Annotated in this window: 59 protein-coding genes and 1 tRNA gene (2 of these 60 cut by a window edge); 14 read left to right on the top strand and 46 right to left on the bottom strand. The window is 51.6% G+C overall.

Features of this window, described 5'->3' with window-relative positions:
* From R3196_RS00570 to pspA, 10 genes are all read right to left on the bottom strand, one after another.
* Positions 1-591, bottom strand: partial view of a fumarylacetoacetate hydrolase family protein gene (locus tag R3196_RS00570; RefSeq protein ID WP_318934662.1) — the 5' portion only. It extends 432 nt beyond the left edge of the window; the window shows 591 of its 1,023 coding nt (coding positions 1-591); the start codon lies at positions 589-591; the stop codon falls past the left edge of the window.
* 21 nt (positions 592-612) lie between these two features.
* Positions 613-1,746 (bottom strand): homogentisate 1,2-dioxygenase, encoded by a 1,134-nt coding sequence (locus R3196_RS00565; RefSeq protein ID WP_318934661.1) that lies wholly within the window; start codon positions 1,744-1,746, stop codon positions 613-615.
* The gene (hppD, locus tag R3196_RS00560) at positions 1,739-2,818 is read right to left on the bottom strand and encodes a 4-hydroxyphenylpyruvate dioxygenase (RefSeq protein WP_318934660.1); all 1,080 of its coding nucleotides are present in this window, start codon (positions 2,816-2,818) and stop codon (positions 1,739-1,741) included. Before hppD ends, R3196_RS00565 begins: the two co-directional genes overlap by 8 nt.
* Before the next feature lie 228 nt (positions 2,819-3,046).
* Complete coding sequence (tyrR, locus tag R3196_RS00555; protein WP_318934659.1) at positions 3,047-4,615, bottom strand: transcriptional regulator TyrR; 1,569 nt, start codon at positions 4,613-4,615, stop codon at positions 3,047-3,049.
* Between the two features lie 127 nt (positions 4,616-4,742).
* A complete protein-coding gene (locus R3196_RS00550; protein WP_318934658.1) occupies positions 4,743-5,084 on the bottom strand; it encodes a 4a-hydroxytetrahydrobiopterin dehydratase in 342 nt (113 codons plus the stop codon).
* Positions 5,085-5,107: 23 nt separating this feature from the next.
* Positions 5,108-5,902 carry a phenylalanine 4-monooxygenase gene (gene phhA / locus R3196_RS00545; protein ID WP_318934657.1) on the bottom strand — a complete coding sequence of 265 codons (795 nt, stop codon included), beginning with the start codon at positions 5,900-5,902 and terminating at the stop codon, positions 5,108-5,110.
* Positions 5,895-7,142 carry a methionine gamma-lyase gene (gene megL / locus R3196_RS00540; protein WP_318934656.1) on the bottom strand — a complete coding sequence of 416 codons (1,248 nt, stop codon included), beginning with the start codon at positions 7,140-7,142 and terminating at the stop codon, positions 5,895-5,897. Before megL ends, phhA begins: the two co-directional genes overlap by 8 nt.
* 131 nt (positions 7,143-7,273) lie before the next feature.
* Positions 7,274-7,666, bottom strand: a complete 393-nt coding sequence (gene pspC, locus R3196_RS00535; RefSeq protein WP_318934655.1) for an envelope stress response membrane protein PspC — start codon at positions 7,664-7,666, stop codon at positions 7,274-7,276.
* Positions 7,666-7,899 (bottom strand): envelope stress response membrane protein PspB, encoded by a 234-nt coding sequence (pspB, locus tag R3196_RS00530; RefSeq protein ID WP_318934654.1) that lies wholly within the window; start codon positions 7,897-7,899, stop codon positions 7,666-7,668. Before pspB ends, pspC begins: the two co-directional genes overlap by 1 nt.
* 55 nt (positions 7,900-7,954) lie before the next feature.
* Entirely contained in the window at positions 7,955-8,635 is a 681-nt protein-coding gene (gene pspA / locus R3196_RS00525; RefSeq protein WP_318934653.1) for a phage shock protein PspA, read from the bottom strand.
* Positions 8,636-8,860: 225 nt separating this feature from the next.
* On the opposite strand from pspA, the gene pspF reads away from it, so the two are divergent.
* The 7 genes from pspF to putP are packed head-to-tail and all read left to right on the top strand — an operon-like array spanning position 8,861 to position 16,789.
* Entirely contained in the window at positions 8,861-9,937 is a 1,077-nt protein-coding gene (pspF, locus tag R3196_RS00520; protein ID WP_318934652.1) for a phage shock protein operon transcriptional activator, read from the top strand.
* The gene (locus R3196_RS00515) at positions 9,934-11,574 is read left to right on the top strand and encodes an ABC transporter substrate-binding protein (protein WP_318934651.1); all 1,641 of its coding nucleotides are present in this window, start codon (positions 9,934-9,936) and stop codon (positions 11,572-11,574) included. The genes pspF and R3196_RS00515 overlap by 4 nt, the downstream gene beginning before the upstream one ends.
* Positions 11,571-12,602 carry an ABC transporter permease gene (locus R3196_RS00510; RefSeq protein WP_318934650.1) on the top strand — a complete coding sequence of 344 codons (1,032 nt, stop codon included), beginning with the start codon at positions 11,571-11,573 and terminating at the stop codon, positions 12,600-12,602. Before R3196_RS00515 ends, R3196_RS00510 begins: the two co-directional genes overlap by 4 nt.
* A complete protein-coding gene (locus tag R3196_RS00505) occupies positions 12,589-13,485 on the top strand; it encodes an ABC transporter permease subunit (RefSeq protein ID WP_318934649.1) in 897 nt (298 codons plus the stop codon). The genes R3196_RS00510 and R3196_RS00505 overlap by 14 nt, the downstream gene beginning before the upstream one ends.
* Positions 13,482-14,477: an oligopeptide/dipeptide ABC transporter ATP-binding protein gene (locus R3196_RS00500; protein WP_318934648.1), complete on the top strand. Its 996-nt coding sequence runs from the start codon at positions 13,482-13,484 to the stop codon at positions 14,475-14,477. Before R3196_RS00505 ends, R3196_RS00500 begins: the two co-directional genes overlap by 4 nt.
* Positions 14,470-15,270 carry an ATP-binding cassette domain-containing protein gene (locus R3196_RS00495; protein WP_318934647.1) on the top strand — a complete coding sequence of 267 codons (801 nt, stop codon included), beginning with the start codon at positions 14,470-14,472 and terminating at the stop codon, positions 15,268-15,270. The genes R3196_RS00500 and R3196_RS00495 overlap by 8 nt, the downstream gene beginning before the upstream one ends.
* A 4-nt stretch (positions 15,271-15,274) precedes the next feature.
* Positions 15,275-16,789 carry a sodium/proline symporter PutP gene (putP, locus tag R3196_RS00490; protein ID WP_318934646.1) on the top strand — a complete coding sequence of 505 codons (1,515 nt, stop codon included), beginning with the start codon at positions 15,275-15,277 and terminating at the stop codon, positions 16,787-16,789.
* Positions 16,790-16,867: 78 nt separating this feature from the next.
* Here putP and R3196_RS00485 read toward each other — a convergent pair whose 3' ends face one another.
* The 3 genes from R3196_RS00485 to R3196_RS00475 are packed head-to-tail and all read right to left on the bottom strand — an operon-like array spanning position 16,868 to position 19,505.
* Positions 16,868-17,881, bottom strand: a complete 1,014-nt coding sequence (locus tag R3196_RS00485) for a patatin-like phospholipase family protein (RefSeq protein WP_318934645.1) — start codon at positions 17,879-17,881, stop codon at positions 16,868-16,870.
* A 15-nt stretch (positions 17,882-17,896) separates the two neighbouring features.
* Entirely contained in the window at positions 17,897-18,964 is a 1,068-nt protein-coding gene (recA, locus tag R3196_RS00480) for a recombinase RecA (protein WP_318934644.1), read from the bottom strand.
* A 58-nt stretch (positions 18,965-19,022) separates the two neighbouring features.
* Positions 19,023-19,505, bottom strand: coding sequence for a CinA family protein (locus tag R3196_RS00475; protein WP_318934643.1), 483 nt, complete (start codon positions 19,503-19,505; stop codon positions 19,023-19,025).
* A 52-nt stretch (positions 19,506-19,557) separates the two neighbouring features.
* Here R3196_RS00475 and mutS point away from each other — a divergent pair, with 52 nt between their 5' ends.
* Positions 19,558-22,119, top strand: coding sequence for a DNA mismatch repair protein MutS (gene mutS / locus R3196_RS00470; RefSeq protein WP_318934642.1), 2,562 nt, complete (start codon positions 19,558-19,560; stop codon positions 22,117-22,119).
* A 6-nt stretch (positions 22,120-22,125) separates the two neighbouring features.
* On the opposite strand, the gene rpoS is transcribed toward mutS, so the two are convergent.
* The 9 genes from rpoS to ftsB are packed head-to-tail and all read right to left on the bottom strand — an operon-like array spanning position 22,126 to position 28,405.
* Positions 22,126-23,103: an RNA polymerase sigma factor RpoS gene (gene rpoS, locus R3196_RS00465; RefSeq protein ID WP_318934641.1), complete on the bottom strand. Its 978-nt coding sequence runs from the start codon at positions 23,101-23,103 to the stop codon at positions 22,126-22,128.
* A complete protein-coding gene (locus tag R3196_RS00460; protein ID WP_318934640.1) occupies positions 23,100-23,927 on the bottom strand; it encodes a peptidoglycan DD-metalloendopeptidase family protein in 828 nt (275 codons plus the stop codon). The genes rpoS and R3196_RS00460 overlap by 4 nt, the downstream gene beginning before the upstream one ends.
* The gene (locus R3196_RS00455) at positions 23,911-24,489 is read right to left on the bottom strand and encodes a YqaA family protein (protein ID WP_318934639.1); all 579 of its coding nucleotides are present in this window, start codon (positions 24,487-24,489) and stop codon (positions 23,911-23,913) included. Before R3196_RS00455 ends, R3196_RS00460 begins: the two co-directional genes overlap by 17 nt.
* Positions 24,486-25,121 (bottom strand): protein-L-isoaspartate(D-aspartate) O-methyltransferase, encoded by a 636-nt coding sequence (locus R3196_RS00450; RefSeq protein WP_318934638.1) that lies wholly within the window; start codon positions 25,119-25,121, stop codon positions 24,486-24,488. Before R3196_RS00450 ends, R3196_RS00455 begins: the two co-directional genes overlap by 4 nt.
* Positions 25,118-25,873: a 5'/3'-nucleotidase SurE gene (surE, locus tag R3196_RS00445; protein WP_318934637.1), complete on the bottom strand. Its 756-nt coding sequence runs from the start codon at positions 25,871-25,873 to the stop codon at positions 25,118-25,120. The genes R3196_RS00450 and surE overlap by 4 nt, the downstream gene beginning before the upstream one ends.
* A gap of 8 nt (positions 25,874-25,881) precedes the next feature.
* Positions 25,882-26,943 carry a tRNA pseudouridine(13) synthase TruD gene (gene truD, locus R3196_RS00440; protein ID WP_318934636.1) on the bottom strand — a complete coding sequence of 354 codons (1,062 nt, stop codon included), beginning with the start codon at positions 26,941-26,943 and terminating at the stop codon, positions 25,882-25,884.
* On the bottom strand, positions 26,936-27,418 hold the full coding sequence (ispF, locus tag R3196_RS00435; RefSeq protein WP_318934635.1) for a 2-C-methyl-D-erythritol 2,4-cyclodiphosphate synthase: 483 nt from the start codon (positions 27,416-27,418) through the stop codon (positions 26,936-26,938). The genes truD and ispF overlap by 8 nt, the downstream gene beginning before the upstream one ends.
* A complete protein-coding gene (ispD, locus tag R3196_RS00430) occupies positions 27,418-28,122 on the bottom strand; it encodes a 2-C-methyl-D-erythritol 4-phosphate cytidylyltransferase (RefSeq protein ID WP_318934634.1) in 705 nt (234 codons plus the stop codon). Before ispD ends, ispF begins: the two co-directional genes overlap by 1 nt.
* A 1-nt stretch (position 28,123) precedes the next feature.
* Positions 28,124-28,405, bottom strand: coding sequence for a cell division protein FtsB (gene ftsB, locus R3196_RS00425; RefSeq protein WP_318934738.1), 282 nt, complete (start codon positions 28,403-28,405; stop codon positions 28,124-28,126).
* Positions 28,406-28,559: 154 nt separating this feature from the next.
* Between ftsB and R3196_RS00420 the strand changes: the two genes are divergently transcribed.
* Positions 28,560-29,276 (top strand): sulfite exporter TauE/SafE family protein, encoded by a 717-nt coding sequence (locus R3196_RS00420; protein ID WP_318934633.1) that lies wholly within the window; start codon positions 28,560-28,562, stop codon positions 29,274-29,276.
* On the opposite strand, the gene R3196_RS00415 is transcribed toward R3196_RS00420, so the two are convergent.
* The 16 genes from R3196_RS00415 to rpoE all read right to left on the bottom strand — a co-directional run bounded on the left by R3196_RS00415 (position 29,266) and on the right by rpoE (position 45,903).
* A complete protein-coding gene (locus tag R3196_RS00415; RefSeq protein WP_318934632.1) occupies positions 29,266-29,892 on the bottom strand; it encodes a hypothetical protein in 627 nt (208 codons plus the stop codon). The two genes, R3196_RS00420 and R3196_RS00415, sit on opposite strands and share 11 nt — an antisense overlap.
* 27 nt (positions 29,893-29,919) lie before the next feature.
* Positions 29,920-31,215 (bottom strand): phosphopyruvate hydratase, encoded by a 1,296-nt coding sequence (gene eno / locus R3196_RS00410; protein WP_318934631.1) that lies wholly within the window; start codon positions 31,213-31,215, stop codon positions 29,920-29,922.
* A 31-nt stretch (positions 31,216-31,246) separates the two neighbouring features.
* Entirely contained in the window at positions 31,247-32,884 is a 1,638-nt protein-coding gene (locus R3196_RS00405) for a CTP synthase (protein ID WP_318934630.1), read from the bottom strand.
* 93 nt (positions 32,885-32,977) lie between these two features.
* Positions 32,978-33,790, bottom strand: coding sequence for a nucleoside triphosphate pyrophosphohydrolase (mazG, locus tag R3196_RS00400; protein ID WP_318934629.1), 813 nt, complete (start codon positions 33,788-33,790; stop codon positions 32,978-32,980).
* Positions 33,787-35,970 carry a GTP diphosphokinase gene (relA, locus tag R3196_RS00395; protein WP_318934628.1) on the bottom strand — a complete coding sequence of 728 codons (2,184 nt, stop codon included), beginning with the start codon at positions 35,968-35,970 and terminating at the stop codon, positions 33,787-33,789. The genes mazG and relA overlap by 4 nt, the downstream gene beginning before the upstream one ends.
* 6 nt (positions 35,971-35,976) lie before the next feature.
* Positions 35,977-37,305, bottom strand: coding sequence for a 23S rRNA (uracil(1939)-C(5))-methyltransferase RlmD (rlmD, locus tag R3196_RS00390; protein ID WP_318934627.1), 1,329 nt, complete (start codon positions 37,303-37,305; stop codon positions 35,977-35,979).
* A gap of 7 nt (positions 37,306-37,312) precedes the next feature.
* Complete coding sequence (gene pdxJ / locus R3196_RS00385; RefSeq protein WP_318934626.1) at positions 37,313-38,074, bottom strand: pyridoxine 5'-phosphate synthase; 762 nt, start codon at positions 38,072-38,074, stop codon at positions 37,313-37,315.
* 1 nt (position 38,075) lies between these two features.
* On the bottom strand, positions 38,076-38,765 hold the full coding sequence (gene recO / locus R3196_RS00380; protein ID WP_318934625.1) for a DNA repair protein RecO: 690 nt from the start codon (positions 38,763-38,765) through the stop codon (positions 38,076-38,078).
* A 5-nt stretch (positions 38,766-38,770) separates the two neighbouring features.
* On the bottom strand, positions 38,771-39,679 hold the full coding sequence (gene era / locus R3196_RS00375) for a GTPase Era (RefSeq protein ID WP_318934624.1): 909 nt from the start codon (positions 39,677-39,679) through the stop codon (positions 38,771-38,773).
* Positions 39,679-40,374, bottom strand: coding sequence for a ribonuclease III (gene rnc, locus R3196_RS00370; RefSeq protein WP_318934623.1), 696 nt, complete (start codon positions 40,372-40,374; stop codon positions 39,679-39,681). The genes era and rnc overlap by 1 nt, the downstream gene beginning before the upstream one ends.
* Complete coding sequence (lepB, locus tag R3196_RS00365; RefSeq protein WP_318934622.1) at positions 40,375-41,298, bottom strand: signal peptidase I; 924 nt, start codon at positions 41,296-41,298, stop codon at positions 40,375-40,377. It lies immediately after the preceding gene.
* 15 nt (positions 41,299-41,313) lie between these two features.
* The gene (lepA, locus tag R3196_RS00360; protein WP_318934621.1) at positions 41,314-43,125 is read right to left on the bottom strand and encodes a translation elongation factor 4; all 1,812 of its coding nucleotides are present in this window, start codon (positions 43,123-43,125) and stop codon (positions 41,314-41,316) included.
* Between the two features lie 89 nt (positions 43,126-43,214).
* Entirely contained in the window at positions 43,215-43,649 is a 435-nt protein-coding gene (locus tag R3196_RS00355; RefSeq protein ID WP_318934620.1) for a SoxR reducing system RseC family protein, read from the bottom strand.
* Positions 43,650-43,651: 2 nt separating this feature from the next.
* Entirely contained in the window at positions 43,652-44,656 is a 1,005-nt protein-coding gene (locus tag R3196_RS00350) for a MucB/RseB C-terminal domain-containing protein (RefSeq protein ID WP_318934619.1), read from the bottom strand.
* Complete coding sequence (locus tag R3196_RS00345) at positions 44,643-45,305, bottom strand: sigma-E factor negative regulatory protein (RefSeq protein WP_318934618.1); 663 nt, start codon at positions 45,303-45,305, stop codon at positions 44,643-44,645. The genes R3196_RS00350 and R3196_RS00345 overlap by 14 nt, the downstream gene beginning before the upstream one ends.
* 19 nt (positions 45,306-45,324) lie before the next feature.
* Positions 45,325-45,903, bottom strand: a complete 579-nt coding sequence (gene rpoE / locus R3196_RS00340) for an RNA polymerase sigma factor RpoE (protein ID WP_318934617.1) — start codon at positions 45,901-45,903, stop codon at positions 45,325-45,327.
* Between the two features lie 195 nt (positions 45,904-46,098).
* Between rpoE and nadB the strand changes: the two genes are divergently transcribed.
* Positions 46,099-47,703, top strand: a complete 1,605-nt coding sequence (gene nadB, locus R3196_RS00335) for an L-aspartate oxidase (RefSeq protein WP_318934616.1) — start codon at positions 46,099-46,101, stop codon at positions 47,701-47,703.
* On the opposite strand, the gene R3196_RS00330 is transcribed toward nadB, so the two are convergent.
* Entirely contained in the window at positions 47,684-47,953 is a 270-nt protein-coding gene (locus tag R3196_RS00330) for a hypothetical protein (RefSeq protein ID WP_318934615.1), read from the bottom strand. The two genes, nadB and R3196_RS00330, sit on opposite strands and share 20 nt — an antisense overlap.
* 18 nt (positions 47,954-47,971) lie before the next feature.
* Positions 47,972-48,244, bottom strand: coding sequence for a succinate dehydrogenase assembly factor 2 (locus R3196_RS00325; RefSeq protein WP_318934614.1), 273 nt, complete (start codon positions 48,242-48,244; stop codon positions 47,972-47,974).
* Between the two features lie 78 nt (positions 48,245-48,322).
* Here R3196_RS00325 and ygfZ point away from each other — a divergent pair, with 78 nt between their 5' ends.
* From ygfZ to R3196_RS00310, 3 genes are all read left to right on the top strand, one after another.
* Complete coding sequence (gene ygfZ, locus R3196_RS00320) at positions 48,323-49,267, top strand: tRNA-modifying protein YgfZ (protein WP_318934613.1); 945 nt, start codon at positions 48,323-48,325, stop codon at positions 49,265-49,267.
* Complete coding sequence (locus R3196_RS00315) at positions 49,264-49,752, top strand: peptidylprolyl isomerase (protein WP_318934612.1); 489 nt, start codon at positions 49,264-49,266, stop codon at positions 49,750-49,752. Before ygfZ ends, R3196_RS00315 begins: the two co-directional genes overlap by 4 nt.
* Positions 49,753-49,917: 165 nt before the next feature.
* Positions 49,918-51,063 (top strand): aminotransferase class I/II-fold pyridoxal phosphate-dependent enzyme, encoded by a 1,146-nt coding sequence (locus R3196_RS00310; RefSeq protein ID WP_318934611.1) that lies wholly within the window; start codon positions 49,918-49,920, stop codon positions 51,061-51,063.
* Between the two features lie 26 nt (positions 51,064-51,089).
* On the opposite strand, the gene lysS is transcribed toward R3196_RS00310, so the two are convergent.
* From lysS to xerD, 5 genes are all read right to left on the bottom strand, one after another.
* Positions 51,090-52,607, bottom strand: coding sequence for a lysine--tRNA ligase (lysS, locus tag R3196_RS00305; protein WP_318934610.1), 1,518 nt, complete (start codon positions 52,605-52,607; stop codon positions 51,090-51,092).
* A 19-nt stretch (positions 52,608-52,626) separates the two neighbouring features.
* A protein-coding gene (gene prfB, locus R3196_RS00300) for a peptide chain release factor 2 (RefSeq protein ID WP_318934609.1) occupies positions 52,627-53,725 on the bottom strand; the annotation gives its coding sequence in 2 pieces (ribosomal slippage) (positions 52,627-53,649 and positions 53,651-53,725; 1,098 coding nt in all).
* Between the two features lie 46 nt (positions 53,726-53,771).
* Complete coding sequence (gene recJ / locus R3196_RS00295; protein WP_318934608.1) at positions 53,772-55,484, bottom strand: single-stranded-DNA-specific exonuclease RecJ; 1,713 nt, start codon at positions 55,482-55,484, stop codon at positions 53,772-53,774.
* Between the two features lie 6 nt (positions 55,485-55,490).
* Positions 55,491-56,183, bottom strand: a complete 693-nt coding sequence (gene dsbC, locus R3196_RS00290; protein WP_318934607.1) for a bifunctional protein-disulfide isomerase/oxidoreductase DsbC — start codon at positions 56,181-56,183, stop codon at positions 55,491-55,493.
* Between the two features lie 117 nt (positions 56,184-56,300).
* On the bottom strand, positions 56,301-57,209 hold the full coding sequence (gene xerD / locus R3196_RS00285) for a site-specific tyrosine recombinase XerD (RefSeq protein ID WP_318934606.1): 909 nt from the start codon (positions 57,207-57,209) through the stop codon (positions 56,301-56,303).
* Positions 57,210-57,297: 88 nt separating this feature from the next.
* On the opposite strand from xerD, the gene R3196_RS00280 reads away from it, so the two are divergent.
* A tRNA-Tyr gene (locus R3196_RS00280) sits at positions 57,298-57,382 on the top strand.
* 17 nt (positions 57,383-57,399) lie between these two features.
* On the opposite strand, the gene R3196_RS00275 is transcribed toward R3196_RS00280, so the two are convergent.
* On the bottom strand, positions 57,400-57,671 hold the final stretch of the coding sequence (locus tag R3196_RS00275) for an NAD(P)H-quinone oxidoreductase (RefSeq protein WP_318934605.1). 685 nt of this gene lie beyond the right edge of the window; only the last 272 of its 957 coding nucleotides appear in the window; its start codon lies beyond the right edge, outside the window; the stop codon is at positions 57,400-57,402.

Here is a 57,671-nt window from a genome sequence, read left to right as displayed (position 1 = left end):
AAAGGCTGACGATGGTTTCGACTGAAAGAAGCCGAATCCTTTACCCAGCTCGTTCGGGATCAGACCGCGTAGCGAAACGTCGTTAACCAGCATAATCAGCCGGATGAACGCACCGGCATCAGCAGCTTTGGTTCCCATCGCAACATCATCTGTGATTATGGCAATTTCAGCTTCAAAATCAATGCCCCAACTGGTGTCAGCCATTTCAATGTCATCTTTTGGGCCCAGAAAATCGTCTGAGCCGCCCTGATACATTAGCGGGTCTGTCCAGAAGCTGGGTGGCATCTCAGCATTACGCGCCTTACGCACTAACTCAACGTGATTAACATAAGCACTACCGTCGGCCCACTGATAAGCCCGTGGTAACGGCGACTCGCACAGCTCTTCGTTAAAGTTTTCGGCGTCGCCGAGCTCACCTTTATTTAGCGCCTGGTAGACTTTTTCCAGTTCCGGGGCAATTCCGTCCCAGTCATCCAGAACTTCCTGCAGGGTTGCCGCCAGGGCGGGAACCGCTATGGCTTTCGTTAAATCACGACTAACCAGCATCAGCTGGCCGTCACGTGTTCCATTCCGATAGCTTGCAAACTTCATAAACTCTCTCGTTTTTATTAATTAGTCGTGGGCTTTCCAGCTATAAACATAGTCCGGGTTTTCTACCGTTGCACAGACTTCGCCCATCTGTAACGCATCCCGGGTATCTAGCATCACAGCAACTTCATCAGTGAATTTTTTCTTATATTCACGGCCTGCCTGAAATGCCTTTGGGTGCGGCCCATGGGTAAAGCCAGCCGGATGGAAGGTAACCATCCCTTTGTCGATATTGTCACGGCTGAAGAAGTCTCCTTCATGATAGAACAGGACTTCATCGTAATCGTCGTTGTTATGATAAAAAGGCACTTTTAGTGCACCCGGATCCGATTCAATCGGCCGCGGTACAAAAGTACAAACCACAAAGCGCTCAGCAACAAACGTCGTGTGCGCTGATGGTGGCAGATGGTAGCGGTGGCTCATCAGGGGCCGGATATCGCGCCAGTTAATACGCACCGGCGCCAAATCACCATGCCAGCCTATCGCATCCAGCGGATTATAAGGGTAAGTGATTGTGGCGACTTTACCATGCCGTTTCACCTGCACCTGCCATTCATCTTCGCTGTATTGCGCTTTAAACTGTTCATTGATATCCGGTACATCCAGAACGGCCGGATCAAAAATGGCATGATTTCCTACCAGGCCTTTTTCAGGGAGCTGATACGAGCCATTAGTGGCTTCAATCATAACCAAGTGCATGGGCTCTGCAGGCTCAATGCGCCACGACGTGGAACGGGGAATGCTGAAGTAATCCCCTTTCTCCAGAGTGATGTGGCCGTAGTCACAGAATAACTCGCCACGCCCTTCATGCACGAACAACAGTTCATCACCGTCAGCATTGCGCGCGAGAAATTTCATATCCTCACGGCAATGCCAGATGCGAAACTTACAGTGGGCGTTATGCAGCAACACCGGCACCTGCCAGGGTGAATCCACTGCCACCCCGTCCAGTTTATTGAAGTCAAAGTTATGAGGGCGCAATTCGCCCTCCCAGTGACTCCACCCGGTCGGAGCATGCCGATGATGAAAATGTGTCGCCGGCCCAAAAAAGCCACTACGGCCTACTTCACGTTCATAAATCGCCTGCTCCGGGAAGTCGGCGTGCGCCTGTTTTGACGACACGCCCACTTGTTTCGGAAAGCTGATCCATTTACGCATCGCTTAACACTCCACGGCGAATCTGATCTTCTTCAATCGATTCGAATAGCGCTTTAAAGTTACCTTCGCCAAAGCCTTCGTTACCCTTGCGCTGAATAATTTCAAAGAATACCGGGCCGATTACCGTGTTAGTAAAGATTTGCAGCAAGATACCGTCTTTCATTGGCGCGCCATCAATCAGAATCTGCAATTCCTGTAACTTAGCTACGTCTTCTTCGTGCCCTTCAACCCGCTCATCAATCTTGCTGTAATAGGTATCAGGCGTGGTCATGAACTTCATTCCGATGTCACGCAGCTCACGAACTGTTTTGTAGATGTCATCACTGGTTAAGGCGATATGCTGGATACCCTCGCCTTTATACTCGCGCAGGTATTCTTCAATCTGTGATTTGTCATCATGGGATTCGTTAATAGGAATCCGGATCTTACCGCATGGCGCTGTCATTGCGCGGCTCAGCAGACCGGTCAGCTTACCTTCGATATCAAAGTAGCGGATTTCACGGAAATTACCGATGCGCTCGTAAAAACCAGCCCAGGTATCCATATTGCCGCGGAATACGTTATGCGTCAGGTGATCCACTTCATAAAGGCCTGCAGCATGCTCTTTCATTTTTGCTTCCCAGTTATCATAAAAATCAAAATCCTGGGTATAAATGTTGTCATCGCCAGCATAGTTATCAACGAAATAAAGTACGCTCTCGCCAATACCGTAAACAGCTGGAAAATCAGCCTCGCCCATGGCGGCGTCGCGCTTGAATGGCTTAGCACCGTTCTTCACCGCGTGATCAAAAGCATGCTGCGCATCTTTGACCCGCCAGGCCATACCACAAACGCTTGGCCCGTGCTCTTTAGCAAAGGCTTCAGCCTGGCCGCCCGTTTCGGCGTTGACTAAAAAGTTAATATCGTTCTGTTTGTAAAGCCAGACTTGCTTGCGCTTATGCTTAGCAACTTCGGTAAAACCAAGCTTGTCGAACAGATCTTTCAGTGCCGCTATACCCTCGTCAGTTGGGGCAGCATATTCTACAAACTCAAAACCATTGGTTTGCAGTGGGTTATAGTTAATGTCAGTCATTCTGGACTCCTCTGATTATAATAGGCAGACTGCTTGGCAGTCGCTGTAAGTCGAATTTTACTGGCCTATTTAGCGCCAGTTTGATTTATTTCTCCAGTATCCGGCGCTAAAAGCCCGGCATTGCTTTGCGCCGCCATACGTAAACTAATCGGTACATTCTCTACTATTCTAAATCTGGCTCGTCAACGCTGCGGCATATAACGGGCCACGGTGGCTCAGCAGTTGTCACTATCTGTTTACAGGGCGCTTTTTAGTGCGTTGCTTACCAATCTTGTACTCGCGCAGCTTATTGGCCACAGCGGTATGCGATAAGCCCAGTTTACGAGCCAGTTGCCGGGTACTTGGGTAAGACGGATACAACCGGCTTAAAATAGTACTTTCAAATTTCTTTACTGCTTCATCAAGTGTCTGATCACCCAATTCGACCGCCACGCTCTCATAGGCGGTGAGTGACTCCGGCAAATGCAGATCATCGGCACTCAGACGCTCGCCGTCGAGCATTGAGATAGAACGAAACAGTACGTTTTCCAGTTGCCGGACATTGCCGGGCCAGTGATAATTTTGCAATCGCTCCCGGCAGTTCCGGTTCAGGGTGATCAGACTGCGGCCAAGCTTATGACAGGTCTGTAAGCTGAAATAATCGGCCAGTAAATGAATGTCTGAGCGGCGTTCACGCAACGCCGGAATCGTCAGCGTCAGAACATTCAGCCGATAATAGAGGTCTTCGCGGAACTCACCTGTCGCGACGCGATCCAGCAGGTCATTTTGTACTGAACAGATAATTCGCACATCAACTGTTACTTCCTGCTCTTCACCAATCCGCCGGAAGCGGCCATACTGAATGAACCTTAATAGTTTAGCCTGTAATTCATTAGACATCTCGCTAACGGCATCTAATAGCACAGTGCCACCGTTGGCCTGCTCGAAAATGCCTTTTTTCGCTTCAGTGTGTGGGCCGAGGCTACCTTTACCATGGCCGAATAATTCACTTTCCGCCACATTATCGGGTAACGCCGCACAATTTACTGCCAAAAACGGTTGCTGCGCTCGGTTCCCCGCCTGATGACAAGCCCGGGCGAGTAATTCTTTGCCCACTCCGGTTTCGCCCTGAATCAGCAATGGCACGCTGAGTTCAGCCATCCTGGCGGCTTCTTTCAGCAGCCTTTTCATGGCCGGATGTTCAGTCACGATCTGGTCAAAGGCATCGCTATGGTGACCGCGTTGCCACTGCCCGCTTAGCGGCTGCGGTTTACAGGTAACAACCGCCCCGGCAAAACTGTTACGGCCGGTTTCATCAGTTACCCAAATCGGCAACAGATCAGCAAAATACTTAGCACCGCTGATACTAACCTGCTCGAGAGTATCGTCTTTCGGTTGCCGCTCCAGCCAGCGCACTACATTAAAGCCACTCAGCCATTGACTGATTGCGGTACCGGTTATCTGCTGGCGCGCATCCGATAAGGTCGCCTGAGCAGCATCATTGGCAATATCGATAATACCTTTTGCATCCACCGATAGAACCGGATCCGGCAGTTTGCGAAGCAACAAGCTGAATTCAAAATGTTCACGCTCAGATGGCATGAAGGCCACGGTTTTTACGTCTTTAACATTTGGAATGCGCCGGATCTCCGGCATCAGATGCTGAAAGTCAGCGAATTCCAGTTCCGGAAAATTAAGAAAAATTTTGCCGCGGGGATCGACTTCAATACCACGTAAATCGATTTCGTGGTCACGTAATATCTGCAATACATCCTGGCACAGGCCAAGCCGGTCATCACAAGTAATTTCCAAACGCATAAAGCCAGCCGTTGACGGGGTCCGATAAATGATATGTAAACTAAAGTATACATGAAAAAGCCTCCGGAGGTCATCCCGCCGGAGGCTTTGTTACTCATTTGCTTATCTTAGCGCTGAGCGCGTAAGACTAGTCTTCCAATAGCTTGTCAGTGCGCGCTGCCATGATAAAGTCGTTCTTATGCAGACCATTAATCGCGTGAGTCCACCAGGTTACAGTCGTCTTACCCCATTCGGTAACCAGAGTCGGGTGATGAAACTCATCTTCGGCGATTTCACCAACCTTATTGGTAAACTCGAGCGCTAATTTGAAGTTCTTAAATTTAAACGCCCGCTCCAGCTGCATTACGCCATCCCGTACTACCGGCGTCCAGTTCGGAACTTCGCGCATTAAATCTGCCAGTTCTTCGTCCGTTACCTGCGGCGCATCAGCGTTACAGGCTTCACATTTTTGTTGTTCTAAATCTGACATGACAACTCCTCTAGAAAAATATATCAGGCAGCATCTTTTGGCGGGAACTTAGGTTCAAATAATCCAAGCTCCATGGCTTCCCGCACTAATGCCATTATATCCATATCGGAAATCTTAAATAATTCATCTGCACTCGGGATAGTGTAGTAAATCGGCTGCATAATATCGATCCGGTAAGGCGTGCGCAACGCGTCCAGTGCCACCAGCGGTTTGCGTTCTGGCTTGTCACTGTGGATGGCGTACTCAGTTTCACCCGGCGATGACAGAATGCCACCACCGTAAATGCGGAGCCCCTGCTCTGTCTGCATGAGCCCAAATTCAACCGTAAACCAATATAAGCGTGCCAGATAAACCCGTTCTTTCGGGCTGGCAGCCAAGCCCAGCTTGCCATACTGATGGGTGTAATGGGCGAAAGCGGGATTAGTCAACAGCGGACAGTGGCCAAAGACCTCATGAAAAATATCCGGTTCCTGCAGATAATCAAATTCGTCGCGGGTACGGATAAAAGTAGCTACCGGAAACTTCTTGTTAGCCAATAGCTCAAAAAATTTATCAAAAGGTATCAATGCCGGAACCTGAGCCACTTGCCAGCCTGTGGTCGCTTCCAGCACTTCATTAAGTTCATGTAATTGTGGGATCCGATCGCGTGGCAGATCCAGAAGCTCCAATCCATGCATATATTCGTCACAGGCCTTGCCCGGGATATGTTTTAACTGGCGCTCAACCAGATCATGCCAGATCGCGTTTTCTTCATCGCTCCAATGAATGATCCCGTTTTCGTCGGGCTGGCGCGAAACGTATTTGCTTTGTTTACCCATAACTGACTTTATCCCCCTTTTGCTTTCTATCAACGCCGGCAACAGCCATATAGCTTAGCGCCTGCTCCAGATCGGCGATGATGTCAGGTGCCGCTTCCAACCCAACCGATAAACGGATCAGGGTATCGGTAATACCGGCCTGTAACCGAGCCTCTTGCGGATATGCAGAATGCGTCATTGACGCAGGATGCTGAATCAAGGTTTCCGCATCGCCCAGGCTCACTGCGATAGTGATCATCTGTAACTTGTCCAACACCATCCGCGCGTTATCAAAGGTGCCTTTTAGTTCAAAGGCGATAACTGCTCCAGCACCGTGCATCTGGGTGCCCATTAGCCGTTGCGCCGGATGATCGGCAAAACCAGGGTAATGCACTGCGGCAATCTGTGGATGCTGCTGCAGATAATGGGCCACTTCCAGCGCATTTTCACAGTGGCGCTGCATACGCACGTCCAGAGTTTTCAGGCCGCGCAAAATCAACCAGGCATCGTGCGGGCTCATGGTCGCGCCCATATCCTTAAGTGTAGTACTTTTTATCAGCCCTATATCGTCATCATGACCGCATATGACTCCGGCCACGACATCGCCATGACCATTAAGGTACTTGGTTGCGCTGTGAATAACCAGATCAGCGCCCTGTTTCAGCGGTTGCTGTAACAGCGGCGTCATAAAGGTATTGTCAACAATCAGACGCGCTTTACCCTGGTGTGCAATGGCTGCGATGACTGCGATATCAATTACTTTCAGATGCGGGTTTGCCGGTGACTCCAGAAACAGTAGTCGGGTAGTCGGTCGCATCGCTGCTTGCGTCGCATCCGGGTCTGCCATATCAACAAAATCAACGGCAATACCAAAGCGGATAAACAGCTGAGAAAATAAGGCATAACTGCATCCGTAGACAGCATCGGAGATTAGTACATGATCGCCCTGTTGCAGAAACGCCAGCATTGCTGCTGATACAGCCCCCATGCCCGTAGCTGTGGCGGCACCGGCAGGATACCCCTCTAACGCAGCGACGCGTCGCTCAAGCTCATCCGTTGTCGGGTTACCCAAGCGGGAGTATATGTAGCCAGGCTCATCGCCAGCAAAGCGGGCGGAACCCTGCTCGGTGTTGGCAAAGGTAAATGTGGCAGTTTGATAAAGCGGTGCAACCAGAGCGCCATGAACATCCGGGCGTTTACCGCCGTGGATGGTCACCGTTGCTGGCTGCCATTGCGTGTTGTCGTTATTATTATTGCGCATTGGCAGAATGTCCTCTTAACGTTATCCGTAAGAGTGCATCCTGCCTCGGCGCAACGCAACAGCCGGTGATTATATGGCCAGTAAATAAAGTGTAACGCTATTTTTCCACTTAGGGAAAAATCACCTCAGACTTAAAGTTGGTTTAATTCGCGATCAATTTTGTATGCGTTCGATGTCACGTAGCGTTCCATCTGTTGCAAACGTTGTTCCAGCTCACTGAAATCAGTACTGACTTCCCGCAGTGCCCGGCGCGGCGGTTCGCCCGCCTGCCAGACCTTAGTTTTCAGCTCAATGGGATCGTGATCACCATTAGTGGCAGACACCGGCTTTTCATCAAGAATCATCCAGGCTGCAATATAAATGACCACGACAAAACCATGACCAAATATTACTGCGGTAACTGCGATAATGCGGATCAACCAGGTTTCAATATTGAAGTAGTTAGCGATCCCGGCACACACGCCAGCTATTTTGGCGTGCTTTTTATCGCGATAAAGCGTTTTTTTACGAGTTTCGTTAGCCATTAACGTTCCCTCCACTTTGGCGAATCCGCATCAAGGATAGATTCGAGCGTTTTGATGCGTTCGCGCATTTGTTCACCCTGACGAGCCAACATCTGCAACTGAGCAATTTCCTCTTCACTCAGCCCCTGGCTTATCTTTCTCTGGCTGCGGTAATGCATCACAATCCAGATCGGTGCCACAATCACCATAAATATAATAATCGGGGCTACCATAAGTTCGGCGATAGAATCCATAATAGTGTCTTCTCATTATTTAGAGTGAATGAACACCCGCAGCGCGGGTGCTCCATTATTCCGCGTTAGCAGATTTCTTATTTTTGTTTACCCGTGCTTTTAATGCATCCAGCTCAGCGTCAATCTTATCGGCGCCTTCCAGCTCAGCAAATTCATCACGCAACGTCCGCTTACCCAGGTCATAAGAGTCAACCTGTGATTCAAGATCGTCGATCTTAGCCTCAAAGCGTTCAAAGCGGTACATCGCATCATCAATTTTGCCGCTGTCGATAGTCTTTTTAACATCAAGACGAGTGCTGGCAGCACGCTGACGCATAATGATCGTCTTCTGACGGGCTTTGGCATCAGCAAGTTTTTCCTGCAACTGGCCAACCTCATCATTCATACGATTCAGATGTTCGTCAATACGATCAATGTCGGCCTGTAAGCTGGCCACGTGGTCACCCGCTTTTTTCTTTTCCTGTAATGCCAGGCGAGCCAGGTCATCACGTTCCTTGGTTAATGCCAGTTCAGCTTTCGACTCCCACTCAGCGACTTCTTTACTGAAGCGGCTCATCTGGCGTTCAGTGTCTTTCTTCTCAGCAATCAGGCGCGCTGAGGTAGAACGAACTTCAACTAACGTGTCTTCCATTTCCTGAATAATCAGGCGAACCATTTTTTCAGGATCTTCGGCTTTATCAAGTAGTGAATTGATATTGGAATTTACGATATCAGTAAAACGTGAAAAGATACCCATATTCGTGTCCTCATTAGATTAAAAATTCTGTCACATTGACGGTCACGATTAGAGTTGCATGTACCGTGCCAACTTTTTAATATTAACTCAAATCGTTGTTTTAATAGATTTTTTTATCTGATCAAAAAAATACATTGACGCAGAGCGGTTATCAAATACACTAATAATTAGTCATTTTCACCAATAACCAATAATTAAAATTCTGGTGTAACTAATGGTGCAGCAATGAGCCGTCTTCATGAAGCCGATAATTTAATTGGCCAGGCTAACAGTTTTCTGACCGTACTGGAGCAAGTATCGCAAATAGCGCCACTTGATAAGCCGGTACTCATTATTGGTGAGCGAGGAACCGGCAAGGAACTTATTGCTGCCCGTCTGCATTACCTCTCGCAACGCTGGCAACAAACCTATCTGAAACTCAACTGCGCTGCGCTCAGCGAGAGCCTGCTGGAAAGCGAGCTCTTTGGCCATGAAGCCGGCGCCTTTACCGGGGCTCAGAAGCGTCACGAAGGTCGGTTTGAGCGCGCGAACAACGGCACTCTATTTCTTGATGAGCTGGCTAATACATCATCGTTAGTTCAGGAAAAAATTCTCCGGGTTATCGAATACGGTGAATTTGAGCGCGTGGGCGGTAGCCGCACCGTGCAAACGGATGTGCGCCTGGTCGCGGCCACCAATGAAGATCTGCCAACCCTGGCGGAGCAGGGCAAGTTTCGCGCCGACTTGCTCGACCGACTGGCTTTCGATGTTATTACGTTGCCACCACTGCGCGAACGGCGCGAAGATATTCTATTACTGGCGGAGCATTTTGCCGTACAGATGGCCCGTGAATTAAAATACGAACTCTTTAGTGGTTTTACTGAAAAGGCCCGACGTACGCTGCAGAATCATCACTGGCCGGGCAATGTCCGGGAGCTGAAAAATGCCGTTGAGCGTTCAGTTTATCGTATCTCCAGCGGTCACATTCCGGTAAATGATATTGTCATTGATCCTTTCGCCAGCCCCTGGCGCCCAAGCCCGGCACCACACCGTGAAGAGCCCGCTAAATCAACTTCTGAAGTCGCCGAATCTGCACGTTCTGCAGAGCCTGATGAGAATACCTCAGCCCTGCCTGACTTTACGAAAGGAACCATTGATTTTAAAGAGATTACTGCCAACTTTGAAATGGATGTCTTGCAGCAGGCGCTACAACACGCTCAATTTAATCAGAAAAAAACTGCAGAGTTGCTGGGACTAACCTACCATCAGTTAAGAGGTTATCTGAAAAAATACCAGTTACTTGAAGGACAGTCAGCATCATGAGAGCTCTGGCCGCACTGTTAGCGACTCAATGCCTTTTTATTCTGGGTTGCAGCCCGGCCAGTGAAGAGATAGCGCCGCTTCAGCAGGGGCTGATTTACTGTTCAGAAGGAAATCCTGAGAGCTTTAACCCGCAGCTTGGCACGTCGGGTACTACGATTGATGCGACCTCAGCGCAAATTTATGATCGGCTGATTGATTATGATTCCGCGCAACAGCGTTTTGTGCCCGGGCTGGCAACAACATGGGAAGCCCTCGATGGCGGTCTGCGCTATCGCTTTCACTTACGCGAGAACGTTGCCTTTCAGTCAACCCCATGGTTTACCCCGGATCGGCCATTTAACGCTTATGATGTCTTATTCAGCTTTAACCGCTGGCTAAAAGACGAACACCCCTTCCATAATGTGAACGGCGGACAATATCCGTTTTTTGTCTCCAGCGGCTTAATCAATCTCATCGATCGTGTTGATCGCATTGATGATCGCACAGTCGATTTTCACCTGGTGCGCCCGGATAGTTCTTTTCTGGCAAATTTAGCCACTGATTTTGCGGTTATCCTTTCCGCTGAATATGGTGGCGAGCTTATGCACCTGTCCGCGCCGCAGCAAATTGACCGGCACCCCATTGGCACCGGGCCTTTTCAGTTTGTCGAATTTCGTAAGGACTTTGTCATTCGTTATACCCGTAACGAAGATTACTGGCGCGAAGGTCCCTATATTGAACAGTTAGTTTATGTGATCACCCCAAATGCGAATAAACGGATGCTTAAACTCATTACCGGGGAGTGCGATGTTATTCCTTACCCGCTGGTAGATGAGCTGGCTAAGCTCGCCTCAGACACCGAAATAGAAGTAACCAGTGAAGTTAACCCGAACATTGCGTTCTGGGCCTTTAATACTGATCACCCCCCTTTTGATAACCCTATGGTTCGGCGCGCCCTTGCTCACGCTATTAACCGCCCCGCCATTATTCAGACTATATACAATGGCAATGCAAGACTAGCCACAGGCGTATTACCTGAGACCTCCTGGGCGTATAGTGAGCAGGATCAAACCTACCCTTACGACCCGGAGCGCGCTCGCCAATTGCTGGCTGAAGCGGGTTACCCAGACGGCTTTAGTATGGATATCTGGGCTATGCCGGTGCAGCGTGCGTATAACCCCAACGCGCAACGCATGGCCGAACTCATTCAGTCCGATCTGGCTCGGATTGGCGTTAACGCCGATATCGTCAGCTATGAGTGGAATGCGTTTCGCCGCCGGCTGGCGCGCAATGAGCACGACAGCGTGCTGATTGGCTGGGTCGCCGACAATGCTGATCCAGATAACTTTTTCAGGCCTATTCTGAGCTGTGCCGCGGCGCGCAGCGGAAGCAACCGGGCCAACTGGTGCGATCCTGAATTTGATAAGCTGCTGGTTAATGCGATCAGTGAAACTGATCAAGCCACCCGTAAAGCCATTTACCAGGACATAGAAAACTATGTTTTAGAACAGGTACCCTTAGTACCAATAGCTAACTCGCTCCGTTTTCAGGCCCACCGCAGCGATATCCGCGGGGTGGAACTACCCCCTTACGGTGGCCTTAGTTTCCGCAATGCCCGTAAAGTCGAAATGGACGATGAATTGGAGCCGCAGCAATGATTTATTACAGCCTGCGCCGATTGTTCCTATTAGTCATAACCCTCTGGCTACTGACGATATTTATTTTTCTGCTTAATTACCTGTTCCCGGGCGACCCGCTGACGAATATGACCGGCATTCGCTCGGGCGATGAGTTTGCCTATCAAATTGCCCGCCAGGCGTACGCTTTCGACCAGTCAATTTTCAGCCAGTACTGGCACTTCCTGGAGCAGCTTTTAATTGGTAACTGGGGCCAGTCACTCGTTACCGAGCGGCCGGTATTTGACGACATTTTACCCGTACTAGGGGCTACTCTTGAACTCAGTATCCTGGCAATGCTTATTTCCCTGGTATTTGGCGTTGGCCTGGGCCTTTATGCTTCCTTAAATCTACACCGCACCGCCGACACCATCATTATGGGAATCAGCCTCAGCACCTATTCAATTCCGGTGTTCTGGCTCGCACAGCTACTGATTTTATTGTTTGCCGTCAAACTCGGCTGGACCCCAATTTCCAGTCAGATAAATCCGCTGTTTGATATTGAAGTCGTCACTGGTTCTATTCTGACCGATATCGCTCTGAGTGATGTACCCTACCGCGCCGCAGCTTTTGCGGATGCCCTGAACCACTTGTGGCTGCCGGTTATTGTGCTAGCCGTGATGCCTTTAACGATGTTAATTCGTATCACCCGCGATGCCATGCTTGATGTACTGCAGAAGAATTATATCCGTGCCGCACGCGCCCGGGGCCTTAGTGAAGCCCGTATTATGCTGCGACACGGACTGCCTAATGCAATGCAGCCCGTGGTAAGGCAACTGGGTCTGCAGTTCAGTATTCTGATGAGTAATATCATCATCGCCGAAATGATATTTAACTGGCCGGGCATTGGCAGTTGGCTGGTAAAAAGTATTTATGAGCGGGATTACCCCGTTCTGCAAGGAGGGTTATTAACCCTCGCCGCGTTGATTTTGCTGGTTAATGTGCTAGTGGAACTGTTCCACGCCTGGCACTATCCGCAAGTGCGTAAGGAGCTTTATGCGGAACGCTAGTATCTATTTCCAGCAACGCGAGCCATCACCGTTGCGGCAAATATGGCTGCATATGAATACCAACCCATATGCGGTGGCGGCCCTTTATATTCTGGGTATTCTGATGGTTATTATGGTGTTTTCTCCGCTGATAACGCCGTATAGCCCCGATCAGCAGTTTGCCGATGCCATTTCTCACCCGCCTTCCTGGCACGACGAAGGCGAAATTCGTTTTCTGTTCGGTACCGACGATTTAGGGCGGGATTTACTCTCCAGAATTATTGCCGGGTCCGTCTATAGCCTTGGCTATCCAATTCTGGCGGTCGCCATAGCCGCCACCATTGGCATTACTATCGGCGCCTGGGCCGGCATGAGTAGTGGCGTGCAGTCGTCCACGCTGAATCATATGCTCGACGTCATCTTATCGATCCCGTCACTGTTAATGGCGCTGGTTATCATCGCCATCCTCGGACCTGCTCTGCACAATGTCATGATCGCTATTACTCTGGTGCTGATTCCGCAATTTATTCATAGTGTCCATAACGCTATTTACGATGAGCGTTACAAGGAATATGTCACCGCCTCACGCCTGAATGGCTGTTCCCGCTGGTATCTGCTCACCCGGGTTATCTTTCCAAATATCACTACTGTGGTGGTGATGCAGCTGACTCTGGCGCTTTCCACCGCGATTTTGGATATAGCCGCGTTGGGCTTCCTCGGTCTTGGGGTGCAACCACCGGCGCCGGAATGGGGAACCATGCTGGCCCGCAGTCTGGATCAGGTCTATTTGTCACCATGGACTATGGTTTTACCCGGTATGGCGCTATTTCTAACCATACTGTCGATTAACGTATTGGGCGATAGCATTCGCACGGCAATTCACGAGCGGGTGCGTAGCGTATGAACATTCTTGATATCCGTAACCTGAGCATTGAAATTGAAACCAGCGGTGGCCCGGTGCGGGTTATCGACAAACTCAGCCTGCAATTAGCCGAAGGCGAGATACATACCCTGATTGGGGAATCCGGTTCGGGTAAAAGTTTATTGGCCAAAGCCATTCTCGGCTTTATCAATCCACGCTGGAAAATTACTGCTGATCGACTCTGGTGGCGGCAATATGATCTGTTAGCCCTTAGCCGGGCGCAGCGGCGTCAAGTTACCGGCCGCGATATGGCAATGATCTTCCAGAATCCAGGCAGCTATCTTGATCCCAACACCACTGTGGGAGAGCAATTACGTGAGTCAGTCCCCGCTCGTGATTTACCCGGCACTATTCTGACCCGACGTAAGCAAGTCCAGAAACGCGCTGAAGAGCTGATGCATCGGGTGGGTATTAAAGATCACGATGCAATTATGGGTAGCTATCCGTTTGAGCTCTCCGATGGCGTAGCGCAGAAAGTAAGTATTGCTATGGCTATTGCGCACCGGCCAAAACTATTAATTGCTGACGAACCCACCACCGCGATGGAGCCCAGTATGCGGGCCCAGATCTATCGCTTGCTGGCGAAACTCAGTGCCGGTGACGGCATGTCAATTTTAATGATTACCCAGGATTTGACTGCGGTGATTCCGGAAAGTCAGCGAATTAGCCTGGTCTATTGCGGCCAGCTTATGGAAACCGGCCCGACCGAAGATGTCATGCGCGAACCCGTGCAGCCATATACCGGCGCTATGCTGAGTACCAGTTTGTTTAACTCAGATACCGAACCTAAGAGTCGGTTGCCAACCCTGAGCGGAGCCATACCAACCCTGCAGCATATGCCGATCGGCTGCCGGCTGGGGCCTCGCTGCCCCAATGCCCGGCGGGCCTGCATCGAGCAACCGCCGCTGCGTTCCTATAAAAAACATCAGTTTGCCTGTCACTATCCACTGATTGAGGTTGACAGTCATGAGTAAAGTTCTGGAAGTATTTGATTTAACGAAATATTATTATCACAAAACCGGTTGGCTTCCGGGTAAGAAAATTTGCGCTCTGGAACCTATCAGCTTCAGCCTGGAACGCGGCGAAACCCTCGCCATAATGGGTGAAACGGGCTCAGGAAAATCAACGATCGCCAAACTTATCGCAGGTGCCGAAGTACCCAGCAACGGCGATATATTTCTTAATGGCCAGCGCCTTGATCCCCACAACTACCGGCAACGCTGCCAGAACATCCGCATGATTTTTCAGGATGCCCTGCGCTCATTGAACCCCGAAACCAGCGTCGGTACTCAACTGATGGAGCCATTGCATTTTAATACGGATTGGGATCAGGATAAAAAGACCGGTCACGTGATTGAAACGCTGCGCAAAGTTGGCTTATTAGCCGATCATTATGATTTTTACCCGCATATGCTCTCCAGCGGACAGCAACAACGGGTCTGTATTGCTCGCGCTATCATTCTCGAGCCACAGATTGTCGTGGCCGATGAAGCCTTTGTCGCACTAGACCCGTCAATCCGCGCACAGATTATCAATCTCATTCTGGATTTACAGCACGATATGGAGATTTCGTTCATTTTCGTTACACATTCGGCGGAGATCGTGAAGCATATCGCTGACAAGATATTGATAATGCATCATGGTAGACTGGTCGAGTTTGGAACCACGGACGCACTAATAAAAAATCCTCAGCAAGAATTAACAAAAAACTTATTGCATGCTGAGAGCAAACATAATGTGCTGACTCACTCAACAATACAGGAGTAACGCTTTGGAAACAGGTACGCTTATTTCACTAGCGCTCTATTTTATTGCCATGCTGGGCATTGGCCTCTACGCATATAAAAAATCAACTGAAGATCTGTCAGGCTATATGCTTGGTGGCCGCCAGTTAGGCCCCGCAGTAACAGCACTGTCGGCCGGCGCGTCAGACATGAGTGGCTGGATGCTGATGGGTCTGCCAGGTGCTATTTATGTATCCGGCGTGTCACAGCTCTGGATCGCCGTAGGTCTGCTGGTTGGCGCCTATCTGAACTACATTATTGTGGCCCCACGGCTGCGGACGTATACCGAGGTCGCAAACGATTCAATCACTATTCCAGACTATTTCGCAAACCGATTTGATGATCGCACCCGTATGCTGAGAGTGTTCTCTTCGATTGTTATCGTGATATTTTTCACACTTTACACCTCGGCCAGTCTGGTCGCTGGCGGCAAATTATTCGATAGCTCATTCGGTATTGATTACAACACCGGACTCTGGATTACTGCCGGTGTCGTCTGTGCCTATACGCTTTTCGGCGGTTTTCTGGCCGTAAGCATGACCGATTTCGTACAGGGCTGCATCATGTTTGTCGCGCTGGTTCTGGTACCTATCGTTGCCTTTACCGAACTGGGCGGAGTAAGCGCGGTTACCGCAAGCGTGGGGGCAATGAATCCGGACTTCCTGGGCTTCTTTACGGATGCAGGAAATCCTGATTCCGCTACCAACAGCCTGACCTTTTTAGGCATTATATCGCTGCTTGCATGGGGCCTTGGTTATTTTGGCCAGCCTCATATCATAGTCCGGTTTATGGCCATCCGTTCAGTAAAGGATATTCCAGCTGCACGTCGCATTGGTATTACCTGGATGTTCGTTTCGATTATCGGCGCCATGGCAACAGGATTTGTCGGTATCGCTTACGTGGCAGAAACCAGAATGACCCTGCCAGATGCTGAAACGATCTTCATTATATTCTCGCAGTTCCTGTTCCATCCGCTTATTGGTGGCTTCTTGTTAGCGGCTATTCTGGCAGCAATCATGAGTACCATATCTTCGCAACTGTTGGTAACGTCCAGCTCACTTACGGAAGATTTTTATAATGCCTTCTTACGCAAGAATGCCAGCGATAAAGAGCTGGTCTTAATCGGCCGCATTTCGGTGCTGGTTGTATCCCTTGTAGCTATCGCGCTGGCCTGGAACCCGAATAATACCATTCTGGGTCTGGTCGCAAACGCCTGGGCTGGCTTTGGTGCTGCATTCGGACCAGTTATTATTCTGAGTCTGTTCTGGCGCCGCATGAACCGTCACGGCGCCCTGGCCGGTATGCTGATTGGCGCTGGTACCGTACTGTTCAGCATCTATGTTCCGATCATTGACGGTAATACCATCAGCAGTTACGTATACGAAATTATCCCAGGCTTCATTCTTTGTACCCTGGCAGTTGTTATTGTAAGCAAATTGACCGCTCCACCGGCCAAAGCCCTGACGGATACCTTCGAAGAAATGGAACGTTCTTTTGATTAACTGATCAAATCAAAGCATTCCAAACCAACAAAAAGCCCCGGCAACTTCCATTGCCGGGGCTTTTCTTTAATAAATAAGTTATCGCAAACGTTCGGTATAAAGCTCAAGTTCACTGAGAATATATTCTTTCATACGCATTGTTGACTCGTAACCAATATCAATAGCCTCATTTCCCCTCTCAAACTCCAGCAAGCCAATATGACCAAGTTTGGGCTGGAGCAGTATATCTGGCGGATCACCGGCAATCCGGGCCTTAGTTATGCGTTCCTGCATAATATCAATGGCTCCTGCCATCACACCGAACATCCCGGGTGCTTTCACCGCCGGGTCAGCTGATGAACTGGAAAAGCGATCTTTCACAGAATCCCAGTAATCCTGACTGGTGCTGATGAAATTCTTGAAAAAGCCCTCTTCGCCCTCAGGCATTTCTTCCGGTTCCGTTTCGGTCGACTCCGATGCCTTTATTTCACCATTCACATCAATTTCAGGGTCAACTTGCGGTGCTGTATGCCGTGAGCGCTGCTCTATGGCGGCTGTATTCAACTGTGAGTTAAGGTGTACAGCAATAACAAATTCAGCGCCCATAGCCCGGGATAAGGAAACCGGAACCGGATTGACTAAACCACCATCGACTAACCAACGGCCACTATTAGAGTAAGGAGCCAACAGGCCAGGCATCGCGCATGATGCACGCGCTGCGTCGTAGATATCGCCTTCGCGCAACCAGACCTCGCGGCCTGTGTAGAGGTCTGTTGCTACGGCTCCAAAAATAACTTTTAGATCTTCGATGGCTACCGCGCCAAAGCGGTCACGGGCATGACCAAAAACCTTCTCACCCTGAATAATACCGCCATGACTAAAGCCAAAATCGAGCAGGTTGAATACCTGCCAGCGGCCCATGTCACGTACCCACGCTTCGACCTCATCCAGGCGCCCGGAAGCAAAACCGGCCCCTACTAAGGAGCCGATTGAAGTACCTGCAACGATGTCGATATGAACGCCCATCTCTTTCAGGGCTTTTATCACTCCGATATGTGACCAGCCGCGGGCTGCACCAGAACCTAGCGCCAGGGCTATTCTGACTTCCTTCATATCTTTATCCTGAAGTTAAATTAACTCATCATCAAGAAATTCGTTATCATCTGCTGGTTTGGCGACTTTCTCTGTCGAGGCTTCTTCTTTCACCGGTTTAGCCAACAATTGGTCACGAATCTGACCTTCAATATCCGCGGCAATGGTTGGGTTATCTGCCAGGAACTTCATTGCATTGGCCTTACCCTGCCCGATTTTGTCGCCCTGATAACTATACCAGGCCCCTGCTTTATCAACGATTTTTTGCTTGACGCCCAGATCAATAAGCTCACCATTTTTCGAAATGCCTGAGCCATAAAGAATTTGAAACTCAGCTTGCTTAAACGGAGGAGCCACCTTATTTTTTACCACTTTTACCCGGGTTTCGTTGCCGACAACTTCATCGCCCTCTTTCACTGCGCCAGTTCGACGAATATCCAGACGGACAGATGAATAGAATTTAAGGGCATTACCACCGGTGGTGGTCTCCGGATTACCAAACATAACGCCAATCTTCATCCGGATCTGGTTGATGAAGATACACATGGTATTAGATTTTTTTATATTCGATGTGAGTTTACGCAGTGCCTGGGACATCAGTCGTGCTTGCAGGCCAACATGGGTGTCACCCATTTCACCTTCGATTTCTGCTTTCGGCGTCAGCGCGGCAACCGAGTCGACAACCACGACATCAACAGCGCCGGAACGCACCAGCATGTCACAGATTTCCAGAGCCTGTTCACCGGTATCTGGTTGCGACACCAGTAATTCTTCGACATTTACGCCAAGTTTCTTGGCATAAATTGGGTCGAGGGCATGCTCAGCATCGACAAACGCACAGGTTTTACCTTGCTTCTGAGCCTGGGCGATGACCTGTAAGGTCAGTGTCGTTTTACCACTGGATTCAGGACCATAAATTTCGATTACCCGGCCGTACGGCAAGCCGCCTATTCCTAATGCAATATCGAGCCCCAAGGAGCCTGTGGACACTGAATCAATATCCAGGGCACGGTTGTCACCGAGGCGCATAATAGAACCTTTACCAAATTGGCGTTCAATCTGGCCGAGTGCTGCATCAAGGGCTTTTTGTCTGTCGTTGCTCATGCTAATGTCCATTCTGTTGTTAGCTGTTAACTTGAGTATACTGTGTTTTTATACAGTATCAAGGGATTTTTTTAAAACTTCCCAGAGCATGCTCAATGGCGGCTATTCGCACCGCCTCGCGATCACCGGAAAACCGCTGTTCCCAACTGATGCACTGACCAGCCCAGGCTAATCCGAACCACACCAGCCCAACGGGCTTTTCCTTACTGCCACCAGTAGGCCCCGCAATTCCGGTCACCGCAATAGCTATATCAGCATCAACCTGTTTTAGAGCCTGTTTGGCCATCGCCTCAGCGGTTTCACACGAGACCGCGCCGTGCGTCACAATAGTGTTACCAGGAACGCCGAGCACCTTCTGCTTTACTTCATCCATATACGTGATAAAGCCACCGGCAAACCATTGCCCACTACCGGGAACTGTCGTAATAGCATAACCCATTCCGCCACCGGTGCAGGATTCTGCTGTCGCCACGGTCCACCCACGGGTCAGCAACCAGCGGCCTAATTCTGCTGCTGAATCTGTTGTACTTTGTGGTACCATTTAGCTTCTCCCAAATCGCTCGCAATCGACTTAATAACGGATAATAACAGGCATGTCGGACGCAACAAACAAGCTGGCTGATCTTTCTTCACACACACCAATGATGCAGCAATATCTGCGCATCAAGTCAGAACATGCGGACACGCTGTTATTCTACCGTATGGGCGATTTTTATGAATTATTCTTTGATGACGCTCGTCGTGCGGCTGAATTACTGGACATTTCCCTGACCCAACGCGGTGCCAGTAATGGCAAGCCCATTCCCATGGCGGGTGTGCCTTATCATGCCGCCGAAGGCTATCTGGCGCGCCTGCTGCAACTCGGTGAGTCGGTCGCTATCTGCGAACAAATTGGCGATCCGGCTACCAGCAAAGGCCCGGTTGAACGCCAGGTTATACGGATCCTGACCCCCGGGACCGTCACTGACGAAGCGCTGCTGTCGGCTAACGAAAATTTACTGGTCGCGGTAGCGCCTGGCGAGGCCTTTGGCGTTGCCAGCCTGGATATGGCCAGCGGCCGCTTTAGTATCATGGAGTGCGGCAACGAAACCGAACTGCAGACCGAACTCCAGCGGTTACAGCCCGCCGAAATTGTGCATCCGGATAACTGGCAGTGGAATAGCGACTGGGTCAGCTGCGATTGTGTGCGCCGCCGCCCGGACTGGGAGTTTGAGCATGACAGCGCGGTACAGCTGTTACAACGCCAGTTTGGCGTACAACATCTTGATGGTTTTGGTGTCTCGCATCTACCCCATGCTTTGGGTGCTGCCGGCGCCATCATCAATTATGTTCGCAGTACCCAACGCGCCGCCCTGCCACATATCAATGCCATTGTTGCCGAGGTGAGTGATGAGGCAGTCCAGCTTGATGCCGCTACCCGCAGAAACCTCGAGCTGGTCAAGTCACTGAGCGGCGCGCCTACAGCACTTTTTGATATCCTCAACGAAACCGCAACGGCAATGGGCGGCCGGCTATTACACCGATGGCTGCAGCGTCCGCTGCGCGATCATCGGCATATCAACCGCCGGTATGACGCGGTCGCAGCTCTGCAGCAACTTGACCTGCCTCTGCTCCGCACGTTGTTGCGGCAAATCGGCGACCTTGAACGTATTCTTACCCGGGTCGGCTTACGCAGCGCACGACCGCGTGATCTAGCCCGGCTGCGCAGCGCTTTCAATACCCTGCCTGAACTGCGTGAAGCTATCAACCAACCTGCGATGCAGGATTGGACCGCCAGAATTGGCAGCTTCCCGGACCTTGCCGACTTACTGCAGCAAGCAATTATTGAACAACCCCCATTACTTATCCGTGACGGCGGCGTGATTGCTGACGGCTATGACGCTGAACTTGATGAGCAACGGCAATTAGCGGCGGGTGCGACCGGTTTCCTGCAGCAGATCGAGCGCCGGGAACGTCAGCGCACCGGGATTAACACCCTGAAAGTCGGCTTTAATAAAGTCCACGGTTACTATATTGAGACCAGCCGGGCGGCGGCGCATCTGGTACCAGCCGATTATCAGCGCCGGCAGACCCTGAAAAATGCTGAACGCTATATCATCCCCGAACTCAAAACCTATGAAGACCAGGTATTACAAAGTCAGAGCCGTGCTCTGGCACGGGAGAAATGGTTATATGATCAGTTACTGGACCGCCTGAGCGAGCAGCTCAGTCCGCTGCAGCAAACCGCCGTGGCACTGAGTGAAATTGACGTGCTGCGCAGTTTTGCCGAACAGGCACAAACTCATGATTATGCTCGGCCGCAGCTGAGTTCAGTTGCAGGGATTTACCTTACCGGCGCCCGGCACCCGGTTATCGAGCGGTTACAGGCTGATCCGTTCATCGCCAATGATCTGGAATTACAGGCTGAACGCCGTCTGTTACTGATTACCGGACCTAACATGGGCGGAAAGTCGACGTACATGCGGCAAACTGCTCTGCTTGCTGTTATGGCTCACTGCGGCAGCTTTGTCCCCGCTACCAGCGCCAGCTTTGGCCCGCTGGATCGCATTTTCACCCGGATCGGGGCTTCTGACGACCTCGCCTCGGGCCGGTCAACCTTCATGGTCGAGATGACCGAGGCAGCAAATATCCTGCATAACGCGACTCCAAGAAGCCTGGTACTCATGGACGAAATCGGTCGTGGCACCTCGACCTATGACGGACTCGCACTAGCCTGGGCCTGTGCCGAGGCCTTGCTGGAGAATAATAAAGCACTGACCCTGTTCGCCACCCACTATTTTGAATTAACACAGTCGATTGGTCGGCGGCCAGGCTGTGCCAATGTGCATGTTAACGCTGTGGAACATGGTGATAGAATCGTATTTCAGCATCAGGTAATGGATGGTGCCGCAAGTCGTAGTTTCGGGGTGCAGGTCGCGCAGTTAGCCGGATTACCTGAAGCGGTGTTAGCGGCCGCCCGGAGTCATTTAAAGCAGCTCGAGCGCAGCGACCGCATGGAAGAAGATAGTAAGCTTAAATCGATTGCGCCTGAGCGCGAGCCTGAGCCAGCTAAGCATCCGTTAACAACGGAGTTAAGCCAACTCAACCTGAATGAACTGACGCCGCTTGCAGCGCTGCAGCTACTTCATCAGTGGCAGCAGCGCTTCAACAATTAATCTGCGTTAGTCCTTCTGGAATAACGAGTCCAGGCTAAGCCCCTGCTGGCGAAGCATATCGCGTAAGCGCTTGAGAGCCTCTACCTGGATTTGGCGGACCCGTTCACGGGTCAGACCGATCTCGCGGCCGACATCTTCCAGCGTAGCTGGTTCATGCCCCATCAGGCCAAAACGTCGGGCCAGAACTTCCCGTTGCTTGGTATTGAGGCCTTTCAACCAGTCGACTATGTGTTGCCGCATATCGTCGTCCTGCAATGCCCCTTCGGGATCATTATCATTGTCATCAGACAGAATGTCGACCAGCGCCTTATCATTATCGCCGCCGAGCGGTGTATCAACAGAGGCAACCCGCTCATTGAGGCGTAGCATCTTCGTTACGTCTTCTACCGGCACATCCATTTTTTCGGCAATGTCTTCAGCCGTAGGTTCGTGATCCAGTGTGTGGGCCAGTTCCCTGGCTGCGCGCAGGTAGGTGTTAAGCTCTTTGACCACATGAATAGGCAAGCGAATGGTACGCGTCTGATTCATAATGGCGCGTTCAATCGTTTGCCGGATCCACCATGTGGCGTATGTTGAAAAACGAAAACCGCGCTCCGGATCGAACTTCTCTACTGCCCGGATCAGACCCAGGTTACCTTCTTCCACCAGATCCAAAAGGGCAAGGCCCCGGTTGGTATAACGCCGGGCAATTTTCACGACCAGCCGCAAGTTACTTTCAATCATACGCGCCCGCGCTTTCTCATCGCCCTTTAAAGCAAGGCGCGAGAATTTTACTTCTTCTTCTGCGGTTAAAAGTGGTGAGTAGCCAATCTCGCTCAAATAAAGCTGGGTAGCATCCATTTTGCGCTGATAGCCGGCGCCATTGGCAATAATATCATCAAAATCCGTGTCTGCTGTAGCGGTGGCAGCTTCTTTTTCGCCGTTGGCTTTAGATGCCACATTCTGTTCTTCGATACGCCCCGTATCGTCATTACTGCGACTCATTGTTTCCCCCGGGGTAAATAGTGTCTCGGATTTACTGACTTGCCGCGGAAGCGCACCTCAAAATGAAGCTTAACCTGCTCCGCGTCAGTGTCTCCCATACGGGCAATTTCATCTCCAGCGTTCACCCACTGTTGTTCTTTCACCAGCAACTCCTGATTGTGGGCATACGCAGTAATATAATCATCGTTATGTTTCATTATGATTAAATTACCGTACCCTTTTAATGCGTTACCGGCATATACAACTTTTCCGGCAGCGGCAGCATAAACGGGATCATTTCGCTGACCGGCAAAATCAAGACCTTTGTTCCCTGCTTCAGCAGTGGAAAACTCTCGAATCACTTTGCTCCTGACCGGCCATTGCCAGCGAATTGCATTGCTGTCCGGAAACTTTTCAGCCGGGCTGCGGGGCACCGGGGTTACCGATGGTTGTTTCGCAACCGGCCGCACAACTTTTTTGTTACGTTCTTTTGTAAGGTACCCTTTATTTTCATCATGTTCAAGGGCTTGCCCTGATTTCGCAACCCTAGCTTTAAGCCGCAGCACCTGACCTGGGTATATCGTGTACGGTTCAGCCAGTTCATTGTAACGAGCCAGGGTGCGCACATCCTGATCGGCGCGAAAGGCTATAGAGTATAAAGTATCGCCTGGTTTAACCTGGTAGGTCGGCGATGACAACGTCGCCCGTTCGTAATCAAGGATCGAGTTACCGCTATAGACTTTCTTTACCGGCGCCGCATCTTCGCGCTGAGCACAACCGCTCAGCGCCATAAACGCCATAAGTGCTATAACTATCAGAATCAGTCGGTTACAGGGTCCAGACATAGGCCACTACGGCGACAAGCACCATCCCCCATCCAATTCGATCAACATAGGTGCGCAGTTTAACTGCCATCTTGGGCCCGCCGGTACGCAGCAACCAGGCCACCAAAAAAAATCGCAGACCCCGGCTGAGGATCGACCCCAGAACAAATGGAATGAAAAGGACCTGCAGCATCCCACCGGTTACCGTGAATAATTTGTACGGTAACGGCGAAAAACCGGCAATGAAGATAATCCAGAAACCGTACAGCTGAAACCAGTTCGTAACCGTTGCCAGTTTATCTTCGTAGCCAGCCCATTCAATCAATGGCATTACCAGCGGTTCAAATGCCCAGTAACCGAGCCAGTAACCTACTATGCCGCCCAGCACTGAGGCTATGGTGGTTATAGTCGCAAAGTACCACGCCCGCTGCGGCTGTGTCATCGACATCGGTGCCAGCATTACGTCCGGTGGAATGGGAAATATCACGGATTCGCTGAAGCTGATACCCATCAGAATGAAAGGTGCCCGACGATGCTGTGACCAGCGTAAAACACTGTCATACAACCAGCTGAATAATTTCACGACAGCGCTCCCGGAACCAGCGGTACAAATTTTACCGCGCCCAATAGCTTCTGCTCAAAATCATCGCCAAAACGCCGGATAACGTAAAGCCGTTGCGTGGTGGTGCCGACCGGTATGATCATCACCCCACCATCGTTGAGTTGAGCCATTAAATCACTTGGGACATCACTGGCTGCTGCGGTAACAACAATACCGTCAAATGGCGCTTTACTACGCCACCCCTGCCAGCCGTCGCCATGGCGCATAGAGATATTATGCAGATCCAGTTTCTTAAGACGTCGTTTCGCCTGATACTGCAATTCAGCGATACGCTCGACCGAATGCACCTGCTCAACTAACTGGGCCAGAATCGCAGTCTGATAGCCACTGCCAGTACCTATTTCCAGTACTTTCTGGCAATGGTGCTGCATCAATAGCTGCGTCATTGAGGCAACCATCAGTGGCTGTGAAATAGTCTGCCCTTTACCGATTGGCAAGGCGGTATTTTCGTAGGCTTTATGCGCCAGCGACTCCGGCATGAAAAGATGCCGTGGCGTCTGCTCCATCACCCGCAGAACGCGTTCATCGGTGATCCCTTCTGTGCGTAGCCGCTCGGTTAAACGGCGAGCCATTCCCTGAAAGTTCTGAATCATGATTTATTAACTGTCAGCCAGTTTGATAACGTATCCTGATGGGTTTTCGCGGTCATGTCGAGACTCAACGGTGTAATTGATACATAACCTTCTCTTACGGCATGAAAATCAGTACCCTCGGCATCATCCTGATGGCCACCAATGGGGCCGTACCAGTAGATATCACGGCCAAAGGGATCTTTATCCTGCACCATGGTCTCGGCCCGATGGCGCCGCCCCAAACGAGTAACTCGTGTACCCTTGAGCTGGTCGTAAGGTACCGACGGCACGTTAATATTCAGAATGGTATCCATCCGCAACGGTTTATCGGCCATTTTATTGACGATGTCGGCTACCACCTGTGCGGCTGTTTCATAATAATCATGACCACGGGAGCCCATCGAAACAGCTATAGACGGCAAGCCCATATAGCGCCCTTCCATCGCCGCCGCCACAGTGCCGGAATACAGCACATCGTCGCCCATATTAGGGCCGTCGTTAATTCCTGACACGACCAGGTCAACGTCGTCGGCAATTGGCGAGTTAGTCCCCAGGTGCACACAGTCTGTAGGGGTGCCGGTCAGCGAGTAAAAGCCGTTCGGCAGCCGCTGAACCCGTAACGGATTATGTAGCGTCAGAGAGTTACTGGCGCCACTGCAATTGCGATCCGGAGCGATCACCCGCACCTCGGCGATATTTTTTAACGCGTCGTAAAGTGCTTCAATCCCCGGAGCATGCACTCCATCATCATTACTGACTAATAACTTCATCATGGGCTAACTTACCTCAGTAACTGTTCTTCAAATTGAGTGGTTATTAATTCCCGCAAAATGCTAGTGGCGAAACTTCCTTTTGGCAGCTCAAACCGCAATTCTGCTGTGGTTTCGTCAAGCGGGCGGAATTCGGGCTGTTGCGGTCGCACCAGCAAGGGCCGGCGAGCGGCATCAACACGATGTTTCTGTAACCCGGTGACCAGTTCGGTGTGATTGCCCAGTACATCCGCCTCAAACTCTGCGATGGCGTGGCTGGAAATGCCACTGCCGCTGCCTGGCAATGGCGCTGATAGCTGTATATCACCCTCGGCATGGCGTGCCAGCAGCGATGGATCATCCGCTTCAGCAATAAAATACGACTGACTGCCGGTCAGGATCATGGCATCGCCAGGCTCAGGCATTAAGCGCCCGGCGCTGATGCGTGCCGATGCCACTTCATTAAATAAAAGCGCTCTGGCAGCAGATAGCAGAAGGCCCTGCTGAGTGCGACTTAAGCGCTGCCGCAACTGCCCGCGAAACCAGAGTTTTGCTTTCGCAATATTCTGTCCATTATGGCCAAATCGCTGGGCGCCAAAATAGTTTGGTGCGCCTTTCTCACAGATCAGTTGCCAGCGGCGCTCTAATTCAGCAAGATCAGAAACCGCTTGCAGCCGCAGTACAAAAGCGTTGCCCTGATGGGTTCCGGTTTTAAGTTTGCGCGGCTGCAATAGCGCTTGAAGCACACTGAATTCATCATGTTTCAGATCCTGCCAGATCAGTAGCGGCTGACCTGGCAGCTGCACCGAAAACCACTGGCGGGTAACTGCGTGCCGATCTTTCATCCCGGCATAACTGACGTGGCGTTCGTTAACACCGGCGAATTTCGCCAGTTGCCCTGCCACATATGGCGTATTGGCACCGCGTTTTTCAACCCATAGCCACTGATGTTCACCGGCCTCTCCGGCCTGTGGTGTCAGTAATTCGGTAACCTCAAAGTGTTCCGGATGTTGCTTAAAACTGGCACTTACCGGTGACATCCCATGTAAGTAAGCCAGTTTTGCCTGGGTGTCGCCTGAAGTTCTATCAGTCACTAATTAACTCCTGGAGCAAAACCACGGCATGACAAGCGATACCTTCTTTGCGGCCAATATAGCCAAGTTGCTCGGTAGTGGTGGCCTTAACATTCACGGCATCAACGGGGAGACCAGTTAACGCGGCAATACGACGGCACATATCAGGAATAAAAGGCGCCAGCTTGGGCGCCTGGGCGACCACAGTGACATCAAGGTTATTCGGTCGCCAGCCACGCCGGGCTACCAGATCCACAACATGCTTTACTAATTCACCGCTATCAGCATTTTTAAACTTCACATCGGTGTCAGGAAAATGCTTTCCTATATCACCCAGCGCCGCAGCACCCAAGAGTGCGTCAGCCACCGCGTGTAAAATCACGTCACCATCGGAATGCGCGATCAGACCCTGGCTGTAAGCCACCTGAATGCCGCCTAAAGTTAATGGCCCTTCGCCACCGAATTTATGGACATCGAAACCGTGACCTATTCGCATTATTTCTCCTGCAGGATGAGTGATAAAAACGCCGCGGCGATCTGCTCGTCACCGGGATGAGTAATTTTTATATTGGTTCGTTTGCCCGCCACTAATAAGGGTTGCTCTCCGAGCAGCTCGAATACCGAGGCTTCATCGGTCAGTGCGGGATTATCCGTGCCCAGTTGCTGCAATCCGTTAATCAGGGCCTGCGCCGGAAATACCTGGGGTGTTAGCGCGTGCCAGAGCGCCTCACGCGAAACCGTACTGTTAATCCGCTGCTTCGTATCGGCGCGTTTCATTGTATCCGCTACTGGCAACGCTAAAACCGCGCCGGGGGCGCCAGCGAGGCCAGCATCCAACACAGCCGCAAGCTCCCCTGCCGACAAGCAGGGGCGTGCGGCGTCATGTACCAGAACGTGGCAAAAACCGTCGGCCGCCGCTGCTGTTGCCGCAGCCAAAACCGAAGCCGCCCGACTGTCGCCGCCGGTGACCCGAATAACCGGGATGGGCAAATTGAGCTTGAGTTGCGTAAACCACTTATCGTGTTCTGCCAAAGCCACATAGATAGCCTGTACCCGTTTATCCGCGGCTACCGCGTGGAGGCTATGCTCAAGCACGGAGTGGTCCAGCAATTGCAGATATTGCTTTGGCATTGCGGTTCGCATCCGGCTACCGATACCGGCAGCAGGGATTACCGCAGCGACAGAAGGTGCATCAGACATACTATTGAGGCTTCACCGGTACCAGCCGGAAAAAAGTTTCCTGGCGTTTAATTAAACCAAGTTCGTTGCGTGCCCGCTCTTCCAGTGCCACCTCACCTTCCCGCAAGTCGGCAATGTCCGCCGCCAGCACCTGATTGCGCTGTTTTAAGCGCATGTTGGTTTCGCTTTGCCGGGCCACATCCTGCTGCATCCGCCAGTAATCAGGCAGACTGTTTTTGCCAAACCACAGGCGATATTGAAGCCCTATCAGCAGCACTATGAGTATGAGTTTCAGCAGGCGCATGCGCATCCTCGCGTGATTCAATGCGGTCATTATGAAGCCTTAGCCAGCCAGTGAAAAGGCCTTTCCGCGATTTGTCACTTTTCTGTTAGTATACCCGGCTAGTAGCTAAGACCAAGTCGATTTTATAATTCGCGATTATTGCCAGTGGAAGCTCATGGATTATTTCTGGATTTTTCTGATTATTTTTAGCGGTGCGTGCTTACAAGGAATCACCGGCTTTGGCTCAGGGCTGGTCGCAGTGCCGCTACTGAGCCTATTGTTACCCCTTACGGTTATTACCCCACTCCTATCGGTAATTAATCTCACGCTGGCAATATATCTGGGGTGGGTGCTCCGGCGGTATATCAGCGTTAGTAAGTGGCAGCCGTTGCTGGTAACAGGGGTTATCGGCACCCTGGCTGGAAATTATGCCCTCGCCTTTTATGACCTTATATTATTGCAACAAGCTATGGCTGTGGCTGTCATTGTGGTGGCAGTAATATTCTGGTTGGGGTTTCAGTTCCATACGCGAGGAACACCCGAGCAACAAGGTTTTACTGGTTTACTGGCCGGGTTTGGTAATGGTGCCCTCACGCTGGGTGGACCGCCGGTGGTACTCTTTCTGACCAGTCACCGGCTGGACCGGTTGTCGTTCCGGGCTACTCTGGCACTATTTTTTCTGGTTCTGGCTGTGACCAACGTCACTTCTTTCGCGGTACGCGGCATTTATCAACCTGAATTGCTGCCGATATTAGTTGTACTGCTTGTTGGCGCGCTTAGTGGCGCCTGGCTGGGCCATTACCTGAGTCCTAAGCTATCAGAAGACGTATTCAGAAAACTGACCTTAGGCCTGGTCATGGTGGCAGGTTTTGTTGCCCTGGTTACCAGCTGACTGTGGTCGCCAGCAATACTTCCCGTAAAGTCAGGGTACGCGGATCAATGCGGCCTTTATGGTTCCACTGGTGACCACAAAAAGCCGGTTTGAGGGAGCTGCTATCAGGCTTAACGATAATTAGATGCGCACTTTCAGGCTCCAGGCAATCGCCCTGAAAGCTAAACCAGCCATACTGATTTAAATGTACTCGCTCCGCGGACAAATCAATGCGATCAATAGAATCAAGCACGACCCGTTGTAAGCGCGGATCAAAGTCAAGCACCGGCACCACATGGCCAAGACGCCCGGCACTGCTCGTTAACCAGTTATAGACACGCTTCGGTTGACTCTGGGTGCGGTTCAGACGACTTTGTTGGGGAGCCTGCCAACTGGCATTCTGGCTATCGAGAGTATAGGGTGCGTCGCAGCTAAGCATGCCCCGGGCAGCGCGTTGTACGTAATAAGGGACGCTGCGCAACCGCCGTTGCAAGCCAGGCAGGCTGGTGGCAGGTGATTGCGCCAGGTAATTCAGTTCCCGCTCATATAAAGCGGTACAGAGTTCAGAGAATGAATCAGGGGAAGCACCGGCAGGAAGATCCTGCCGGCTCAGGGACTGAAAGATGTCGCCTTGCATACTCACCCCGCTTGCCGCTGGCCAGGCTTAATCAGCTGCGCGAACTTCCGCTCGTCCCCGGTATGGGGCGGCGTCTTTGAGTTGTTCCTCAATACGTAACAGCTGGTTGTATTTGGCAACCCGGTCAGACCGACACAGCGACCCTGTCTTAATCTGCCCGGCTGCAGTGCCAACTGCCAGATCGGCTATAGTGGCATCTTCCGTTTCACCGGAGCGGTGTGAAATCACAGCGGTAAAGCCGGCATCGTGAGCCATGCGAATCGCCGCCAGGGTTTCACTCAGGCTACCGATCTGATTAAACTTAATCAGAATCGAATTACCTATGCTCTGGTCAATGCCACGCTTGAGGATTTTTGTATTCGTTACAAATAAGTCATCGCCAACCAACTGAACTTTATTACCCAGACGTTCGGTCAGAACTTTCCAGCCATCCCAGTCACTTTCATCAAGGCCGTCTTCAATCGATATAATCGGATAGCGCTGACATAAGCCGTCAAGATAGTCTGCAAAACCTGCAGCATCAAATTGCTTATCTTCACCGCTTAAATGATATTGACCGTCACGATAAAACTCAGACGCAGCACAATCCAGTGCCAGGGTAATATCAGTACCCATCCGGTAACCGGCCTTTTCAACGGCTTCAACAATAACAGTCAGAGCTTCTTCGTTGGACGCCAGGTTCGGTGCAAAACCTCCTTCATCTCCTACCGCTGTGCTCAGACCACGATGCTGTAAGACACCTTTAAGTGCATGAAATACTTCAGCGCCCATACGTAGGCCTTCACGGAAGTTTTTTGCTCCTACCGGCTGGATCATAAACTCCTGAATATCGACGTTATTATCAGCATGTTCACCGCCGTTAAGAATATTCATCATCGGCAGCGGCATGCTGAACTGGCCAGCGGTTCCGTTCAGTGCGGCAATATGCTGATACAACGGAATACCGGTACTCTGCGCAGCGGCTTTAGCGGTTGCCAGAGATACAGCCAGAATCGCATTAGCACCCAGTTTTTCTTTATTCTCAGTGCCATCGAGCGCAATCATGATGTCGTCAACGCGCTGCTGATCACTTGCTTCAACGCCAAGCAAGGCAGGCCCAATCAAATCATTGACGTTGGCAACTGCCTGTTGCACGCCTTTGCCCAAATAACGCTTTTTATCACCGTCACGCAGTTCCAGCGCCTCGCGCGACCCTGTAGAGGCGCCACTTGGTGCTGCTGCGCGGCCCCAGCTGCCATCCTGCAGATGAACGTCTGCTTCAACGGTCGGGTTACCGCGTGAATCCATAATTTCACGAGCTACAATGTGACTGATTGTTGCCATGCGCTGCTAATGCTCCTGTATTTTTTACCAATTAACTACGACGTTTTTTCTGATAGATTCCGGCCGCTTCAATAAAGCCTCGGAACAACGGATGCCCGTCGCGTGGCGTTGAAGTAAACTCCGGATGAAACTGAGCTGCCACAAACCAGGGATGATCCGGTAACTCGATAATCTCTACCAGACGGTTGTCATGGGACCAACCGGAAATCTTCAGACCAGCGGCTTCCAGCTGCTCAATATAGTGACCATTGACTTCATAGCGGTGGCGATGGCGCTCACGGATGCTATCTTCACCGTATAACTTATGCGCCGTGGTGCCGGCTACCAGGTTACAGGCCTGCGCGCCTAAGCGCATCGTGCCACCCAAGTCTGAGCTCTGATCGCGTAGTTCTTTCTGGCCTTTTTCGTCCATCCATTCGGTGATCAGGCCGACCACCGGATGCTTCGTTTTCAGATTAAATTCAGTACTATCGGCGTCCGGGAGACCAATTACATTGCGAGCGTATTCAATAAGGGCGATCTGCATACCCAGACAAATCCCCAAATACGGGATTTTCTGCTCTCGAGCATACTGAGCCGCCATAATTTTGCCTTTAATACCGCGCTCGCCGAAGCCTCCGGGGACAATAATAGCGTCCACGTCAGCCAGTTTGGCTACGCCTTTGCTTTCGACATCCTGAGCATCGATATAACGGATATTTACTACCAGCCGATTCTTCAGGCCGGCATGGGATAATGCCTCGTTTACTGACTTATAGGCATCCGGCAGTTCAATATACTTACCGACAAAGCCAACGGTGACTTCACCACTGGGATTCGATTCCTGATACAGCACCTGTTCCCATTCTGACAAATCCGCTTCAGGGCGATCGAGGCGGAAACGGCTGACGATAATTTCATCCAGCCCCTGTGATTTAAGAATAGCCGGGATCTTGTAGATACTGTCGACATCTTTAAGACCGATAACCGCACGCTCTTCAACATTAGTAAACAAGGCAATTTTGGCTCGTTCATTGGCTGGAAGCGCACGATCGGAACGGCAGATAAGGATATCTGGCTGGATACCGATAGAACGAAGTTCTTTTACTGAGTGCTGGGTCGGTTTAGTTTTAACCTCGCCCGCGGCGCCCAGAAATGGCACCAGAGTCAGGTGCATGAACAAGGTACGATCGCGCCCTACTTCAGTACCAAGCTGACGGATGGCTTCAAGAAACGGCTGTGACTCGATGTCACCAACGGTGCCGCCAATTTCGATCATCGCGACATCATAGCCTTCAGCGCCATCAACGATACGGCGTTTAATTTCGTTGGTAATATGCGGGATAACCTGAATAGTGGCGCCAAGGAACTCGCCCTTGCGCTCACGGCGGATAATATCTTCGTATACACGCCCGGCAGTAAAGTTATTTTTCTTCGACATCCGGGTGCGGATAAAACGTTCATAATGTCCAAGATCAAGATCAGTCTCGGCGCCGTCTTCGGTGACAAACACCTCGCCGTGCTGAATCGGGCTCATGGTGCCCGGATCGACATTAATGTAGGGATCAAGTTTAAGGATCGTGACCTTAAGGCCACGGGCTTCAAGTATTGCCGCCAGCGACGCTGCAGCAATGCCTTTGCCCAGCGAAGATACAACACCGCCGGTGACGAAAATGTAATTAGTTGTCATGCGAGACCTAAATCGTCAGGTTAATTAGAGAATTGCTTCAAGACGGGAAAATAGTATACGCGAGCAGCGGTGCTCCGACAATTTAAAAAACCATTAACTGTCCGGCAATACTTTTGCTGCTTGCCAATAAAGCTCCAGTTCAGTCAGTGTCAGCTGCTCTGGTTGCCTGCCCTGCTCACGCAGACGGCCTTCGATATGCTGAAAACGGCGCTTGAATTTGGTATTGGTCCGACGCAGAGCCTGTTCCGGATTCACCTGGGCGTGACGCGCCAGATTCACCACGGCAAACAGTAAATCACCAATTTCTGCTTCCACAGCGTCCTGATCCACTGATTCTGTCTCTAGTTCCGCCATGGTCTCAGCGAGCTCTTCCCGAACCTTATCGGCTACAGGTTCGATTTGCGGCCAGTCAAAACCCACAGTAGCGGCACGTTTCTGCAGCTTTTGGGCAGTAAGGATAGCCGGTAAATTCGCCGGAATACCGTCAAAAACGGTTTCGGTCTGCCCTTTCTCGCTACGCTCCTGCTGTTTAATACGCTCCCACTGCGCCTTAATCTCAGCGTCGCTCTGCGTGTTACTGTCGCCGAATACATGAGGATGGCGTCGGATCAATTTAGCGGCTGTCTGTGCCGCCACTTCATCAAAAGTAAAGTCGCCCTGCTCGGCAGTCAGTTGGCTATAAAACACCACCTGAAATAACAAATCACCGAGCTCATCTTTTATCTCAGCAAGATCGCCCCCGGTGATCGCAGCCGCTACCTCATAGGCTTCCTCAATCGTATAGGGAATGAGGCTGGTCAAGGTCTGCTGCAAATCCCACGGACAGCCGCCCGCCGGATCACGCAGTCGCCGCATAACCTCCAATAATTCGCCAACCCCCGGGTAGTGCGCTGTCTGTTCGCTCATTTTGTCGTCCTGGTAACCTTATGAATACTTTTTAGCTGCTGTAGCCGGCTGATAATGCGCTGTAAGCCCTGATTGCTGTCAATTAACACGCCAAGCAAGATCCGCGCTTGCTGAGCGGCGCTGTCCGTGGTGGTTTCAAGCTGGGTAACGCTGGCTTTTTCATTTGCCAGGATACTGGTTATATCATGCAACAAACCGTTCCGGTCATCCGCTTCGATCAGTAGGTCAGCACGGTAACTGGTTTGTTCCTGCTGGCTCCAGCTTACCGCCAGCCCACGCTCAGGATGCACCTGAAGCAAATGCTGCAACTGTTCACAATCCTGCCGATGAACGGAGACTCCCCGCCCCTGCGTGACAAAGCCTAAAATCGGTTCGCCGGGTAACGGCTGACAGCAGCCAGCAAATTGCACCAGCAAATTACCGATACCCTGCACGCGCACGTCACTTTGTTTACCGGCACTGCGTTTGGGCTTGCGGGCGGTCAGCCGCTCCAACCGCTCGCTGGTGGCATCACTGGCCGGACGCAGTTGATTGACCACCTGATGCAAGCGGACATCTCCGGCACCCACAGCGGCACAGAGATCGTCGATATGCTGCAGGTTAAATCGTTCTAATACCTGGGCAGCCTGAGCCAGTGGCAGCGATAACTTATTCAGTTCGCTCTCCAGCAGCTCTTTGCCCAGCTTAATGTTTTTATCGCGATCGAGTTTCTTAAAGTAGGTCTGAACCTTACTGCGGGCACGGGCAGTATTCAGATAACCAAGCCCAGGGTTAAGCCAATCACGGCGTGGTTTTTCTTCTTTTTGGGTAAGAACTTCGACCCGCTCACCATTCTTCAGCTGATAGGTGAAAGGCACTATATGGCCATCGACCTTGGCCCCCACGCAGCGATGTCCGACCCCGGAATGGATGTAATAGGCGAAATCTAAAGGGGTCGCACCGCTGGGTAAGTCAATCACCTCGCCCTTTGGCGTGAATACGTAAACCCGGTCTTCAAATACCTGTGAGCGGATTTCGGCTACCAGCTCGTCGTTTTCCGCCATATCCTCGTGCCAGGCCAGCAGTTTTCGTAACCAGGCTATCTTTTCTTCAAAGCCGTGCCGGCGACTCGTACCCGCGCCTTCTTTATAGAGCCAGTGCGCGGCTACACCTAATTCGGCATCGTCGTGCATGTCTGCGGTGCGGATCTGAATCTCAATATGTTTGCCTTCCGGCCCAATCACCACAGTGTGGATCGACTGATAGCCATTGGCTTTTGGGGTGGCTATATAGTCATCGAATTCAGAGCGGATGTGACGGTACCGGCTATGCACTACTCCCAGTGCTGCGTAGCAGTCTTTCAGTGATTCAGTCACAATCCGGACTGCACGGATATCGTACAATTGGGTAAAGTTCAGATGCTTTTTATGCATCTTGCGCCAGATTGAGTAAATATGCTTTGGCCGCCCGTAGACTGAAGCGTTAACGCCTTGCGCGCTGAGATCCCGGTTGACCGCGGAAACGAAATCCTCAATGTAATGCTGCCGATCAACCCGCCGCTCGTGCAACTGGCTGGCAATAGTTTTATAGGTCTGCGGATGCAGATAACGGAAAGCAAGATCTTCAAGCTCCCACTTCATCTGTCCGATGCCCAGCCGGTTCGCTAGCGGCGCATAGATTTCCTGACTTTCTTTGGCTGCCAGCACCCGGATTTCTTCGTCCAGATCCTTGACCAGGCGTAAATAACATATGCGTTCAGCTAACTTGATCAGCACCGCCCGCACATCTGCAACCATAGCGAGCAACATGCGGCGCACGTTGTCGATCTGCACGGCATCGGGTTTGCCATGTTGAAAATGTTGTAACTCACTGATGCTTTGCATCTGCCGCACGGCCTGCAGTAATTTGAGTAGCCCTTTGCCGCTGGCGGCGATGACTTGTTCGTCGGAAATCAAACCGGCTTCATAGGCAGGGGTGTATAAGGCAGCCAGTAATGACTCTTGATCCAGATTTAATTCAATCAGGATCTCGGCCATTTCCTGGCCTTTCAGATAGTGCTGGCTCTGTTTATCACACCAGGTCAGTAACTTGCTGGCATGCTGCTCAAGTTCCTGGCGGCGTTCCTGCGGGTGCAGTCGGGCCAACCAGTCACCAGTATTCTGACCGGGTTTGTCAACATGGGTAGCGCGGACAAAGACCACTCGCAGTTACCTCCTTTCAAACCAGCATAGCGTTTCAATGTGATGGGTCTGAGGAAACATGTCAACTATCTGAGCCTGCCGCAACTCATAACCTTTTGCTATAAGTAATGCCGTATCCCGGGCCAACGTATCAGGCGCGCAGGAAACATAGATAATTCGCTGCGGCTGACGGATAGCAATCTCAGTAATAGCGCTGGCAGCCCCCTGGCGGGCCGGATCCAGCAATACCTTCGCCACCGGTTGCCCGGTAAGCGATGGATGCTGCCAGGGTTGCTCCAGGTCTGCACAGACGGCTTCGAGCTCAACTTCAGCACGACTGGCATTTTTGGCAAGTTGCGCGACCATACTGGCGACGCCTTCGACCGCCGTAACCCTGGCCCCTGTACAGGCCAGTGGAATACTAAAATTGCCACTGCCGGCAAAAAGATCAAGAATTACCTCGCCCGGTTGTGGATCCAGCCAACGCATTGCCTGCGCCACCAGGTACTGATTAAGCTCGGCATGAGCCTGCAGGAAATTACCCGGGGTAAAGCTTAATTCGAAACCGGCACTGTGATAAACCGGCGCGGCTGGCTCAGTAGCGTCTTTGCTTGCCAGGCGTACTGGTTCACCGGTAGCTTCCTGCAACCAAATCTGAACCCGCTGCTGTGCGGCAAAATCCTGTAGCAGCTGGTGATCCTCTGCTGCTGCCGCAGCCTGCAGGCGCAACAAAACCAGGCGTTGATCCGCAGCGGCAATTAATTCGATATGACCAAGATCACGCACCGACTTTAACCGGGCCAATAATTGCCGCAACGGCGCCAACAAAGGGTTTAACTGATCGGACAAGACCAGACAATGGTCGATCTCAATAATGGTCTTACTGCCCCGCGCCCGAAAGCCCAGTCGCAGTTGCTGTCGTTTCGGATCCCAGTGCACGGCCAGCCGGGTTCGGTGGCGGTAATTCCAGGCGGCCGCCGTCATTGGCTCCTGCCAGTTAACTGCCGTGATACCGGCGAACTTCTGTAGCAGCTCACTAACTACCTGCTGTTTATGCTGCCGTTGCGCGGCCAACTGCAGATGCTGCAGATCACAACCGCCACAAGAGGAATAGAACCGGCAGGGTGGCGTTACCCGTAACGGGCTTTCTTTATGAATGGCAGTCAGATTGCCTTCGTATTTAGCCGTCGGCTGAAAACTGATGAGTTCACCAGGCAAAGCCCCTGCAACAAATCGAACGCCTTTATCGGTACGCACGATGCCACGCCCCTGATGATCGAGGCCCGTTACCTGTTGGTTACGACTTAGTGGTTGGGGCGCCTTGGTGCGCTGCGGAGGTCGGTAAATACGGGCCATGGCAAACTTATAGCTGAGCCTGGATGCGCGCCTGCACCATCAGCTGTTTCATGTCACGGACAGCACAATCCAGCCCCACCAGTACCGCCCGGGAAATAATCGCATGGCCAATGTTTAATTCAGTAATCTCAGGTAACGCGGCGACCGCGGCGGTATTGGTGTAGTGCAAACCGTGTCCGGCGTTAACCTGCAGGCCCTCTGCCTGAGCGTATTTGGCAGCATCATGCAGCAGCAATAAGGCGTGCTTGGTTGTCGCGCGGGTTGGTTGCTGCGCATAAGAACCGGTATGCAATTCAATAATGGGCGCGCCGACTTCAAATGCTGCGTCGATCTGGGCTTTGTCCGGATCAATAAATAAAGAAGGGATAATCCCGTCTTCCATCAGCCGGTCGATAGCGGCCTTAATCTTTTCTTTCTGCCCGATAACATCCAGCCCGCCTTCGGTGGTCAGCTCTTCACGGCGCTCAGGAACCAGACAGCAATAACTCGGGCGAATGCGACTGGCGATAGTCAGCATCTCATCAGTCACCGCCATTTCCAGGTTCATGCACGTCTGCAGAGTTTTGGAAAGGATTTCCACATCGCGGTCACTGATATGACGTCGGTCTTCGCGCAAATGGATGGTAATACTATCTGCGCCGGCTTGCTCTGCGAGCGTAGCAGCACTAACCGGATCAGGATAGGTACCGCCGCGGGCGTTGCGCAGGGTGGCTATATGATCGATGTTCACGCCAAGCAGAATCGGTTCGCTGGAAGGTGCGTAATCCATATCAATAATCCTTAAACTGAGCGAATAACTGGCGACTGCGTAATGGCTTGTCACCAAGAAAGGGATGCAAAGCTTGCCGCATCAACCGCTTAAATGAGTTTAGCAGCTGTTGATCCTGTAACTCAAACGCAGCCATGCGGATAATATCTTCGCCACGAAAGCTCGTTGGCGTCATCGCTGGTAACGGCACAAATCCAGCGTCCGGAATAAACTGATAATTACTGTCAGCGCGGATCGGTGCAGACTGCGTATCCTGATGCCAGTCAAAGCCATGTCCGAGGTGACAAAGGAGTTGCCATTCAAAGCGCCGCAGTAAGGGTTCGACCTGGTCAGTCACCGCCAGCAGCTCCAGGCTTTGCTGGTAATCATTAAATAATCCGTCAACGGACTGATAAGATGACGTCAGTCGTTGGATGAGCTCATTCAGGTAAAAGCCTGAATACACCCGTTCACCGGCTAAGGGAATGTGCGCGCCGGCCAGCTCTGCCTGAGTTAAGGTTTGCAATTCATGGCGTCCGCGGGTTTCGATCAGCAGTGGCGTGAAGGGCTGCAGAATACTTCGCCAACGACTTTTCGGGCGCCGGGCACCCTTTGCTATAGCCCGGAATTTGCCCTGCTCGGCACTATAAAATTCACACAGCAGTCCGGTATCCTGATAGGGCCAGCGATGCAATACAAACGCCGGTTCCATCCCAGTTAATCCTCCTGGTAACCCAAACTGCGCAGGGCCCGTTCGTCATCGGCCCAGCCCGACTTCACTTTAACCCAGAGTTTCAGTAATACTTTGCCATCAATCAGACTTTCCAGATCGCGCCGTGCTTCGGTGCCTATGGTCTTCAGTTTGGCACCGCCAGCGCCGATAATCATCCGTTTCTGCCCTTCCCGTTCGACCAGAATGAGCGCGTGAATATGGGTGGTGCCATTGGGTGCTGTTTTAAACTGCTCAATTTCGACCGTGGTGCTGTAGGGCACCTCTTCGCCGGTAAAACGCATGAGCTTTTCACGAACAATTTCGGCCGTCATGAAACGCACCGAGCGATCCGTAACATAATCATCAGGATAATGGTGTGCACCCGGACGCGCGTAATTGTGCACCAGCTTGCGCAGTGCCTCGACCTGATCACCGGTCTCGGCGGATAAAGGAACTATTTCGACAAAATCATGCCGCTGTGCCAGTTGCTGTAATTGCGGCAACAGGCTGGCTTTGTCCTTCACCTGATCAATCTTATTGACCACCAGTATCACCGGGCGCTGAATTTTCTTCAGCTTGTTCAGCACCATTTCATCATCAGTGCTCCAGCGGTTCACTTCAACCACAAACAACACCACTTCAACGCCGCTCATTGAGCTGGCGGCAGTCCGGTTCATCAACCGGTTAATGGCTTTTTTCTCATCCTGATGCAGCCCTGGCGTATCGACATAAACAATCTGGCGATCGCCTTCAGTTTCAATACCCAGAATACGGTGACGGGTAGTCTGAGGTTTGCTTGAGGTAATACTGATTTTCTGGCCGAGAATGCGGTTAAGCAGCGTTGACTTGCCCACATTGGGACGGCCAACGATAGCGACAAACGCAGATTCAGACTGAAATTCGGCTTCATTCATTATTTAGTATCCTGTTGCAACAACGCGGCTAACGCCAGGGTTGCGGCATGTTGTTCTGCTTTGCGGCGGCTGGTGCCGGTACCCGTTACTGGCTGCGCCAATCCGGTCACTTTGCAGCTTACGGTAAATTGTTGGTTATGAGCCTGCCCCTGGGTAGCTACCACCTCGTAATCAGGTAAAGGCAACTGAAGGCCCTGCAAATATTCCTGTAACCGGGTCTTCGGATCTTTATGTCCGGCACCGGGCTTGATGGTCGCTAAATCTTTTTCAAACCAGTTCAGCACCACTCGCCGGCAGCTTGCCAGATCACTTTCCAGATACATTGCTCCTAATAGCGCTTCAACACCATCAGCCAATATAGACTCACGTCGGAAGCCTCCACTTTTGAGTTCACCGGGGCCAAGTACCAAATGCGCTCCAAGCTTAAATCGCTGAGCCAGTTTAGCCAGAGAGCGACCACAAACTAAGGTCGCCCGCATCCGGCTCAGGTCGCCTTCATCGATGTTCGGAAAGCGTTCGTAGAGCGCTTCGCTGATAATAATACCAAGCACTGAGTCACCCAGAAACTCCAGTCGCTCGTTGTGCTGAGCGGCGGCGCTTCGATGCGTCAGCGCCTGCTGCAACAAGGCGGCATCCGAAAACTGATAGCCCAGAGCGCGTTCCAGCTCGGCAATCGGCGGCTTAGGTAAGCTCACTTAATGCACCTGTCCCAGGCGGCTCCAGCGAATACCAGTCGGAATCCATTCTGGTAACAGGCTATTGCGATCGCGATCCATTTCAAAACTCATCCAGATAAATACCGCGCGGCCAACCAGATTATCTTCCGGCACAAAGCCCCAGTAGCGGCTATCCTCCGAGTTATCACGGTTGTCGCCCATAAAGAAGTATTCGCCCTCAGGCACAATCCATTCATCGATGGCAGTGCCATCCTGCTGTAAATAAAAACGTGTTCGCGGCGCTACGCTCGGGTCAATTAAAATCTCATGGCTGACTTCACCGATTTGCTCACGGTAGCGCTCAAGTGGCTGTGAACCACTAAAATAAACGATATCCTGCTGGGCCACGTTCTCGCGAATCACGCGCGCCTGCGGACAAACGGTACTCTCATTCACACAAGGCGGCTCAAGATAAAGTGTCTTGTTGCGATAAATAATACGATCACCGGGCAGACCGATGATACGTTTAATGTAGTCAACTTCAGGCGTCGGCGGATACTTAAAAACCGCAATCTCACCGCGCTTGGGCTTATTCATTTCCATGAGCTCAGCCCGCCAGACCGGATCTCGCAGGCTATAACTAAACTTCTCAACCAGGATAAAGTCACCCGCCAGCATCGTTGGCATCATGGACGCTGACGGAATCCGGAATGGTTCCCACAGAAAGGTCCTGAGCAACAGGATAATGAGTAGAATCGGAAATACTGACTGCGCAAACTCAGCAATTTTACCTTGCGGAGCTATGCGCTCACGCGCCTGCTCGTCCAGCTTCTGCTGTAGCCGCTGTTCTTCTTCAGCAATGCGCTGCCGCCGGGCACTTTTTTTATAGCGGGCATCATACCACCAGATAATACCGGCCAGCAGTGTAATAACTGTCAGCAGAACAGAGTAAAAGTTTGCCATTGATTGTTCCTGTTATTATTTTCCAACTTTTAGTACGGCTAAGAAGGCCTCTTGCGGTACTTCTACGTTACCCAGCTGCTTCATCCGCTTTTTACCTTCTTTTTGCTTCTGCAGCAGTTTCTTCTTCCGGCTTACATCACCACCGTAACACTTAGCAGTTACATTTTTACGAAGCTGCTTAACTGTGGTCCGGGCAATAACGTGGTTACCGATTGTCGCCTGAATGGCGATATCGAACATCTGCCGCGGAATGAGTTCCTGCATTTTATCGACCAGCTGGCGACCCCTGCTCTGGGAATTGTCGCGATGGGTGATCATCGCCAGCGCATCAACCCGCTCACCGTTAATCAGTACGTCAACCCGGACCATGTCAGCTTCCTGAAAACGCTTAAACTGATAATCCAGAGAAGCGTAACCACGACTGGTCGACTTCAGGCGGTCGAAGAAGTCCATCACAACTTCAGCCATAGGCAACTCATAAGTCACCGCAACTTGCTTGCCGTGATAGGCCATTTTGGTCTGCATTCCACGCTTATCTACACAAAGCGTTATTACATTACCCAGATATTCCTGGGGCACCAGAATATTGGCTTCAACGACCGGCTCATAAATCGTTTCAATGTCATTGACTGGCGGCAGATTAGTCGGGTTGTCCACCTTCACTTCGACGCCATCTTTGCGCACAACTTTGTAGACTACGGTTGGTGCAGTGGTGATCAGATCAATATCGTATTCACGCTCAAGCCGCTCCTGAATAATTTCCATGTGCAGCATGCCGAGGAAACCGCAACGGAAACCAAAACCCAAAGCACTGGAGTTTTCCGGCTCATAAAATAATGAGGCGTCATTCAGTGAAAGTTTACCCAAGGCGTCCCGGAAGCTTTCATAGTCATCGGAGGATATTGGAAACATTCCTGCGTAAACCTGAGGTTTTACTTTCTTAAAGCCAGGTAATGGCGCGCTGGCTGAGTTTTTTGCCAGCGTCAGGGTATCTCCCACCGGTGCTCCAAGAATATCTTTGATACCGGCAATAACAAAGCCTACTTCCCCGCAACGCAGGATACCGGTTTCGGTTGGTTTGGGTGAGAAAAAACCGACTTTGTCGATCTGATGCGATTGCCCGGTCGACATCACTTTCATTTTATCACCGGCACGCAATATGCCGTTTTTAACGCGCACCAGGGACACGACACCCTGATAATTATCGAACCATGAATCAATAATAAGTGCTTGTAGAGGTTCTTCGGCATTACCCTGAGGCGCAGGAATTTGCGTGACAATACGTTCCAGTACGTCATCAATACCAAGGCCGGTTTTCGCTGAACACTGCACCGCATCAACGGCTTCGATGCCGACAATATCTTCAATTTCTTCAGCCACGCGCATCGGATCGGCCTGCGGCAGATCAATTTTATTCAGTACCGGCACGACCTCCAAATCCATATCCAGGGCCGTGTAGCAGTTCGCCAGGGTTTGCGCTTCGACGCCCTGCGCCGCATCAACCACCAGTAAGGCCCCTTCACAACCAGCCAGGCTGCGCGATACTTCATAGGAGAAGTCGACGTGCCCCGGGGTGTCGATGAAGTTGAGCTGATAAGTCTCACCATTTTTAGCGGTGTAATGTAAGGTTACGCTCTGCGCTTTGATGGTGATACCGCGTTCCCGTTCAAGGTCCATGGAATCCAATACCTGCGCAGCCATTTCACGATCGGCCAGACCACCGCAGTGCTGGATAAGACGATCGGATAAGGTAGATTTGCCATGATCAATATGCGCAATAATTGAAAAATTACGAATATTTGCTTGATTAAACGCCCGTTCTGGCATCAACGCCCCCGCAAAAAGCTATAAGAATACGACAATAACCGGAGATCATACTGATTCTGCGGCACGGAACAAAGGAATTTCGGGAGATTTCAGGTGATTTGCTGAACACTGAGTAGTTGGGTGACCTGTACATCACGCAAATGCAGCCACCGCCGCACCAACCAGAAGCTCGCACCAAAAGTCAGCAGCGAGCCGAGTATAGCCTGACCTTCCGGCCATTCCAACGCCTGCGTAAGCAGTATTGCACTGAGTAAAAGAACCAGAATCGGCACCATGTAAATAAGTAGCGAGAATCGGGTCAGTACCGCTTCCGGCAGGAGTAATTCCACCTGCTGCCCAACCATAAAATCGCCCGGCGGGCGCTGCACGAGAAACTCAGCACGACGGTCAGAGAAAGCCTTTGAAACAATACCGGCACCGCAAGTCGATTGTTGCTTGCAACCTGAGCAACCTGTTTTCAACTCTGTGGTCACTTGCAGCGAGTCTGGGTGAATCGCTGTGATCTGAGCAACTTCCCGAATCATAATTAATTTACCGCAGTTTTTGTGGTACTGATATTTTCAGCTATCCGTCGCAACGTATCAAGCGGTAGCTTACCCACTACCGTCACCGAATGGCCGTTAATGATAGCGTTAATAAAAGACTCCGGCCCTTCGAAGGCCAACGGCGGTAATCCCTGCTCACTGGCTTCCGACAGATACACGGAGACATCCGTCAGACCGTCGCTATAGAGAAAATAATCAGCGGCAACCTGGGTTTCATATAAATATCTGCGATTACTGCGCTGTAGCTCAAAGCCGGCCGGCATCCAGCCAGGAACCAAGCCCAGCTGTGCGGGCGAAACCGGCCGGCTGTCATGCAGCCGCGGGGGGCGCTGCACGCCACGCAGGTCGTTCAGGGAAACCGGCAGTTCAGCGCGTTGCTGAAATGATGTCAGCTGGATCTGCTCAAGAATCTCGCCTTGCGGCGTCATCATTTGCATCTTCATTAACATGCCGCTCTCGCGATCAACCCACAGACTATAGTGATAACGGCTGTTATCACGGCTAACCAGACGCAGGTACTGGGTTTCGCGCCCAGTCACGCGCATACCCCGGCCTGCCAGAACCTGATAATAGGGCTGTAACCGCTCAAACTTATCGTAAAATGCGGCTGGCAGTAGTCCATAAGTGACATCGCTTTGCAGCGAGTAAGAATTATCTGTGGGCTGGAAGTAATAGGAGGTATGGTCGCCAAGCCGGAGAATACGGATATCAGCACCATTTAAATAAATTAACAGTTCAACTTCGAGATCGTCAGTATGACGCCCGTGCATCCATAACATGGGTTGAATGCGATCGCCCTGAGTCTGCACCAAAGTTGCTTCAAAGTTGAGTCTGCGCAGCGCTTCCGACATACGATCAAACCAAATCATGCCGGCATTTTCCGCGCGTTCTACACTATCATTGGCCTGCTCTGGTTGCTGAGCCAGAGCATTCCCACTAACGACTAAGCAAAAGATTCCAAAAATACACCATTTAATTGTTGTCATTGCTATCGGCTTTCGGCTTTACCGGTGCGGCCGGAGAAACTTCTGGCTCGGCTTCAGACTGACGTTCCTGCAGTGACAGTTGCAACTGGTGCTGGTGGTCGCGCATATAAGCCTGCAGCAGCTGGCGCTGTTGCGCCAGCTCCGCCTGCGACGGGTTATTATCTTCAATTACGGTATTATAACTAACCGGATTACGGCCACCGAAAGGTGTGGTAACCAGGGTTGGCTCAACCCCATCAGTACCAGCTGGATCAATCAGCGGCTGCTGCACGGAAAGCACTGCAACGACTGCGACACTGGCAGCAATGGCGATACTACCGGCCGGCTTCAGCCAGCGGCTGGCCGCATCTATCAGAATGCCTCCAGAATTGCCTGCCGGGCGACCACGCTGACCAAAGTCAGGTTTAACCACAGTATCTTTAACTGCTGGCTCTGCGGCCAACCGCGAACGGATTTGAGCGCTGATATCCAGCGGTTGGTTCAGTTCCGCTTCACCGCGCATAACTTGTCCAATCAATGCATAACGTTGCCAGCTCTGGCAAGCCTCTTCATCGGCCAGCAGCACATCCAGCTCACTGGCCAATTGCTGTTGATCAGCAACCTGGTTATCCAGCAAAGCGGAGGTCTTTTCTAAGCGGCGATCTGACATATCATTTCCTCGAATCAAGTTAGCGCTCCAATAATGGGCGTAACTGTTGGTCTATTGCCTCACGAGCCCGAAATATACGGGATCGTACTGTACCTATAGGGCAATCCATTTCTATTGCAATTTCTTCATAACCTAAACCGTCAATCTCACGTAGTGTAATCGCACGACGAAGATCTTCGGGTAACCCATCAATGGTCCGCATAACCACATCGCGGATCTCATCCGTTAATAACAAATTTTCAGGAGTGGCGGTGTCTTTTAAAGCCCCGGCCCCCTCAAAATATTCAGCGTCGCTGGCGTCCACGTCACTGGCCGGCGGCTTTCGCCCCTGCGAGACCAGATAGTTTTTCGCCGTGTTGACGGCAATGCGATACAACCAGGTGTAAAAGGCACTGTCACCCCGAAAATTATCTAATGCCCGGTATGCCTTTATAAAGGCTTCCTGAGCAACATCCGGAACATCTGCCTGCTGTTTTACATAACGGGCGATAAGGCTCATGACTTTGTGCTGATACTTTTTAACGAGCAAATCAAAGGCTCGTTGATCACCCTGCTGCACTCGCTGCACTAAGGCGTTATCAGTTTCTGGTTCACTCATTCGAGCCTGTACTCCTTAACTCCATACATTTCCAGGTTCCAGGCCCACTTTACAATTATTCCTAACTGCAAATTCTGACCGGCTTGTAAGTAAAAAGTTCGCAAAAATAATCAAAAAGAGTAAAATCGCTGCTATTCCGTTGTCATTTAAGCGATTTTTCGCTCTGTATCTTGCTCTAGGGCATTTCCATACTTTATGAAACAAACCAGTGATTATCAATGCGATGCACTCATTATTGGCAGTGGTGCGGCCGGTCTTACGCTGGCCTTGCAACTGGCAGATCACGCGCAGGTTGTCGTATTGTCGAAGGGCCCCCTTACTGAAGGCGCAACCTATTATGCTCAAGGCGGTATCGCCGCCGTATTCGACGAGAATGATAGCATTGAGAGTCATATTGAAGATACTTTAATTGCCGGTGCCGGACTCTGCGATCCCAAGGCGGTTGAATTTACTACCCGCCAGGCGAAAGAGTGCCTGCAGTGGTTGATTCAGCTGGGTGTGGACTTCGATCAGGAAGCGAATACGGACGGCGAAACCCGTTATCACCTGAATCAGGAAGGTGGCCACAGCCACCGACGTATATTGCACGCTGCAGATGCGACCGGCCGGGTAGTCGAAACAACTCTGGTTGACCAGGTCCGTCGTCACCCCAATATTCGTCTGTTTGAGCGCTATAACGCAGTCGACTTAATTACCCACAAACATATCGCCGCTGAACCCCGCTGCTATGGCGCTTATATATGGAATCGCCAGGCCGAGCGCGTGGAAACCGTCAGTGCACGTTTTGTCGCACTGGCCACCGGTGGCGCCAGTAAAGTGTACCAATATACCAGTAACCCGGATGTAGCCAGTGGTGATGGTATCGCCATGGCTTGGCGGGCAGGCTGTCAGGTCGAGAATATGGAATTTAACCAGTTCCACCCAACCTGCTTATTTCATCCTAAAGCCCATACCTTTTTGCTTACTGAAGCCTTGCGTGGTGAAGGCGCGGTGCTGAAACGCCCGGATGGCAGCCGTTTTATGCCCGATTTTCATCCTGATGCGGAACTGGCACCACGCGACATCGTCGCCCGGGCAATCGATTATGAAATGAAGCGCTTAGGCGCAAATTGCATGTATCTGGATATTTCCCATCAGTCCCCGGAATTTATTCGCAAGCACTTTCCAACTATTCATGATAAATGCCTGAGCCTCGGTATCGACATCAGTCGCGAGCCAATGCCGGTAGTTCCTGCTGCCCACTATACCTGTGGCGGCGTAAAAACTGATTTAAACGCCCGTACCAGCCTGCCCGGCCTTTATGCTATTGGTGAAGTTGCCTGTACCGGCCTGCATGGCGCGAATCGGATGGCGAGTAACTCGTTATTGGAGTGCGTGGTGTTTGCGCGGGCAGCGGCTAATGATATCCGCGATCAGCTGGCCGGAGTCTCATTACGTTGCGACCTGCCTGCCTGGGATGAAAGTAAGGTTATTAACTCAGATGAAGAAGTGGTTATTCAGCATAACTGGCACGAATTGCGCCTGTTTATGTGGGATTATGTTGGCATAGTTCGCACCAGCAAGCGTTTGCAGCGAGCACTCAACCGAATTGAACTACTGCAGCAGGAAATTCACGAATACTACAGTAACTTCCGCGTCAGCAACGATTTGCTGGAATTACGAAACCTGGTACAGGTCGCTGAACTTATAGTGCGCAGTGCGATGCAGCGTAAAGAAAGCCGCGGCTTACATTACAATCTCGACTATCCGGATAGCCACGAGCCGGCACTATCGACCGTACTCACGCCACAGGCAAAGTAACCGCGTTAACCGTCGGTAATCGGTTTCGCTCATCCAGTGGCGCCAGAACCATAACCACCGATACCGGCCGGAATCGGTATTGACCACTCGAAATACCGCGCACCATGGGCTTATCAAAATCGGCGCGTCGGTGCGCCAGCAATGTTGATCCAAATCTGCCAGACACACCCAAACGGCGGTATCCGTACTGATACCCCAGACCGAACTGCGCCGCTGCGTCCAGCGCCACGGCTGCAGTGAAATCTGCCACTGATGCCCACTCATCTAATCAGACTTTCACCCGGCTCAGAATAGTCGCGACCATAGCTGACAATTCGGCGTCCGGACACTTCTGATGCCCCATAAACCAGGCAAATAAATCTGGGTCGTCACAGGTCAGCAAGCGCCGGAATACTTCCTGCTGTTCGGCATCAAGATCATCATAGGCCTCTTCCACGAAGGGCATAAAGAGTACGTCCAGCTCCAGCATGCCGCGCCGGCAAGCCCAGCGTAAACGGTTTTTATTTTTTAATAATTCTGCAGATTGTTGCAGCTTTTCCATTTGGAATCCTTTTTACCCTTGTATACTCTTAATCTGTCCCCACTTAGTACTTGTAAACGAGAGACGACGAGGTTGAATGTGCCAGCACCAGAGTTTACCAAAGCTCCACCGGAATACGTAACAGTTTCCCTGCAGGATTACGGAGTAATCCGTCTTTCTGGTTCTCAGACTGAGACTTTTTTGCAAGGTCAGCTGACCTGCGATATGCGGGAGTTGTCGCAAGACAACTGGTTATTCAGCGCCCACTGCGACAATAAAGGCAAAGCAATGAGTACCTTGTTTGTCTGTCGGTATGGCGATAGCGTACTACTGATTACGGCCTTACCGGCGTTGCGCGAAACGCTCGCCCAACTGCAGAAGTTTGGAGTATTCAGCAAGGTGGAGATTACCGATGCCAGTGACGAGCTTCATTGTTACGGTGTCTTCGGTACTGCTGCGCCGGCACATTTAGCTGACTTTGTGCAGCAACCGCTTAATAGTGAGAGCGACCAGCCGGTCACTCAAACCGCTGACGGTGTTGTTTTGAAGTTAGGTTCACAGCCCGATCAATATCTGTATGTGACCAGTAAAGATGATTTTCCGGCGAATGCCGAAGCATCCGCCTGGCATGCACTGGAAATCGAACGTGGCCGTGCTACCCTGCTTTCGGGTACAATACTGGAATACGTACCCCAGATGCTGAACGTGCAGGCTCTGCATGGTATCAGTTTCAAGAAGGGATGTTATATCGGCCAGGAGACCATCGCCCGGATGAAATATCTGGGCAAGCAGAAGCGTGCACTTTTTCGCCTGCGTGGCCAGGGTAATGCAGTGACGCCGGGAACAACGGTGGAACAGCAGCTTGGTGACAACTGGCGTCGTGCCGGCACGGTAATTAATGCAGTGAGCCGTGCAGAGCAACAACTTGATGTGTTAGCTGTACTACCTCACGATATCGGTGAGGATACCCAGCTACGTATTAAAGGCGATGACGCGAGTCTTTTGGAAATTTACCCACTGCCTTATAACTTGGATGAATCATGAGTCAAACAATTAGCCAGGACAAAGTCGTTGGTATTCACTACACCGTGAAAACCGGAGAAGGTCAGGTACTGGATCAGTCTAAAGAAGGCCAGCCGCTACAGTTTATCTTTGGTCGCGGTATGCTCATTAAAGGCCTGGAAGATGCCCTTGCCGGCAAATCCGAAGGCGATAAATTCGTTGCTGAAATTGCCCCGGCTGATGCCTATGGCGAACGTCAGGAAGGTCTGATTCAGACCGTGCCTCGCAGCCTGTTTGGCGATAGCGAAGTAGCTCCTGGCATGCAGTTCCGCGCCAGCACCGATCAAGGCGAGCAATCCGTCATGATCGTCGACGTCAACGATGACGAAGTAACTGTTGACGGCAACCATCCGTTAGCCGGCGTTCCGCTTAACTTCGATGTGGAAGTTGTAGAAGTTCGGGATGCGACTGCCAGCGAACTGGATCACGGCCACGTGCACAGCGACGGCGACCACGATCACGGCTGATTTACTAGCTTCTTATACAAGTAGACTAACTAGCTGAATCAGGAAATAAAAACCGCAGCCTTATGGCGGCGGTTTTTTTATGTCCGAATGGTGCTTCCTCTGGCGGCTAAACCGCCGGTTATGCTATCGTAGCTGTTTCCATATCAGCTGATTAACGGGCGCTTCATGTCGCATAAGAAATACGGATATTCTCCTAAAACGGCCTTGGCGCAGGCGCTGGGTAAAATTGATACGGAAAGCCAAGGGGTCGTGCTGCCCATTCATGTGGCAACGACCTATATTCGTGGCAAAGATAACAGCTACCCCAGTGGCAATGTCTATTCCCGCGCCGATAACCCCACCTATAAGCCGGTAGAATCGCTATTATGTGAACTTGAGCAAGGCCATGAAGCACTGCTGTTTGGCTCCGGTATGGCGGCGGCAACAGCGGTATTTCTGGCACTGGCTCCGGGAGATCACGTGCTGGCCCCGAAGGTCATGTACTGGTCGCTACGTAACTGGCTGCTCAATTTTGCCACCAACTGGGGCCTTAAGATTGAGCTTATTGATATGACCGATGTCGAGGCGCTGAAGCAGCATCTCCAGCCTGGCCGCACGAAGCTGGTATGGCTGGAAACTCCCGGCAATCCACTGTGGACTATTAGTGATATTGCGGCGATAAGCACTCTTGCCCATGAAGCAGGTGCACAGGTCGCCGTTGACTCAACCTGCGCTACCCCACTCCTGACGCAGCCGCTGACACTGGGTGCTGATGTAGTTATGCATTCCTGTACCAAATATCTGAACGGTCATTCAGACGTTATTGCCGGCGCCCTGATTGGCGCGCGCGATGACGCCTATTGGCAGCGGATCCGTGCAGTCCGCGCCCAGGGCGGAGCCGTCCCCGGCCCACATGACGCAGCACAGCTGCTGCGCGGCATGCGTACCCTGCACCTGCGCGTTCGCGAAAGTTGCAACACCGCGCTGTTCCTGGCTCAACAGTTGGAGCAGCACCCGGCAATCGCCGAAGTTCTGTACCCCGGCTTAGTATCTTTTACCGGCCATGAAATAGCCGCAAAGCAAATGCAAGGCTTTTTCGGCGGCATGCTATCAGTGCGTATTGCGGGTGGTGAAGCGGACGCGATTCACGTTGCCGCGAATACCCAGCTCTGGAAACGTGCCACCTCGCTAGGCGGCGTGGAAAGCCTGATTGAACACCGTGCGAGCGTTGAAGGCCCCGGCAGCCCCTGTCCGGCTGACTTACTACGTTTATCAGTTGGTATCGAAGATCAGCATGAATTGCTGGCTGATCTGTTACAGGCTATGCCGTGATCGCAGATCAGCCAGGCTGTCGCCTGTTACAGACCCGCTTTTTTGGGCCGCATATGAGGAAACAGCAAGACGTCACGGATAGTCGGTGAGTCAGTCAGTAACATGACCAGTCGATCGATGCCGATGCCTTCACCTGCAGTGGGGGGCAAACCATGCTCCAGCGCGGTGATATAGTCTTCATCATAAAACATCGCTTCATCGTCACCCGCTTCTTTTTGCTCAACCTGATCACGGAAACGCTGAGCCTGATCTTCGGCATCGTTTAATTCCGAGAAGCCGTTCGCCAGTTCGCGGCCGCCGACAAAAAACTCGAAACGGTCAGTAATAAAGGGATCGTCATCATTACGGCGCGCCAGCGGCGATACTTCTGCCGGATAAGCTGTAATAAATGTCGGCTGAATCAGTTTATCTTCCGCTACGGTTTCAAAGATCTCGATCTGAACCTTACCCAGGCCCCAGATACTCTTAATATGAATACCAAGCTTGCCCGCCAGTGCCGTGGCCGACTCCAGATCAGATAACTGCTCTGCGGTCGCTTCCGGCAGGTGGGCCAGAATGGCTTCCAGTACAGTCATGCGGGTAAAGGGCTTGCCAAAGTCATACTGAATGCCTTCACTTTCAAATTGCGGCGCACCCAGTATTTCAGTAGTCATGCCGCGCAGCATATCTTCAGTCAGGTTCATCAGATCCTGATAGTCAGCATAAGCCCAGTAAAATTCCAGCATAGTGAATTCAGGGTTATGCCGCGTTGACAGGCCTTCATTGCGGAAATTCCGGTTTACTTCAAAGACTTTCTCAAAGCCCCCGACCACCAGTCGCTTCAGGTAAAGCTCCGGCGCGATGCGCAGAAAGAGTTCCATATCCAGCGCATTATGATGGGTCACAAAAGGACGCGCTGCGGCTCCACCCGGGATGGTCTGCATCATCGGCGTTTCTACTTCCAGAAACTCTCTGGCGGCCAGGTAACGGCGAATATAGTCGACCACTTTAGAACGAATAATAAAGGTCTTACGGGACTCATCATTGGTGATTAAGTCGAGGTAGCGCTGACGGTAACGGGTTTCCTGATCAGCCAGTCCGTGAAATTTGTCGGGTAATGGCCGCAATGCTTTCGTGAGCAAACGAAGATCGTCAACCTGGATACTTAATTCACCGGTGCCAGTAATAAATAACGTTCCTTCAGCGCCAATGATGTCGCCAAGATCCCATTTTTTAAATTCCTGGTTGTAAAATCCTTCGGGCAGGTTGTCTCGTGCCGCATAGATTTGAATCTGGCCTGACATATCCTGTAAGGTCGCAAAACTTGCTTTCCCCATGATGCGACGGGTCATCATGCGACCCGCTACCTTAACCCGGATCCCCTGGCTCGCTAATTCCTCTTTTTCAACACCATCGTATTGCTGATGCAGGTTTGCCGCCAGGCTGTCACGGCGAAAGTCATTCGGGAAGGCAACGCCCTGCTCACGGAGCGCAGCAAGCTTGGCTTTACGCTGAGCGATTTGTTCGTTTACATCCAGCTCAGTGCCATGCGTTTTATCGTTCATTTCTGCTTCCTATGTTTTTTTACAGGCCTGACTTCAGGCTCGCTTCAATAAATGGATCCAGAGCACCATCTAATACCGCCTGGGTATTACGGTTTTCCACGCCGGTGCGAAGGTCTTTGATTCGGGCATCGTCCAACACATATGAGCGGATCTGACTGCCCCAGCCGATATCTGATTTTGAGTCTTCCAGCGCCTGCTTCTCTGCCAGCTGCTTCTGCAATTCCATTTCGTAAAGTTTAGCGCGTAATTGTTTCATGGCTGCATCACGGTTCTTGTGCTGGGACCGATCACTCTGACACTGCACGACAATACCTGAAGGCTCATGGGTAATACGGATTGCGGAGTCTGTCCGGTTAACGTGCTGACCACCCGCGCCCGAAGCCCGATAGGTATCAACCCGCAGGTCGGCCGGGTTAATTTCGATTTCAATTGAGTCGTCAATCTCAGGATACACGAACACTGAAGCAAATGAGGTATGCCGACGATTACCTGAGTCAAAGGGCGACTTGCGGACCAGCCGGTGTACGCCCGTTTCAGTACGTAGCCAGCCATATGCGTAGTCACCCTGAATACGGACGGTAACCGATTTAATACCGGCGACCTCACCCTCAGATAACTCGGTGATTTCAGCCTTAAAGTCATGGGCTTCAGCCCAGCGCAGATACATGCGCAGCAAAATATTGGCCCAGTCCTGGGCTTCCGTACCACCAGAACCAGACTGAATATCAAGGTAACAGTCAGACTCATCCATCTCACCGGAAAACATCCGGCGGAACTCAAGTGTCGCCAGTTGGCCTTCAAGTTGCTCAAGTTCAGCCACGGCTTCCCGATAGGTTTCTTCATCTTCGGCTTCAACCGCGAGATCGACCAGCCCCTCAACGTCTTCCAGGCCTTGCTGGAGATTGTTCAGGGTTTCTACAATCTGCTCGAGCGCGGCGCGTTCCTTACCCAGCGACTGCGCACGCTCCTGATTATCCCAAATCTTGGGATCTTCAAGTTCACGGGTGACTTCTTCTAAACGTTCAACCTTGTTAGCGTAGTCAAAGATACCCCCGGAGCGCTTCGCTACGCGTGCGCATTTCTTTAATTGCTACATAAGTGGCATTGGTTTCAAACATATAGATTTTGCTCGCAACTCGCTGAATTCGGAAAAAGGCGTGTATTCTATCGCAAAGCAGTAAAATGCTCTAGCAGCAGCTGCACCGAGGTGCGTCCGCGGAAGTGATTTAATTGTGGTTTATACAGAGCGTGGATCTGCCTGACGCTATTGTCCGGCCATAAACCGGTATCAATATTAAAGGCGATGGCATCCAGCGTCACACGATCAGGCCCCTGCAATACCAGCTTCAGGTGGCGCTCCCCCACTAAGCGTTGACTAACTACCGTAAATTCACCGTCAAACATTGGCTCGCTGAAGCCCTGGCCCCAGGGGCCATAGCTTTCTATCAGCTTTACAAATGGCTCGGTAAAGCCAGCGGGGCCTAGCTCGCCGTCGGACCACAAGGTTCGATTCAGTTGCCCGGGCTCGAGCCAGCTTTCCGCGATAACTGTAATAGCTGTCCGAAACGCCGGCAAATTCTCACTACGCAGAGTCAGCCCGGCCGCCATGGCATGCCCGCCAAAGCGCTCGATCAGCTCTGGATGCAGAGTGTGTAGGCGCTCCAGCAGATCGCGAATATGCAAACCCGGTATGGAACGGGCCGAGCCTTTGAGCCAACCCGGTTCAGCTTCAGCGAAGGCGATTACCGGGCGGTGACACTGCTCCTTAACCCGCCCGGCGACTATCCCCACCACGCCCTGATGCCAGCCGGACTGATGAAGAACCAATATCGGCGGCAGTTGCTCAGCATCATCGGTCAGGCCGCTGACATAAGTTTCCGCCTCTTCGCGCATCTCGGTCTCGATATGCCGGCGATCTTTATTCAGGCGATCAAGTTCTCTGGCCATGATGCGGGCCTGATTCAGATCACTGGCCAGCAAACATTCAATGCCAGCGCCCATATCATCAAGCCGGCCTGCTGCATTAATACGAGGAGCTACAGCAAAGCCAAGATCAGCAGCCTGTAAACTAGCCGGATCGCGACCGGCCACTTCCAGTAGCGCCTGAATACCAGGGCGACAATGGCCAGCCCTAATCCGTTGCAAACCCTGTTGTACCAGAATTCGATTCACACCATCCAGTTTAACCACATCAGCAACAGTGCCCAGCGCCACCAGATCCAGCCAGTCGGCAAGGTTTGGCGTCGGCTGTCCGTTCTTACGCAGGTGCTGTCTTAAAGCCAGCAATACATAAAAAGCCACGCCCACCCCGGCAATGGACTTACCGGGGAACTGGCATTCAGGTTGGTTCGGATTCACAATCGCATGAGCTGGCGGTAACGCGGCGCCGGCCAGGTGATGATCGGTAATAACCACGTCTATGCCCGCAGCATTGGCGGCCTGCACACCGGCATGGCAGGAAATCCCACTATCCACGGTAATGATAAGTTCAGCACCCTGCAGTCGGGCCTGCTCAACAACCGAAGGCGAAAGACCGTAACCATCAGCAAAACGGTTGGGCACAATGTAACCGATATGGCTTGCGCCCATCGCCTGCAGAACTGAAACCATCAACGCCGTGGAGGTGGCCCCGTCAGCATCAAAGTCACCACAGATGCAAATACGTTGCTGTTGCCTCAGCGCCGCAGCAATGCGCTCCGCCGCCGCCATGACGTCTTTTAATGTATTAAAGTGCGGCAAGCCCTGGGTCGAGAGATCCAGCTGTGACGGTCCTTTAATGCCCCGTCTTGCAAGTACCTGCCTGATTATTAATGGAATATCTTCAGGTAACGCCGAAATATCCGCAGCCGGATAACGTTGAATACGAACGGATCCCATGGCTGTTTATTTCCGGATTTCCTCAAGTAATTTCTGTGGTGGTAATAAACCCGGCAATAAACGTCCCGACTCCAACACGATAGCCGGCGTTCCGCGCACACCAAACTTCTGACCTAACGCGTAATGCTCGGCTACCGGATCGTCACACTCACCGGAGCGAACTGGCTGATCCTGTTTCACCGCTGTCAGAGCAGCAGCTGGATCAGCTGCACACCAGACTTGTTGCAACTGCTTAAACGCAGTTCCCTGCAACCCGGTGCGGGGCCAGGCTAGATAACGGATGGTAATGCCTTCAGCGAGGTAATTCGCCCGATTTTCGTGCAGCTGACGACAGTAGCCGCAGGTCGGATCGGTAAATACCCAAATGACATGTTTTTCGTCGGGTGCAGTAAATTCAATAACGCTATCGCTGACCGTTTCGAGATCGCGCAACCGCATACTCTGCAATCGTTGTTCACTTAAGTTTTCAGGCTGCTCACCGGTGATGTCGTAGATCCGGCCACTGACCAGCTGCTTGCCGTCTGCCGATACATAAACCAAGCCTTCGTTGGTGATAACCTCGTATAAACCATCAACAGATGAAGGGCTGATCTGTTCGATGGTAAAACCCATCCGCTGCAGATGGGTGGTATCAATATCCGTCGCCGGCGACTTTGTATTGTGGTTATCCTGAGCATCACCTTGTGGGCTGCAGGCCATTAAACCGAGGACTATTAAACTTAATAGAGAATTTTTCATTATTCGTTTCACTACTCATAGAGGTTGATGATTGCTTCACAGCGGATAACGTTACTCCGATGCCCTGCAGAATGCAATTTAAGCACGGGGATGATGCGTCGCATGCAATTGCTGCAAACGCTCCCTGGCTACATGCGTGTAAATTTGGGTGGTCGACAAATCGCTATGCCCCAGTAACATCTGCAACACCCGTAAATCCGCGCCGTGATTTAATAAATGGGTCGCAAACGCATGTCGTAAGGTGTGGGGCGATAAGTGAGACCTTATGTCGGCCTGACCAGCATAAAACTTAATCCGGTGCCAGAACGCCTGACGTGTCAGAGGGCCGCCCCGGCGGGTAACAAATACCCAGTCGCCTGGCTGTTCATGAAGCTCGCGACGCGCTTCCTTTAAATAGCGCTGCAACCAGTCCATGGCCTCCTCCCCAAGCGGCACTAGCCGCTCCTTATTGCCCTTGCCAATTACCCTGACCAGTTCCTGCTGCAAGGAAACCTGACTCAGCGTCAGTTGCACCAGCTCGGTAACCCGCAGCCCGGTTGCATAAAGAACCTCCAACATCGCACGATCCCTCAACTGCAGCGGATCCTCGGTATCGGGCGCGTCCAGTAAGGCGTTCACTTCAGATTCAGATAACGAATGGGGGATGGACTGAGGTTGCTTGGGCCGTAATAGACGGGCAGTAGGATCACTTGAGCACAGGTTCTCGGTGCGCGCATAGTGATAAAACTTTTTCAGGGCGCTTAATGCCCGCGCCGTGCTCCGTGGCGACAAGCCCTGTTGCCGGCGCCATAACAGGTAATCTTCCAGATCATTCACGTTAACGGCCAGTAGATCCGAGCTTTTCTGCCGGCTCAGATAGTCCTGAAAGCTGCGCAAATCATTCTGATAGGCGGCGCTGGTGTTCTTGCTAACGCCCTGCTTCAGCCACAGCCGATCAAGAAAACCGCTTATAATCTCGTCAATTTCGGGGCTGACAACTGTCGGCATGGCACTCTCTGGCTGTGATAGCGTTCGGATATCATCATATCGGGGTTTACAGATCGACTCAATCTGCTATTATGCGCGCTCTTCAGTCGGAGGGGTTCCCGAGCGGTCAAAGGGATCAGACTGTAAATCTGACGGCTCAGCCTTCGCAGGTTCGAATCCTGCCCCCTCCACCATTTTTTTAATGTCCCGGTTAAATCTCCAGAATAATTTTTCCCTGCGTCGCGTTTTCCTGCATTAGTTTGATACCTGTTTCCAGTTCCGCAAGCTTGATGACTTTGTCTATGTTGGCAGTTAAGCGGCCGCTCTCAAAGTGGGGCCATAAATGCTCCCGCAGCTGCGCCATGATCTCGGCTTTCACAGCCACCGGTTGGCTGCGCAGCGTGCTGCCCTGAATTTGCTGCCGCTTCATGAGCATCCGGCCAAGATCCAGCTGGGCTTCGCGTCCACCCATCAGGCCTATTA

The sequence above is a fragment of the Pseudidiomarina sp. genome (assembly GCF_033722695.1).
Lineage (GTDB): Bacteria > Pseudomonadota > Gammaproteobacteria > Enterobacterales > Alteromonadaceae > Pseudidiomarina.
This window is presented reverse-complemented; position numbering and strand designations above follow the sequence as displayed.

Bases quoted from the DNA above. Each gene is read 5' to 3' on its own strand.
- R3196_RS00565 (WP_318934661.1), bottom strand. From the start codon at position 1,746: ATGCGTAAATGGATCAGCTTTCCGAAACAAGTGGGCGTGTCGTCAAAA.
- hppD (WP_318934660.1), bottom strand. From the start codon at position 2,818: ATGACTGACATTAACTATAACCCACTGCAAACCAATGGTTTTGAGTTT.
- tyrR (WP_318934659.1), bottom strand. From the start codon at position 4,615: ATGCGTTTGGAAATTACTTGTGATGACCGGCTTGGCCTGTGCCAGGAT.
- R3196_RS00550 (WP_318934658.1), bottom strand. From the start codon at position 5,084: ATGTCAGATTTAGAACAACAAAAATGTGAAGCCTGTAACGCTGATGCG.
- phhA (WP_318934657.1), bottom strand. From the start codon at position 5,902: ATGGGTAAACAAAGCAAATACGTTTCGCGCCAGCCCGACGAAAACGGG.
- megL (WP_318934656.1), bottom strand. From the start codon at position 7,142: ATGCGCAATAATAATAACGACAACACGCAATGGCAGCCAGCAACGGTG.
- pspC (WP_318934655.1), bottom strand. From the start codon at position 7,666: ATGGCTAACGAAACTCGTAAAAAAACGCTTTATCGCGATAAAAAGCAC.
- pspB (WP_318934654.1), bottom strand. From the start codon at position 7,899: ATGGATTCTATCGCCGAACTTATGGTAGCCCCGATTATTATATTTATG.
- pspA (WP_318934653.1), bottom strand. From the start codon at position 8,635: ATGGGTATCTTTTCACGTTTTACTGATATCGTAAATTCCAATATCAAT.
- pspF (WP_318934652.1), top strand. From the start codon at position 8,861: ATGAGCCGTCTTCATGAAGCCGATAATTTAATTGGCCAGGCTAACAGT.
- R3196_RS00515 (WP_318934651.1), top strand. From the start codon at position 9,934: ATGAGAGCTCTGGCCGCACTGTTAGCGACTCAATGCCTTTTTATTCTG.
- R3196_RS00510 (WP_318934650.1), top strand. From the start codon at position 11,571: ATGATTTATTACAGCCTGCGCCGATTGTTCCTATTAGTCATAACCCTC.
- R3196_RS00505 (WP_318934649.1), top strand. From the start codon at position 12,589: ATGCGGAACGCTAGTATCTATTTCCAGCAACGCGAGCCATCACCGTTG.
- R3196_RS00500 (WP_318934648.1), top strand. From the start codon at position 13,482: ATGAACATTCTTGATATCCGTAACCTGAGCATTGAAATTGAAACCAGC.
- R3196_RS00495 (WP_318934647.1), top strand. From the start codon at position 14,470: ATGAGTAAAGTTCTGGAAGTATTTGATTTAACGAAATATTATTATCAC.
- R3196_RS00485 (WP_318934645.1), bottom strand. From the start codon at position 17,881: ATGAAGGAAGTCAGAATAGCCCTGGCGCTAGGTTCTGGTGCAGCCCGC.
- recA (WP_318934644.1), bottom strand. From the start codon at position 18,964: ATGAGCAACGACAGACAAAAAGCCCTTGATGCAGCACTCGGCCAGATT.
- R3196_RS00475 (WP_318934643.1), bottom strand. From the start codon at position 19,505: ATGGTACCACAAAGTACAACAGATTCAGCAGCAGAATTAGGCCGCTGG.
- mutS (WP_318934642.1), top strand. From the start codon at position 19,558: ATGTCGGACGCAACAAACAAGCTGGCTGATCTTTCTTCACACACACCA.
- rpoS (WP_318934641.1), bottom strand. From the start codon at position 23,103: ATGAGTCGCAGTAATGACGATACGGGGCGTATCGAAGAACAGAATGTG.
- R3196_RS00460 (WP_318934640.1), bottom strand. From the start codon at position 23,927: ATGTCTGGACCCTGTAACCGACTGATTCTGATAGTTATAGCACTTATG.
- R3196_RS00450 (WP_318934638.1), bottom strand. From the start codon at position 25,121: ATGATTCAGAACTTTCAGGGAATGGCTCGCCGTTTAACCGAGCGGCTA.
- surE (WP_318934637.1), bottom strand. From the start codon at position 25,873: ATGATGAAGTTATTAGTCAGTAATGATGATGGAGTGCATGCTCCGGGG.
- ispF (WP_318934635.1), bottom strand. From the start codon at position 27,418: ATGCGAATAGGTCACGGTTTCGATGTCCATAAATTCGGTGGCGAAGGG.
- ispD (WP_318934634.1), bottom strand. From the start codon at position 28,122: ATGTCTGATGCACCTTCTGTCGCTGCGGTAATCCCTGCTGCCGGTATC.
- ftsB (WP_318934738.1), bottom strand. From the start codon at position 28,405: ATGCGCCTGCTGAAACTCATACTCATAGTGCTGCTGATAGGGCTTCAA.
- R3196_RS00420 (WP_318934633.1), top strand. From the start codon at position 28,560: ATGGATTATTTCTGGATTTTTCTGATTATTTTTAGCGGTGCGTGCTTA.
- R3196_RS00415 (WP_318934632.1), bottom strand. From the start codon at position 29,892: ATGCAAGGCGACATCTTTCAGTCCCTGAGCCGGCAGGATCTTCCTGCC.
- eno (WP_318934631.1), bottom strand. From the start codon at position 31,215: ATGGCAACAATCAGTCACATTGTAGCTCGTGAAATTATGGATTCACGC.
- R3196_RS00405 (WP_318934630.1), bottom strand. From the start codon at position 32,884: ATGACAACTAATTACATTTTCGTCACCGGCGGTGTTGTATCTTCGCTG.
- mazG (WP_318934629.1), bottom strand. From the start codon at position 33,790: ATGAGCGAACAGACAGCGCACTACCCGGGGGTTGGCGAATTATTGGAG.
- rlmD (WP_318934627.1), bottom strand. From the start codon at position 37,305: ATGGCCCGTATTTACCGACCTCCGCAGCGCACCAAGGCGCCCCAACCA.
- pdxJ (WP_318934626.1), bottom strand. From the start codon at position 38,074: ATGGATTACGCACCTTCCAGCGAACCGATTCTGCTTGGCGTGAACATC.
- recO (WP_318934625.1), bottom strand. From the start codon at position 38,765: ATGGAACCGGCGTTTGTATTGCATCGCTGGCCCTATCAGGATACCGGA.
- era (WP_318934624.1), bottom strand. From the start codon at position 39,679: ATGAATGAAGCCGAATTTCAGTCTGAATCTGCGTTTGTCGCTATCGTT.
- lepB (WP_318934622.1), bottom strand. From the start codon at position 41,298: ATGGCAAACTTTTACTCTGTTCTGCTGACAGTTATTACACTGCTGGCC.
- lepA (WP_318934621.1), bottom strand. From the start codon at position 43,125: ATGCCAGAACGGGCGTTTAATCAAGCAAATATTCGTAATTTTTCAATT.
- R3196_RS00355 (WP_318934620.1), bottom strand. From the start codon at position 43,649: ATGATTCGGGAAGTTGCTCAGATCACAGCGATTCACCCAGACTCGCTG.
- R3196_RS00350 (WP_318934619.1), bottom strand. From the start codon at position 44,656: ATGACAACAATTAAATGGTGTATTTTTGGAATCTTTTGCTTAGTCGTT.
- R3196_RS00345 (WP_318934618.1), bottom strand. From the start codon at position 45,305: ATGTCAGATCGCCGCTTAGAAAAGACCTCCGCTTTGCTGGATAACCAG.
- rpoE (WP_318934617.1), bottom strand. From the start codon at position 45,903: ATGAGTGAACCAGAAACTGATAACGCCTTAGTGCAGCGAGTGCAGCAG.
- nadB (WP_318934616.1), top strand. From the start codon at position 46,099: ATGAAACAAACCAGTGATTATCAATGCGATGCACTCATTATTGGCAGT.
- R3196_RS00325 (WP_318934614.1), bottom strand. From the start codon at position 48,244: ATGGAAAAGCTGCAACAATCTGCAGAATTATTAAAAAATAAAAACCGT.
- R3196_RS00315 (WP_318934612.1), top strand. From the start codon at position 49,264: ATGAGTCAAACAATTAGCCAGGACAAAGTCGTTGGTATTCACTACACC.
- R3196_RS00310 (WP_318934611.1), top strand. From the start codon at position 49,918: ATGTCGCATAAGAAATACGGATATTCTCCTAAAACGGCCTTGGCGCAG.
- lysS (WP_318934610.1), bottom strand. From the start codon at position 52,607: ATGAACGATAAAACGCATGGCACTGAGCTGGATGTAAACGAACAAATC.
- recJ (WP_318934608.1), bottom strand. From the start codon at position 55,484: ATGGGATCCGTTCGTATTCAACGTTATCCGGCTGCGGATATTTCGGCG.
- dsbC (WP_318934607.1), bottom strand. From the start codon at position 56,183: ATGGCCTGCAGCCCACAAGGTGATGCTCAGGATAACCACAATACAAAG.
- xerD (WP_318934606.1), bottom strand. From the start codon at position 57,209: ATGCCGACAGTTGTCAGCCCCGAAATTGACGAGATTATAAGCGGTTTT.